This is a genomic window from Helicobacter sp. 11S02596-1, assembly GCF_002272825.1.
In the GTDB taxonomy this organism is placed as follows: Bacteria; Campylobacterota; Campylobacteria; order Campylobacterales; family Helicobacteraceae; genus Helicobacter_J.
This window is the reverse complement of sequence record NZ_MLAM01000014.1, coordinates 1-51,510: the sequence shown is the minus strand read 5'-3', so window position 1 is coordinate 51,510 and position 51,510 is coordinate 1. Positions and strand designations below refer to the sequence as shown.

Here is a 51,510-nt window from a genome sequence, read left to right as displayed (position 1 = left end):
CCCATACACCCCATAAGGTAGATATAACAAATACCCACGCGCATTATTCTATAAATTAATACAGAAAAATAAGCCAAACGATCGATATTTTAGGCTTTTAATGGGTGTTATTGATGATGGGTGTATGGGTGTATGCTTGGTTATAGGCTATGGTTAGGTTGTGTTGGTGGGTGGGTTTGTTTGAAGAAGCAATGGTTTTTAAGGAGAGCAACTCCCAGCAAAACCCATCACCCCAGTAAAGAGAAAAGCTTAAAATTTTTAACCTTTTAAAAACCATTAAAACCCACCGAATCAATAGACTTTTTTTCCTTTGAGATAGACTTCTTTTGGTAAGACATTCCCCAGCTCATTGGCGGGCATATTGAAAATATCTTTGTCTAGGACTTGGAAACTCGCTTCATAGCCAACATCTAGCTTCCCAATATCTTTGAATCGTGCGATTTTCGCCCCATTTAGCGAAAGCATAGCCAGCGCTTTTTGAATATCTAAGGCTTCTTCTTGATTCATATCTTGATGATTGGCACTCACACGATCTACGCTGGCTTGGAGCGTGTAATACAAATTTTCTGGCTCTGCCCAGAGTGTCGCTGGTGCGTCGCTAGAGAGGCTTGTGAGGACATATTTTTCATCCGTCTTGACCCCATAAGCAGTTTTTAGCAACTCAGGGGCGAGATTGCTTCTATAGGCTTCATATTCGGCAAACAAAAATATCGGCTGGGGAGCAAGACCAAAAGACATTTTTGCTTCTTTCATTTGTTTGAGTTGGGACTCTGAAAGAATGGAGGCGTGTTCCAATCGCACGCTTGGGGTATCTTCCAACCAAGGCTTGATGTCTTTGAGCGTGTCAATAAGGAATTGAATCGCTGCATCCCCCATCACGTGAATTGCCATTTGCATTTTCAGATTTCTCGCATAGCTAACAGCCTCCATCAACTCCGCTTCATCTATCAGCTTCATCCCTCTGTCGTTGGAGTTGAGATAATTTTGTTTCATAAATGCGGTTCTTCCAGCAATGCTCCCATCGACAAATAGTTTGATGCCAGCAATGGCAATATCCCCTTCTTTTCTCGCAGGGATAGGCTTTTTGCCATTTTTTTTGATCTGACTCCACGCATAGTAGAGCCCTACTTTTTGATTGAATCCTCGCTTTTTTGCTTCTTCATAGATCGCAAGACTATCTAATTCACCAGAGAAACACCACATATCGCATACCCCGCTGATTCCTAGTTTGTCGTATTTCTTGCCTAGTTTAAGCAGTTGCCTAACGACATCTTCAAAGGTTTGGGGAATTTGTTGATTCTTGATTAGTTCGGTTGCCCCAGGTTCATAAAAGACACCATCAGGTTCGCCATTTTCAAATCTTCCGATATGCCCGCCTTTGGGGTCTTGCGTGTCTTTGGTGATACCTGCTAATGCCATTGCTTTGGAATTAGCCACAACGATGTGATAAGAGGAATGCCAAATCAAAATAGGCTGTTTTTTTGAGATTTTGTCCAAGTCTTTGCAAGTTGGGGCTCTTTTTTCTTTGAGGACAAATTCATCATAGCCATAGCCTTCGATCCATTGGTTTTCATCGCCATTATTTTGTGGGGATTTTTTGAGTGCCTCAATGATGTCTTCAATAGAATTTACCAATGGGGGCAAACACGGGGTGCATTCAATGTTTTTGGCAACCATCGTTGGATGGGTGTGTGAGTCGATAAAAGTCGGGATGACGATGGAATGCTCTAAATCAATAGCCTCAATGCCCGCAATTTCTTCATCTTTGCCAATCCAGCAGATTTTCCCATTCTCCACACCCATTGCTTGGAAAAAATTGTCTTTTTCTTTAAATATTATACCATTTTTAAAGTATTGCATTTTATTTCCTTTGTGTTGGTGTTTTGTTTCACGTTTGTAGTGATATAAAAAATATACCAGTAAAGTATTAATGACATTCATATAATTTTTATCACAAGATTGCTTTGATACATTCGGTTACTTACCTGAAAAATGGTGTTGGATTTTGGGGTGTTGGTTCTGTTTTTTAGTTTTTGGCATACCTTTTTGGATAAATTTTTTGTAGGCAGAGCAGAGGCTTTATATATATTTTTATATAATGATTATTTATCTTTTTTAAATTAAACCCGCGATATAATATGCAATTATTTTAACAAGATAAGGAGATTTTATGGCTATTTCAAGACGAAATATGTTGAAAGGGAGTGTTGGCTTGGCGTCTTTGGGCGCATTGGCTTCATCGCCTCTTCAAGCAGTTGGGGTGTTTAAAAAAACCGAAATGATCCCACACGCAACGCATTTTGGTCCTTTTGTGGCAAAGGTTGAAGATGGCGTGATTAAAGATATTATCCCTCAAAAAACCGATGCAAATCCTTCAATAATGATCAAAGCGATGATTGATAGGGTTTATTCAGATACAAGGGTCAAATACCCTTGTGTTCGCAAAAGTTATTTGGAGGGCAAAAGAAACAATAAAAAACTGCGAGGTAAAGAAGAGTTTGTCCGTGTGAGTTGGGATGTTGCCCTCGATCTTGTGGCTAAAAAACTCAAAGAAATCCCTAGAGAAAATATTTATAATGGCAGTTATGGGGGCTGGGGGCACGTTGGCAGGTTGCATAATTCAAACATCGTAGCCGGGAGGTTTTTTAACACAACCTTAGGCGGGGCTGTTGGCACAGATGGAGAATACAGCAACGGCGCTGCTGGGAGGGTGAATCCCACGATTATGGGCGATATGGAAGTGTATTCATTGCAGACCGCACACGAGGAGATGATTGCTAACTGCAAGGTTTATGTGATGTGGGGGACGGATTTGTTTAAATGCAATCGTATCGATTATGTGGTCCCCAATCACGTTAATGACGACTATTATCCCAAATACAAACAAGCAGGGATCAAGTTTATTTCCATTGATCCCATTTACACAGAAACCGCACAAATGTTTGGCGCAGAATGGGTAAAGATTCGCCCCAATACCGATGTGGCATTAATGCTTGCGATGATGTATTATCTCTATACATCGGGAAAATATGATAAAAAATTTATCGCAAAATATACCGATGGATTTGACAAATTTTTGCCTTATTTGTTGGGAAAAGATGGGGATAATACGCCCAAAACCCCTGAATGGGCAGCCCAAATCACTGAAATCCCTGCAAGCAAAATCAAAGAACTCGCTGATTTGTTTGTTTCTACTCGAACATTTTTGGCAGGCAATTGGGCAATGCAAAGAGCCCAGCACGGCGAGCAGGCTGATTGGGCTTTGATCGCACTTGCGAGTATGATCGGACAAATCGGTCTGCCTGGCGGTGGCTTTGGTTTCTCAATGCATTATGGCGGTGGCGGGCAGGCAAATTCTGGCTATCGAACAACGCCCGGGCTTTCTCAAGGCAGAAATCGGGTAGCAACCTCTATCCCAGCTTCTAGGATTTCAGAAGCCATCCTCAATCCCGGAAAAGAAATCAATTTTAAAGGCAAAAAGATCAAATTCCCAAAAATCGATATGGTTTATGTTTGCGGGGCTTCTTTGCTAGGTCATCACCCCAATACCAATGAACTCATCGAGGCCCTCAGGAGTGTCGATACCGTCGTAGTTCACGAGCCTTGGTGGACGCCTTTGGCAAAGATGGCTGACATTGTTTTCCCCTCTACTTGTACGCTCGAGAGAGATGATATTACCTCTGGGGGGACATATTCTAGAAATGTGATTTATGCGATGAAAAAAGTCATCGAACCTGTTTATGAATCAAGAGATGATTTTGAGATTTTTCGCCTTTTAGCCCAAAGGCTTGGTGGCGAAAAAGTAGAAAAACGCTATACGGGTGGCAAAACCTATATGGAATGGATCAAAGGATTTTATGAAAAAAGCGATGGTCCTGCGTTTAAGGAATTTGATGAGTTCTGGAAAGATGGGTATGTCGAATTTGATATTTCTGAAGATGCCAGAAAATATGTTCGCCACGCTGAATTTCGTGCCGATCCCATCGCTAACAAGCTCGCAACAGAGAGCGGGAAAATCCAGATTTATTCTGAAAAATTTGCTTCTTATGGGTTGCCTGATTTTAGAGGCTATCCCACGTGGTTTGAGCCAGCTGAATGGCTGGGAGCAAATGAGGCAAAACGATACCCTTTCCACTTGCTTTCTCCACACCCAAGATACCGCGTGCATTCCCAGCTTGATAATACGTGGGTCAGGGATGTTTATAAGATCCAAGGGCGTGAGCCGGTGATGATTAACACACAAGACGCCCAAAAACTCGGTATCAAGCACGGCGAAATCATTGAGGTTTTTAACGCTAGGGGGCGATTGCTTGCCGGAGCTTTTGTAACCGATAATATCCGTCCGGGGGTTGTTGCCATTCAAGAGGGGGCGTGGTATGATCCCGAAGATCTCAAAGCCAAAAAACCCCGTTGCAATGCGGGGCACGTCAATGTGCTGACTTCTTCGCGCCCTACAAGCCAAATGGCACAAGCAACATCAGTGAATACGGCTTTGGTTGGTATCAAAAAACTTGGGAAAGACGAGGTTGTCCGACCTTATCAATCTGTTTGTGTCCCTGCAATCATAGGAGCGTAACGATGAAAAAAATTTCTTTAATTCTTGTATTTTTGGCGTGTTCTTTGTCTGCTCAAACCCTCTATGTGATGGATAATACCAATGTTTATAGCAAAGATGGAAAAACCATCATCGGAACGATTGCACGAGGCACGCCAGGTGAGCAAGTTGGCGAGGCGGATGGAAAAATCGTTATCAAGGTCAAAGGCTATCTCAAAGATGGGGATAAACACACCCTTTATGGGACAAAAAACCTTGAACTCCCGTTTATCAAACTCAAAGTTGGTGAAGTGGATTCTGATACCCTAGAGGTCGCTCTCCCCAAAAAAGAATTGAATCCAGATCAGGCTGAAGCTTGGGCAGATGCGGAGTTTCTTTATTATGATACCTGTTCGATGTGCCATTCTGCCCACGCTCCCAAAGAACACAATATGATGGAATGGGATGGGCTTTTTACCACGATGAGAGCTTTTGCAATGCCCACAGATGAAGAAGCTGATATTATCATCCAATACCTCAAGGCACACGCTACTGACGGCTATGCCACCGATGATGAATAGATCTTTTTGAAGCTGATTTGGTCGTTGGATTTGATTGGCTGATTTTTATTTCTTCAAAGCGATAGGTTTCGCACAGCCCGTGCGAGGCTTGTTGCCAATGACTAATTTATGGCAAAACCCCAACCAATCTCTTTCTCCCAAAAAATAACAAGCAGGCTGTCTATCAGATACCCATAGGGATAGCGGTATTTGCGATTAAAAAAATCATTTTCTTTGATCTAAAACAAGAGGGAAAAACAAGGATGCGCTATACTCACCAATTCAACATCAAAATTTACAGAAAGGCTTATTTCGATGAACACATTTGATGCGATTGTTATTGGATCAGGGCTTGGGGGTTTGAGCTGTGCAGCGACACTTTCTAAAGCGGGCAAGAAAGTTTTGGTATTGGAGCAACATAGCCTTATTGGGGGCTGTGCGACTTGTTTTGAACGCAAAGGAATGAAAGTCGATGCGGGATTGCACGAGCTAGATTGGGGCAATCCCAAAACAGATATGAAACATCTGATTTTTAAAAAATTAGGCTTGGACAAAAAAATACAAATCGTCAAACTCCCTAGCGTATGGACTATCAAAACCCAAAAAGAAACCCTTACTATCCCTCACGGCATTGAAAATGTCAAATCCGTTTTGAAAGCAAAATTTCCCAATGAGGCAAAGGGGATTGACACCTATTTTAGGAAAATCAAATTTCAAGCGTTCTTGGCACGCCGATTCCCTTGGGATATGGGCTGGGTAGAATTTTTCTTCGCTCCTCTTAGCACGCTGGTGTTTTTCCTCAAAAATATGATTACTAATGATTCTGTTGGTAAGGTTTTGGATAGTTGTATTCACGATGATCGCCTCAAAAAAATCCTCAATGCCAATATCAGCTATTATCACCACGACCCTTATGCGTTTATTTGGAGTTTTCACGCTGTGCCTCAAAAGCATTATTATGATGAGGGGGTTTATATCAAGGGTGGCTCTCAAAGCCTTTCAGACGCATTGACGCAAATCATCACCGAAGCTGGCGGGCAGGTGCGAGCAAACTGCGAAGTTAGTGCGATTTTGACACAGGATCAAACCGCTGTGGGTGTGGTCTATCGGGACAAAAAGACTCACCAACAAATCTCGCTCAAAGCCTCTAAAATCATCGCCAACTGCGATCCGGCTATCGTGTATTCTTCGCTTTTGGATAGTTATATCGACACCCGTGCAGATACGGAGATAACAAAAGATTTTTCCATCACGACTTCTTTGGTCTCTGCGTATTTGATTTTTGATAAAAATCTTTCCGTGCTTTATCCGGATATGGATTACAACACGTTCATTTATGATGAAGCGATGCTGACTTCATCGTTTAAAGACACCAAAATCAGCGACGCCCCGATTGAAAAACGCCCGCTCGCTTTTATTAATTATTCCAAAATCGATAATGGCTTGAGTGATTCAGACGATCGGTATTTAGCCGTGGTTGCGGTATATAGCTACTTTGAAGAATGGGATAATCTGGAGAAAGCTGAATACAGAGAAAAAAAGCGCCAACTCCTTGAGGCGATTCAAGCACGGCTTGAGGAAATGTTTGCTGGTATTAATAATCATTGTATCCACGCTGAATTGGCGACACCAAAAACCATCGCACGCTATATCAAAACCCGCAAAGGCACGCCTTATGGCTACGATCAAGACATAGAAGGCTTTATTGGTCGGGAAAGATTCAAGTCAAAAAGTGTCAAAAATCTTTATTTTGCAAGTGCCTTTGGTGCGCCTGGAGGGGGATTTACGGGTGCGATTTTGGCAGGGTATCGAACAGCTCATAAAATCCTTGACCCCTATATGTATCCCAAGCGCATTGGCGTGATTGTTTTGGTATGTGTTGTGATTGGATGGGTGATTGGGATTTTGATGGGAAGTTAGGTTGAGAGATGATTTTGGTGAGATTTGATTTGTGCGGAAATATTAAAAATTATTTAGCAAGTATTTAAAAGAAACAAATTCAAAACTGGTCGGAGTAGCGGGATTCAAACCCACGACCTCACCCACCCCAAGGGTGCGCGCTATCAGGCTGCGCTATACTCCGTTACCAGGCTGGAATTATACATTAAAAACCCTTAAATTTTATTTTTTTGAAGCGTTTTATAAAATTTTCACCCCAAAGCAACCTGCAAATAATTGGTAAATAATCACCAAATATAGTCGCAAAAAATGGAATGTTTCTTGCTTTTTCAAGCATAGAAATGCAATGCTTAAGCTTGCGATTTAAGGAGAATTTATGGCGATTCAAAGGCACTGGATTCAAAGATGTTTTGCTAAAAAACACTTCGGCAATCTTTTTTTGATAGCGTTGCTGTTGTGTTTGTTTGGCTTGAAACTCCAAGCAGAAAAAATAGGCGACATCGCTAATATCGTGGGCGTGCGGGATAACCAGCTCATCGGCTATGGTTTGGTCATAGGACTCAATGGGAGTGGCGATAAAACCAGCTCAAAATTCACAATGCAATCCATCGCCAATATGCTTGAAAGCGTGAATGTAAAGATTTCTCCTGAAGATATCAAATCCAAAAATGTCGCTGCAGTGATGATTACCGCTTCTTTGCCTCCTTTTGGCAGGCAGGGCGATAAGATCGATATCCAAATATCTTCAATAGGTGATGCCAAATCAATTGAGGGAGGCACGCTGGTGATGACACCTCTGAGTGCTGTCGATGGGAATATCTATGCTATCGCTCAAGGGGCGGTTGCACTGGGGAGTTCGCAAAATCTGCTTTCAGGAACCATCGTAAATGGCGCAACCATCGAACGTGAGGTGAGTTACAATCTCTATGACAAAACTGGGATGACCTTGAGCCTCAAAAAATCGAATTTTCAAAATGCTATCAAGATCCAAAATACCCTCAATGAGGTCTTTGGCGAGCAAATCGCTGTGGCGATTGACCCACGCACTATCAAAATCGCCCGCCCCGAAAAACTCAGTATGGTCGAATTTCTCGCACTAGTTCAAGAGGTGAATGTGGATTATTCCAATCGAGATAAAATCATCGTCGATGAAAAGTCAGGCACGATCGTTGCAGGCGTGAATATCGTTGTGCATCCTGTGGTGGTTACGAGCGGGGATATCACGATAAAAATCACCAAAGAACCCCTTGATGAAGCGCAGTCGCAAAAACTAGACAATGATACGATGTTTGATCCCAAAGAAAACACCTTGAGCTCAAACGGCAAACTTGCGACCATTTCTAGCGTTGTGAAGGCATTGCAAAAAATGGGGGCGAGCCCAAAAAGTATGATTTCTATCCTAGAAGCAATGAAAAGAAGCGGTGCGATCAGTGCTGAAATCGAGGTGATATAATGCAGATAGATGTGAGCAATGCGACCAATCTTTATAACCGCGCACAAACCCAAAAGGTGCTAAAAAACAACAATCTCAAAGGCGATGATAAAGCCTTGAGGGAGCAAACTGATGCTTTTGAGGCATTGATGTTAAAATTTGTTTTAGATACTTCTTTGAAGCTTGAAGACCCGCTTTATCCCAAGCAAGCCGGTAGCGAGATTTATCAATCAATGTATAAAGATACCTTATCCAAACAGCTTAGCGGGGGTTTTGGCTATAGTGAGCTGTTGTTTAATTTCCTAAAAGATGTCCAGAGTGGCAAACGATAAATCCAGCAAAAATACCATCGAGCTTGAAGAGCTAGACACCGATGAGAGTGTCATTAGCGCCGATATTTTGGAGAAAATCGACCCGCAAGATAAGCAAGAACTCCTTGGGCTTTTGAATGAATTTATCTTGCAAACTTACAAGATTGAAAAAGAGTTTAAAGATTACAAAGCGCTGTATGAATGGGTGATTGAGATCTTGCCCCAAGCGATATGGGTTATCAACACTAATGGGAGTTTTTTTTACAAAAATACATTGGCAAGCCAGATTGAGGCGATTTTTTTGGAAGCAAAAAAGCAGGATTTTAATGGCGAGGTTGATAGCGAAGAAAAAACCTATCTTTTTCAAAGTAATAGTATTCAAAACAAGCAAGTCATTACCGCTACAGATATTACGCTACAAAAAAGGCAGGAACGCTTAGCCTCGATGGGGCGGGTTTCTGCTCATCTTGCTCACGAGATTCGCAATCCTGTCGGCTCGATTTCGCTGTTGGCTTCGACATTGCTTAAACGTGTCGATAGTAGCTCTAAGCCGATCGTGTTTGAAATCCAAAAAGCATTATGGCGGGTTGAGAGGATTATCAGTGCGACATTGCTATTTTCTAAAGGCGTGAGTATCCAAAAAGCCAAGCATACATTGCCTAGTCTCAAGGGCGATCTTGAAGATGTGATTGAGCAATACACCTATACCAAAGCGATTGATTTTTTGTTTGATTTTGAAGATGGTGAGGCATTTTTTGATATGGATTTGATGGGGATTGTGTTGCAAAACTTTGTCTATAACGCTATTGACGCTATTGAGGAGAGCGAGGAGGCTACGGGCTGGGTAAAGGTGCAAGCAAGGATTTGCGATGATGATATTATCTTTGCTATCAGTGATAATGGCAAGGCAGTCGAAAACAAAAATCTGCTTTTTGAACCATTTCAAACCACCAAGCTCAAAGGCAATGGCTTGGGCTTAGCGTTGTCTTTGCAGATTGTGCAAGCCCATAGTGGGAGTATCCGGCTTTTAGAAACGCAGGAAAAGATTTTTGAAATCAAAATTTTAAACGCGATGTAGATTAACGTCAATTTACCCTTCTGCTATATGATGATTAATTATCTTAACGGATAAAATTTTTTAATAAAGGATTTCTGATGCATACCGTTAAATTGTTAAAACAGCTCCAGGCTGATTCTATTGTGCTTTTTATGAAAATCCACAATTTCCACTGGAATGTGAAAGGTTCAGATTTTTATCATACCCATAAAGCGACTGAGAAGATCTATGAAGAGTTTGCTGATATGTTTGATGATCTAGCAGAGCGCATTGTCCAGCTGGGTGATAAGCCTGTTGTTACACTCACAGAGGCTTTGAAAACCGCAAAAGTCAAAGAAGAAACACGGACGGATTTTCGATCCGATGATGTGTTTAAAGGTATTTTTCAAGATTATGAGTATCTTGAGAAAGAGTTTAAACAATTATCTGATTTGGCAAGTAAAGAAAATGATAATGTAACTGTTGCTTACGCTGATGAACAAACTGCTAAACTACAAAAATCCCTTTGGATGCTAAGAGCACATTTAGCTTAGCTTTTTCCACCCTCTTGGGGGTGTTTTCTTAAACCATATTCTTATTGTGTTATAATGTAAATAATTCGTTAGATTGAGCTGTTGGGGTTTGTGATGATAAAAATATTCAATACGGCTGACTTGGATTTTGCCCAAAAATTCCAATGCCTGTGCGATCGTGGCAAGCTTGATATTACAGGCGTCAGAGAGAAAGTTCAAGTTTTGCTTGATGATGTGTCTTCACGTGGCTTAGAGGCAGTTTTGGAGCATATTGCAAGATTTGATGGCTACAATCCCTTGACTTTCGATGACATTTGTATATCCCCGAATGCCTGCCAAAATGCTTATGAAAACCTACCCGAAAATATCAAATCCGCCCTGCATACCGCTTATGAGAGGATTTATGCTTTTCACGCCAAGCAAAAGCCCAAAACGTGGTTGGATTTTGAAGAAAATGGGACGATCTTGGGTCAAAAAGTTAGCCCGGTTGAACGGGCGGGGTTATATATTCCCGGAGGCAAGGCGGTATATCCTAGCTCGCTTCTGATGAATGCCATCCCTGCTATTGTCGCAGGGGTGAGAGAAATCGTAGTATGCACCCCCACGCCAGCGAATAAGCCCAGCGATATTTTGCTAGCAACCGCCCATCTATGCGGGATAAAAGAGATTTATAAAGTCGGGGGAGCGAGTGCGATTGGGCTGATGGCTTATGGGATTGGCAACATTGGCATTGATGGCAAGGATGGTGTCAAGAAAGTCGATGTCATCACCGGTCCAGGAAATATTTTTGTCGCCACAGCCAAAAAGCTTGTTTTTGGCGATGTGGGTATTGATATGATCGCAGGTCCTAGTGAGATTGGTATTATCGCTGATGAAAATGCCAACCCCAAATACATCGCTCACGATTTGCTTTCACAAGCTGAACACGATGAAATGGCAAGCGCGATTCTTTTGACACCAAGCCCGCATATTGCAGAGCAAACGCTTGTTTATTTGCAAGAGATTCTAAGCGGTTTGGGGCGTGAAAATATCGCTAAAAAAAGCCTTATGCAACGGGGGGCAATGATTATTGCCAAAGATATTGAAGAATGTATTGCCCTTAGTAATGCACTTGCTTTTGAGCATTTAGAAATCTTGGTTCAAAATCCTTTTGAACTCCTGCCCAAAATCACGCACGCTGGGGCGATATTTTTGGGTGAAAATAGCCCGGAACCCATTGGTGATTATCTCGCTGGTCCCAATCATACATTGCCAACAGGAGGGAGTGCGAGGTTTTTCTCGCCTCTAGGCACGGAGCATTTTATGAAAAAAAGCTCGATTATTAGCTTTTCAAAACAAGCAATTCTTGAGCTTGGCAATGATTGTGCGCATTTAGCGGCTTTAGAAGGGCTGGATGCCCACCAAAAAGCGATTTTAGCCAGAACAAAGGAGTGATGATGTGGGAAAAATTTGACGGGCTTGAAATTCTTGAGGGTAGCCCGATAGAAAAATGGAAAGATATAATCTTTAATGCAAGCAGGAATCTTGCGGGCATTGAGCTTGAAAGATTGCTGGAATTGCAAGCTATCTATGAGGTCGCATTTGAGGAATTTGAGCTTGAAAATAAGCTCAGGGAATTGTATATGCGGCTCAATGAAGACACGGAATTTCAAGAAAAAGTCCGCCAGCAAAAAAATAATATTGCGATCGAATCGATGGCAAAAATCTTGAGCGAAAATGAATAAGTTTATTTATTTATTTATTTTTGCAACATTTTTTGTCCCGCCTATTTTTGCAAAGTCCCCTATTTGGAGTTTTGATCAAAATATTGTGTTAAAAAAAGATCAGTTTTATAAAGGAATGGTTTATCAAGACACTCTTGAAAAACCGCTTTCATTGCGATGGACATTGTATAAAAATTTTGGTCTTGTGGTGCATTTGAATTATGATAGCTTTCCTTATCAGTTTATTTTGTATCGGGACTACCAGAGGGATACATTTAAGCTCGAGCTTTTTGGGAATGATGAAAAATCGAAAAATTCGTATTTGTATATTTCTTTTAGAGATTTCAATCAAAAAGATGGGACGGCTTCATTGTGGCTAGGAATCAGCGGTGAGGCGCAATTTTTGGAACAATCACAGCAATAGGAATAAAGATGTTAGATCAGATTCAAAACAAGATGGAGGCTTTTATCACCCAGGTTGGTAATGTCAATGTCTCCAAGCTAGCTTCTGGAGTGGTTGCTGGGAAAATGCTAAGAAGCAAGCTCATTTTGGCGATTTGTGATAATCATCCCAAAGCGCTTGATTTGTGTGCGATCATCGAGATGATCCAGAGTGCCTCGCTACTTCACGATGATGTGATTGATGAATCAGAAACACGCAGGGGGCAATCCTCTGTCAATGCGGTTTTTGGCAACAAAAATAGCATTATGTTGGGTGATGTATTTTATGCCAAAGCGTTTTTTGAACTCACCAAGATCAATGAAAGGGTCGCTAGAAGTGTTTCTAATGCTGTTGTTGCGCTTGCTAGAGGCGAAATCGATGATGTATTTTTGAGCGAGGGCTTCAATCCTGATAAACAAAAATATTTCCAGATGCTAAAGGACAAAACCGCTTCGTTGATTACAGCGAGTGCGGAGAGTGCTGCTATTTTGGCAGGACTTGATAGTGCCAAATATAGGGATTATGGATGCAATCTTGGGGTTGCTTTTCAGATTATCGATGATTTGCTCGATGTGAGTCAAGACACCAGCACGCTTGGCAAGCCAGCGATGAATGATTTTAAAGAAGGTAAGACAACCCTGCCTTATATTTTGCTCTATGAATGCCTTGATGGCGATGATAAAAAGATATTGATTTCGTATTTCAAAAAGGACAGCGAGCAAGCTAAAGAATGGTTGAAAGCTCAATTTGACACGCACAATATCATCGCCCAAGTGCAAGCACAAGCTAGAAAATATGGCGATCTTGCACTCGCCTCAATCAAAGACGAGAATAACCAATCTCTTGAAAAAGTGGTTGAAACTATGATATATAGGGAGTTTTGATGGGGCATACAATCGAACGTTTGGCAGGCGAACACCCAGCAGGGTATTTGGCACTCAGTTTTTCGCACAAAAATACTGAAATCTCCATAAGAGAAAAACTCGCTTTTGATTCCAATGAGGCAACTAGTGGCTCATCAAAAGATTTTTTGCAGACGCTAAAAAGCCAAAATCCCTCTATTGAAGAAGTGCTGTTGCTTGCAACGTGCAATCGTGTCGAAATCTATATCTATGGCTGTGATTTGGAAACTATTGCTGATGTGGTTTTGGATTTGCTTGCCAAAACGAAAGGCATTGATGCGAAATACCTCAAAGAAATTGCTGATATTTATACCGATCAAGGTGCTGTCCATCACGTATTTTGTGTGGCGAGTAGCTTAGATAGCATTGTGGTGGGAGAGACCCAGATTGCCGGGCAGCTCAAAAGTGCTTATAAGTTTTGCTTTGATAACGGATTTTGTAGCAAGAATCTCACCCGTTTGATCCATTTTGCATTTCGATGTGCTGCCCAAGTCAGAAACTCCACGCAAATTTCACAAAATGCGGTTTCTGTGGCTTCAGTCGCAGTCAAACAAGCCAATGCTATCTTTGAGCAAAGCGGGTTGAGCGATAAGATTGCTATCGTTGTGGGAGCTGGTGAAATGGGTGTGCTAGCAAGCAAGCATTTGCTTAGCTGTGGTTATCGCATTTTGCTACTCAATCGCAACAAACAAAAAGCGCTGGCATTGGCAAATGAGCTTGACAACGGATCTAGTGATTTGATCGAAGTGAGGAATTTTTCAGAGCTTCCCACGCTTATCAATCAATACCCGCTTTTGTTTTCAGCGACCTCCTCACCTTGCCCTATTATTTTAAACTCGATGACAGAACTGACTGATTTTAGGCGTTTTTGGTTTGATTTGGCAGTCCCTAGAGACATCGAAAAACCAAACATTGACAATATTTTTTTATTCAGCGTGGATGATTTGGAGCAAGTGGTGTATGAAAATCTTGCCAATAGGCAAAAAAATACAACACAAGCCTATGAGATTATTGGATATTATACGTTGGAATTTTTCAGGTGGTTGCAGAGCTTGGGCGTGGAGCCTTTGATCAAAAAATTGCGAGAGCTTGCTAAAGATGCTTCTTTAAAAGAGCTTGACCGAGCGATAAAAAAAGGTTTTCTTCCCAAAGAATATGAAGAAAACGTGGCAAAAATCCTCCACAGCGCTTTTAATGTATTTTTGCACCAACCTACTATCACCATCAAAAAATTTGCTGACAAAGAGGAAGCTGACCCCATCATTGAGGCAATCAAAAGTGTTTTTAACATTGATGAAGACGGAATTTTCATCAATCGCTACAAATGCGAATATGACACAACCCTAAACTAAAAAGGACTGCAATGTTATTTTCCAAGATGTTTATCCCTACAAGCAAGGAAACTCCAAAAGACGCTGTCCTCAAAAGCCATCAATTCTTGATCCGTGCGGGTTTTATCCATCAGATTGGTAGCGGGATTTACAACTTTTTGCCCCTGGGGAAAAAGGTTTTGGACAAAATCTCTGGTGTTGTTAGAAAAGAAATGAATCAATCAGGCGCTCAAGAAATCGTGATGGGGTTTGTAACCCCCGCTGATATCTGGAAACAAAGTGCGAGGTATGAGAAGTATGGCAAAGAGCTTTTGCGATTTAAAGACAGAAAAGAAAATGAATTTGTCTTGGGCCCTACGCACGAAGAAAGCGTAACAGAGATTATCAAATCCTATGTGAAAAGCTATAAGCAACTCCCGCTCAATCTCTACCAGCTCCATCTGAAGTTTCGCGATGAGCTAAGACCGAGATTTGGCTTAATGCGCGCACGAGAATTTGTGATGAAAGATGCCTATAGTTTTCACGCTGATAAGCAAGATCTTGAAAGAGAATTTGCCAATATGGAAAAAACTTATCGCAATATTTTCACATCTTTGGGGCTTGATTTTAGAGTGGTGGAAGCTGATAGTGGGGCGATTGGAGGGAGTGGGAGCAAGGAATTTGTCGTCTTGGCTGATTGTGGTGAGGATACGATTGTCATCTGTGAGGAATGCGAATATGCTGCTAATATTGAAGCAACCAAGCGCTTTAAACGCACCGAGCCAGAAAACCCGCCCAAGGCTTCTTTTGCAAAATTCTACACCCCAGGCGTTGGCACGATTGAAAAACTCGCGGATTTTTTTAAGGTGGATGAATTTTTTACCATCAAAGCCGTTGTTAGGAAAGCTATTTTTGATTCTTCTTCAGGAAAAGAGCCTGAATTGGTTTATTTTTTCTTGCGAGGCGATGATGAGCTTGAAATGACTAAAGCCCTCAATGCTATCAACAAAATGGGTGCGGATGCTTTGGAGCTTGTCGATGCTAGTGTTGGTGAGATTGAAAATGTAGGGCTTAAGCCCGGTTTTATCGGCCCCTATGCCTTAAAGAACATCACCCAAGCACGTTATATCGTTTTTGATAGCGATTTAAAAGATGAGCGGGATTTGATTTGTGGAGCAAATGAGGCAGATTATCATTTTGTGGGCGTGGATTTGAGTTCGTTTGAGGGGCTAGTTTATGAAGATATTGCGATGGTAAAACCAGGTCATCAATGCCCGCATTGCAAAGGCAAGCTGGGCTATAAAAAAGGTATTGAAGTAGGGCATATCTTTAAGCTTGGGCAGAAATATTCGCAAGCCTTGGGGGCTGTTTTTCTTGACAAAGATGGCAAAAATATGCCTTTTGAGATGGGTTGTTATGGCATTGGGGTGAGCCGTCTGCTCCCAGCGATTTTGGAACAAAAAAGCGATGAGAAAGGCTGTGTTTGGACAAAGGCGAGTGCGCCTTTTGATTTAAGCATTATTATTTCTAATACAAAAGATGTAGAGCAAAATCGTTTCGCACACACGATTTATGAGGATTTGCAAGGTGCGGGCGTGGATGTGTTGCTTGATGAGCGGGATTTGAGATTTGGGGCGAAGATGGCAGATTTTGAACTTATCGGTTCAAGATATGCCTTGATTGTAGGCAAGAGCCTTGCTGGAGGAAGTGTTGAGCTTATCGATAGACAAAATTTGCAAAAACAAGATTTGAAAATCGAGGGTCTATTTGAAGAAATTGTTGCGATTTTGAAGAGGGATTGATATGCCTTTTTTGTATGTCGGGGGTTTTTTGTATCTGGTGCTTGAGATTTTTTTGATTGTGGATTTTATTCACGAGTTTGGCATCTGGACATTTTTTTTAGAAATTATTATCAGTGGGGTTCTGGGGATTTTTATTTTATTTCGTGAGCGTTTGCATATACTGGAGGATTTGTCCCAAATGTTTAGTGGCACAATGACGCCAATGGGATTTTTAAGTAGCAATTTTTTTAGAATGCTTGGGGCAATTTTTTTGATACTGCCGGGTGTTTTGAGTGATTGTTTGGGGATTATTTTGGAATGCGTAGGGTTTATCATCGCTAATCATTCTTTTTTAAAAAAATCTCCCGAGCATTTTGAAAATTTTGATCGCCCCTCCAAGCCTTTTTTTAAAGATGATGAGGTTATTGATGTAGAAATCATTTCTGATGATAAAAATCCAAAGCAGGAGAAGCGATGAAAAAGCTTGTTATCGGCACACGAGGGAGTGTTTTGGCTTTGTGGCAAGCAGAACATATCCAGAAAAGAATACAAGAGGAATTGGGGCTTTCTGCGGAGTTGCAGGTTGTAAAGACAAAGGGCGATAAGATATTAGATGTCCCGCTTGCAAAAATCGGTGGCAAGGGGTTATTTACAAAAGAGCTTGAAGAAATGTTGCTTACAAAATCGATCGATCTAGCGGTGCATTCCCTCAAAGATGTCCCCGTTGATTTTCCTGATGGATTGGATCTAGCTTGCATTACGGAGCGTGAAGATGTTAGGGATTGTTTTTTGAGCCATCGCTATATTGGCATAGAAGCCCTGCCAAAGGGAGCAAAGGTAGGCACGACTTCTTTGCGACGTTCAATGCAAATCAAGGCAATGCGTCCTGATATTGATACCCAGAGTTTGCGTGGGAATATCCAAACACGGCTAAAAAAGCTTGAAAACGGCGAATTTGATGCGATTATTTTGGCAAGTGCTGGCGTGAAACGTTTGGGTATTAGCACAAAAGATGTCCCTCACATTGTGCCGTTATCGACGCAAGCGATGATTCCAGCGATGGGACAAGGGGCATTGGGTATCGAAGCGTGCAAAGATTCTGAGGTGTTTGGTTTGTTAAAAAAGCTCAGCGATTCTCCCACGGCGATATGTTGCGGTATTGAGCGCGCTTTTGTGCGGGCTTTAGAGGGGGGTTGTCAAGTGCCTATCGGCGTGAATGCTTTTATTGTTGGCGATGAAGTAACACTGCGGGCAGTTGTGGGATTGCCTGATGGCACGCAAATGCTTAAAGATACGATTAGTGGGGGCATTAGCGATGGAGAATATTTGGCTCAAACGCTCGCAGGTCGTTTTATCCAAAAGGGGGCAAAAGAGCTTTTGGCGATGGCACAGAAAATGGCGTTTGGAGAATAAGCCTTGTTGCAAGGTCTTTATGGCATTAGTGATGAGATTCTCACGCCTTATGAGCGGATTTTTGAGTTGTTGGAATCTGCCATCAAGGGTGGTTTGAAGATTTTTCAGTTGCGCGATAAAACCCACACAGATAAAGAGATTTTAGATCTAGCGATAGCATTGGCTGATTTTTGTTCGCAAAATGGTGTTTTATTTGTTATCAATGATCGGATTGATTTGGCGATTGAATCTGGGGCAGGGGGATTGCATATTGGGCGAGAGGATTGCGCTTTGAATGAGGCAAAGATTCGCTTCAAGGGCAAGATTGGCATTTCTTGCTATGATAGTTTGGAATTGGCATATAAAGCCCAAGAAGATGGTGCAGATTATGTGGCATTTGGTGCTGTTTTTGACTCCAAAACCAAGCCCAATGCCAAAAAGGTATCGCTAGACACCATCAAAAAAGCAAAACAAACATTAAAGATTCCGATTTGTGCGATTGGGGGGATTGACACAAACAATATTCATTTACTCAAAGATGTCGAAATGGTCGCTGTGATTGGGGGGCTATGGAAAGGGAATGTTGCAAGGAATGCTAGAATGATGATGGAGCATTGGAAAGAGGATTAATCTTTCCAATGTTGGATTGTTTTTTGGGTTGCGTTATCTTTTGGGATTCGCTTCATTCACCCGAATAGTCCGACTCATAAATTCAGTATTATCAAGAGAGCTGATAGCCTTGAGCGCTTGATCATCTTCCATTTCTACAAAACCAAAACCTTTTGCTCTGCCAGTTTCTCTGTCGCTCACAAGCTTCACTGATACGACATTGCCGTATTTGCTAAAAAGCTCTTTGATATCCTCGTTGGTCGCACTATAGGCGAGATTTCCTACATAAATACTTTTCAAATCTATTCTCCATTAAACTAAAAATCAGAGGCACGCCTCAACAAACACTTGCTCTTTAATGTGTAGGTCGAGGAATCAGGAATGCGAAAATACCAATAAGAACTCAAACTTACATACTAAAGTATTGTAATGGTAGGCTAGTTAAGCTTAAAAACAATTAAAATGCTTTATTCGTTTCTCAAAACCGATAACGCATCGATTTGGGAGGCTTTTTTTGCTGGATAATACGACGCTATACAAACAATCACCATCGCCCCGATGATAGTGGAAAAAAAGTCGATAAGCGAGAGGTCGATAGGGAGCTTGGTGATGCCATAGACATCTGCGGGGAGCGAAATGATGGGGAAAGTAGAAAGCACATACAAAACCCCCATCGATAAAACAACGCCTAATAAAATCCCTCCCATCCCAATGCAATTCCCCAGCCAAAAAAATGTTTTTTTGATTTCAGTAGCGGTCGCCCCAAGGCTCAAAAGGAGTGCGATTTCTTTGCGTCGGTTCATAATCACCATCAGCAAAGAACTGATGATATTCAATGATGCCATCAAGATAATCAACATCAACACAATAAATAATGCCCGTTTCTCCAGCGCCATCGCTGAGAAAAAATTGCCGTTTTGTTGCCACCAGCCCTCAATCCCCACACCGGCATTGGGAATCTCTAAAAGTGCCTGTTTGATGGCGTGGATGTCTTCTTGTGGCTTTGGAGAAAAAATATGGATACCATCATAAATGCCCGTGCCGATATTTTTGATCGCTGCGAGGGCAGTTAGATTGGTGTAAATATAGCTTGTATCATAGGCTTTGAGTCCGGAGTCAAAAAAACCTTTAACGTCAAATCGTTTCATCGTGGGCGAAAATGTCAGCCCAGTTGGCTGGAGTTTTGTAAAAAATAGGCTGATTTTAGAATCATTTTCAAGCATTAACAAATCTCTCAACCCCTCCCCAACGATAACAGAAAACTCGTCTTGATAAAAATCTGAGATATTTGAATTTTTTAGAGCTTTTGCAAATATTTCATTGATCTTAGCTTCTCTTTTGGCATCCACACCAAAGACAATGCCCGCAGACATTACGCCATTGGCCCTAGCAACTGATTGCATCCGCAGATAGGGGCTAAAAGAAAGCTCGGGGAATCTATTTTCCAAGCTTTCAAGCACGCTTTGTGAAATGCCCTTGCTGGTTGTGGCAAACAACGTGAGGGGATAATTCATCACGAAAAGTTTTTTTTCAAACTCTTTAGTCATCCCATTCATAATCGCCATCGCAACGATCAAGACCATCACACCCACCCCAACGCCCAAAAATGCCAGTATGGCGGTGATGGAGATGAAAGGCTGGTTTTTGTCAAAACGCAAGTAGCGTTTGATCAAAAACGCATTCAAAGTTATTTTATTTTGCATTGCCTGCCAATAGTCCTTTTTTTGGCCCGCTTTTGCCGTGGCATTGTTTGTATTTTTTGCCACTACCGCACGGGCATAGATCGTTTCGGGATATTTTTTTGGGATTAATATCTTGCTCGATAGCTTCGGTGTTGTAGCCGAGCATTTCTTGGGATTGTTCGAGTTCTTCGATAATCTTTTGAGCAGAATCTTGGACTTCTTTATCATCTTGTGCTTGGAGCTGGATAATATGGAGTGTTTTGATGGCTTCTGTTTTGATGGAGTCGATGAGTTCTAAGAATAGATTGTAGCTTTCTTTTTTGTATTCTACCAGCGGGTCTTTTTGGTTGTATCCTCGCAGACCGATACCGGTTTTGAGATTATCCATCGTGTAGAGATGTTCTCGCCAAGCGTTATCGAGGATTTGTAGATAAATAATCCTTTCAATCTCATTTCTTTGCTCTGGTTCTAGGGCGGACATTTTTTTCTCATAGGTTTGGGTGAGTTTTTCTAAGACAAAATCATAATCGTCCATATCTTTGCTATTTGCCTCATTCTGTGGGTCTGATTTACCCATTGTGAGATCTAAGCCAAAGTCTTCTTTGATGATGGCTTTTAGGGCTTTTAAATCGCTATTTTGCCCCTCTTGATTTTCAAATGTCTGGAGCCGTGCTAGGCTTTGGGTAAGGGCATATCGGCGATTTTCTTCAATGCGGGCGTTCATATTGTAGTCTGGGTTTAAAAGCTCGTTTCTAAACTTATACACGGTTTTTCGCTGTTCATTAGCGACATCATCGTATTCTAGGAGATGTTTTCGGGATTCAAAATGCAGATTTTCTACTTTTTTCTGGGCATTTTCTACCGAACGGGTTACAAGCCCCGATTCGATATGTTCGCCATTTTTTAACCCCAATTTTTCCATCACGCCCTTGATACGATCGCTCCCAAATATCCGAAGCAAGGGATCTTCTAGGCTGAGATAAAATTGGCTTGTTCCTGGATCGCCCTGCCTGCCGCTCCTGCCTCGAAGCTGGTTATCGATACGGCGACTTTCGTGTCTTTCTGTGCCGATGATATAAAGCCCGCCAAGTTCTTTGATTTCTTCTTCCAGTTTGATATCCACACCCCTACCAGCCATATTTGTTGCGATAGTAACCGCACCTTTTTTGCCGGCATCTTTAATGATTTCAGCTTCTTTTGTGTGTTGTTTGGCATTCAGCACGGTGTGTGGGATACGCTCTTTTTGGAGGAGATGGTGCAAGACCTCGCTTTTTTCGATACTTGCAGTGCCGACAAGGACAGGTTGGCCTTTGGCGTGAAGTTCTTTGATTTTTTTGATGACAGCTTCAAATTTTTCTGCTTCGCTTTTGTAGATCAAATCATTGAGGTCTTTTCTTTTGATGGGGACATTTGTAGGGATGGAAACGACTTCAAGATTATAGATTTGCAAAAATTCGCTCGCCTCTGTTTGTGCCGTCCCTGTCATCCCGGAGAGCTTTTCATACAGCCTAAAATAATTTTGGAAAGTAATATCGGCTAAGGTTTGGCTTTCTTCTTTTATCCTCACACCTTCTTTGGCCTCTAGGGCTTGGTGCAAGCCCTCGCTAAATCTGCGCCCCTCACTAAGCCTGCCGGTAAATTCATCTACGATGATAACCTCACCATCTTGGACAACATAGTCTTTGTCTTTGGCAAAGAGATAATTTGCCTTAAGGGCTTGGTCGAGATGGTGTGAAAGTGCGGCATTCTCTATGCTGTAGAGGTTTTCGATTCCAAAAAGTTCTTCGGCTTTTTTGATACCATCTTCGGTGATAAGGATAACGCGGTTTTTTTCATCGATACTAAAATCATCTTTAGGTTTTAATTTTTGGGCGACCTTGTCGGCAGATTCGTAATTTTCCATTTTGCGATTGACAGGACCAGAGATGATAAGGGGTGTTCGGGCTTCATCGATCAAAATCGAATCGACTTCATCAATGATGGCAAAAAAATGCTCTTTTTGGACTTTTTGATCAAGGGAATATTTCATATTGTCGCGTAGATAATCAAAGCCAAACTCGTTATTCGTGCCATAAACGATGTTTTTGGCGTAGGTTTCTAGCCGTGAATTATCATCTTTTGTCTCCGCAGTGATCACCCCGATACTATAGCCCAAAAAATCATAAAGTGGTTCCATTTCTTTGGCGTCTCGATTGGCGAGATAATCATTCACGGTGACGACGTGCACGCTCTTGCCACACATCGCATTCAAGGCAACTGCCAAGGTTGCTACGAGCGTTTTTCCCTCACCAGTCTTCATTTCGGCGATTTTTCCATCGTTTAGGACCATTCCCCCGATGAGCTGGACGTCAAAATGGCGCATATTCAAGACCCGTTTAGAGGCTTCTCTGGTGATAGCAAAGCTTTTTTCTAGGACATCATCAAGGCTTTTTTCTTGGTTTTGCACCATTGTTTTAAGCAGGTCAAATTCTTTTTGGAGTGCCTCATCGTCCATTGCCTGATATTTGGGCTCTAGGGCATTGATGGCTTGAACGCGTTTTTGATATTTTTTGATCAATTTATCGTTCCTTGTGCCGACGATTTTTCCTATCAGTGTTTGTATCATTTGGCCCACCTTCGCAATTTTTTAATAATTTCTTTAAGCTAAAGTAAATTCTAACATAGTTACAATAAAATTCTTTTGAACTAGATAGGAAATTAAGGTCATAAATGTGGGTTTTAAAAGCGTTGGTTTTGTTGGTGCTTAGCAGCGGTTTGTATGGGGCAGGAGAGGGGATAAAAAGCTTTTGGGCAGATTTTGTCCAGAGTGTTGCCACCGAAGATGGGGGGAAGATTTTTTATCAAGGTAGCATTGAGGCGAAAGTCCCTGATTTTGCAAAATGGACGTATGTTAAGCCATTGAAAAAAGAGATTTATATCAATGCCCAAAATGTCGTGATTTATGAGCCGAATCTCTATCAAGCCACCATCACGCATTTGGAGGAAAAAACTGATTTTTTTTCCATTATCAAAGGGGCGGTTTTGCAAAAAGACGGGCGGTATCGTTCGGTTATTGGAAAAATATCTTATTTTTTGACTTTCAAGGACAAAAAGCCCGATTTGCTTGAATTTCAAGATGAATTTGGGAATGAAGTTAGTATCAAATTTAAAAATGTTCGCCTCAATATCCCGCTTAAAGATAGCGATTTTGTGTTCGTGCCTGGTGATAATATTGATATTATCCAGCAATAATTTGCTATAATGGCGTGCTTTTTGGCATTAATGGGGCTGACACGGCTTCGACAGGAGCTGTATCGCTTGGGTTGCATACCAGCGGCACGCTGTAAAACTGCACAAAAAAATAAACGCAAACAATACAAATTACGCTCCAGCTTACGCAAAAGTAGCGTGAGTTTAACCTACTCTTAGGAGCTGGTCTGCTTGGTGATACTAGCTCACCTCGCGGGACCATCACAATGCTAGTTGCCTCTATAAACTGCCTTGTTTGTGGAGAAAGATTTTGGCTGCTTGCGTGGGTATTTTGGGGATTTGAGTATCTGCGTGAAAAGATTTTTCAATTCCTTCTAAGTATGTAGACGCCCTTGTTGGATATGGTTTTTGGACTGGGGTTCGATTCCCCACAGCTCCACCAATACTTTTTTATAATCTTTTTGTTACTTATTATTACTTTTTTAAATATTTTCTGATTTTTTAAATAATATATTTTATCATTGTGTTGCATTGAAATCTATATGATTTTTTCTTATAATGCAAACAAAATAAAACTAAAATCAAGGAATGTTTATGCCATTTGTTAATATCCGTATTACAAAAGAACAAGGTTGCCCTACTACTGAACAAAAAAAAGAACTTATTGTGGGAGTTACAGAGCTTTTATCTAAAGTTCTTAATAAAAACAAGGCTTCTACGATTGTTATTATTGATGAAATAGACACCGATAACTATGGCTTAGGCGGGGAGAGTATCACTGAAGTAAGAAATAAAGTTTAGTTTTATAAATATAAGTTAAACAGGTTTTTATTTTAATATCTTAAAGCTCAATGTTTTGGAAAACGAATTAAAGGAGTTAAAAAAATGATAGTGAATATTTTATTTAGTATCGCTTTTTTATTGCCCCTATTATCGCTTATGTAGCTTTTAAATATAATTGGAAATTTTTTAATAAGATATTTTAACTAAGCCTAACGCAACGAGAGTTCTTTTGAGATATTAAATTTATTAGAGCAAACAATTTAGAGAATAATAAAAGCCTTGCTAGTGTTCCCTACATCTCGACCCTATAGTTACTTTTTCCATCGTTTTTTTGAGTTTTTAACTCTCTTGCTTGGCTAGTTTTTCACAATCTACGCATTATTTCTTGATTCTCTTTGCAACCCAATGGTTGGGAGTTTTGGATATAATTGGGGCTATTTGGAGAAAAAATATGAAAAATGCCGATAAAAGTTTTAACTACTCCATACGCAATCTGACCACCAGTGATGTCGATCAATACAATGCGCTTTTGCGCTATGCCTTTCAGGTTACCGAAGAAGATCTCATCAGTGCGGGTTGGCACGACGATGAGATCAAGCAGTCGAAATTTCCTGTGCTCGAGCGTGCCGATATTCTTGGGTGTTATGATGGGGAAAATCTTATCTCCCAATTTGCTGTATATCCGCTAGAAATGAATATCTACAATGCGATTTATTCAGTCGGGTTTGTAACGAGTGTTTCGACTTATCCTGAGTATTCAGGCAAGGGTATTATGTCAAGATTGATGAAAAAAAGTTTGTTGCGTATGAGAGAAAAACGCCAATGCCTTGCGTTGCTTTACCCTTATTCTATCCCGCTATATCGCAAATATGGCTGGGAAATCGTATCCAATAAAATCTCTTATCGTATCAAAGACAGGCAAATCCCCTCAAAAGCAAAGGCGCCCGGATACGTCCGGCGTGTGAATTGGGATAATGCTGATTTTATGGGTCTCCACACCCAGTTTGCCAAGCAAACCCACGGCTGTTTGTTTCGCAATGCTTTAGCTTGGCAGGAGTATTGGCGATGGGATGAAGATGATAGTGTCGTAGCGGTGTATTATGATCTTCAAGATAAACCACTTGGCTATATGGTCTATCTCATCAAGCGTGATACAATGCATATCAAAGAGATGATTTATCTCAACAGAGAAGCCCAAAAAGGCTTGTGGGAGTATATCCACGCCCACGATTCGATGATTGATGAGGTTTCTGGGAATACTTATTTTAACGAACCGATTGCGTTTGATATGGATGATGGGGATATTAGAGAAAGCATACGCCCCTATATTATGGGACGCATTACCGATGTAGAGCAGTTTTTTTTGCAATACCCTTGTGATCCTTTTGAGGAAAATGTCCGCATTTCTTTTGAGATCACCGATTCAGTGCTAGATTGGAATCATCGCACTTTTGTGGTTTTGTTCCACAAAGGAAAATGCGCTATCACCCAAGAAAAACTTGATGGTGAAAAAAAGCCTGATTATAGGGTTGCGATGGATATAGCGACTTTAAGCACATTGTTGCTTGGATACAAAACCGTCGCACAGCTTTGTCGTTTGGAGCGTATTAGAGGCGATGAGCATTCCATACAAAGGCTCGATGATGTGCTTTTGCACGAATCGCCTTATATCTCTGATTTTATTTAGAGGTAATTTTTTAGATTTTTTACATCCAATCCAAAATCTTGGCAACTTCGGTGGCTTCAAAACATTTGATAGCCGTTTTGCCACTAGGTTTTTTTGGCAAGATCGCATTTTCAAATCCATAGCTTTCAAGCTCTTTGAGCCTCGTATCGATATTGCTGATTTCTCTGATATCCCCTGTGAGGCTCACTTCGCCGATGAAAGCGGTTTTGTTACTCAAAGGGCGATTTCTAAAGCTTGAAAGAATACTCGCAATCACAGCGAGATCCGCACTCGTTTCCGTGATTTTGATTCCCCCGGTTACATTGATAAAGACATCGTAGCGATTGAGTGGGATTTCGATTTTTTTCTCCAAAAGTGCCAAAAGCATACTCAAGCGATTGGTATCAAAGCCGGTGGCTGAGCGTTTGGGCGCACCAAAACTCATCTCGCTTACTAATGCTTGGATCTCAAGCACAAGCGCACGCGAACCCTCCAAAATCACCGTGGCAGCACTTCCGGGCAACGGGCGTTTTTGCGAAAAAAACATCTTCGAGGCATTTTTTGCACTAACTAACCCGCTAGCACCCATTTCAAAAATCCCCACTTCGCTCGTGTTGCCAAAACGATTTTTAAATCCCCGAAGCATTCGGAGTTCCCGGCTCGGATCGCCCTCAAAATACAACACCGTATCGACCATATGTTCAAGCACCCTAGGACCAGCGATTGAGCCTTCTTTGGTGATATGCCCGATGATAAAGATCGCGATATTATGCTCTTTGGCTAAGCGCATTAATTCAAAGGTAATCTCACGCACCTGCGAAATCGAGCCAGGTGCAGAGGCGATCTGGGGGGAATAAATCGTCTGGATCGAATCAATAATGCAAACAGCGTATTGCTTGGTGGTGAGATTGGCTTTGATGGAGCTTAGATCGATTTCATTAAGCAAGAAAAGATTTTCTTCCACACAATCAAGGCGTTGGGCTCGGAGTTTGATTTGCCCCGCACTTTCCTCACCGCTGACATAAAGGACCTTTTTTCCTGTGTGAGCAAGCCCGCCTGCGACTTTTAGAAGCAGGGTGGATTTCCCCACGCCCGGACTCCCGCCAACAAGATACAAACCTCCTGGCACAATCCCCCCGCCAAGCACGATGTCAAGTTCAGCTTGTGTGGAGGGGAATTTGGTAATGTCTTCATATGCCACATCCGTAATAGGCGTCGCTGTGGCACTTGAATGGAGGACTTTGGTTTCTTTGAGGCTTTGGATTTGGGCATTTGAGAGTTCCACGAGGCTTTCCCACGCCCCGCAATTACTGCATTTTCCCATCCATTTGGTGCTTTGAAACCCGCAGTGTTGGCATTCAAAAAGTGTGAAAGTTTTTTTTGCCATTTTTTACTCAAAAATCGAATCTAAAATGCTCTGGATATAGGCGTTTTCTTCAAATGCGACCAGGTCGCTGGCTTTTTCTCCGATTCCCAAAAACAAAATCGGGAGCTTGAGTTCATAAATAATGCTCAAAATCGCCCCGCCTTTGGAAGTCCCATCGAGTTTGGTGATGATGACCCCATCGATTTGGAGGGTTTCGTGGAATATTTTTGCTTGCGTGATAGCTGAACTCCCCTGCGTGCCATCAAGAATCAGGATTTTGTAGAAATCTTGATTGTTTAGGGCTTTTGTGCATACCCGTGTGATTTTTGCCAATTCGTTTTTGAGATTGGTTTGATTATGCAGTCTGCCAGCTGTGTCGATGATGATGTTATCCACACCCCGAGCGATACCGGCTTGGATCGTGTCAAAAGCAAGCGCACTAGGATCGCCACCATTTTGCGTGGTGATGATGTCTGTGCCGATTTTTTCACTCCAGAGTTTGAGTTGCTCACTTGCAGCTGCACGAAATGTATCCCCCGCACCCAAAAGGACTTTTTTGCCCTCCGATTTGTATTTGTTAGCAAGCTTGGCAATGGTGGTGGTCTTGCCTGCTCCATTCACGCCGATGATGAGTTCAACCAGGGGTTTGGTGTGGATTTTTTTGGGCGTGATTTTGTCATAATAGCTTTCCCCCCGAAAAAATCGCTGTAATGCGACTTCAAGCTCGTTTCTTTTGATGGTTTGGGGGAGATGGGATAGGAGGGTATCGATGATTTCATAGGCAATGTCTGATTCAATCAATGCCTCTTCGAGCTTGTCCTTGTCGATAGTGGGGCTTTTTGTGCCGATGATAGCGGTGATATTTTGGGCGGTTTTTTTGAATAGATTAAACATCTATATTTTGCCTTTTTAGTGGGTTTTTAGCAGTGTGTTAATATCGTAGGCAAACATTTCTTCCATCACGACACCGCTGTAGGTTTGATATTTTTTTCCTGATTTGTCATAAAGCACAAAATAAGGGATTTTTAATGATAGTTTTTGTTCTTCTGCATTCTGTTCTTTTGGGGCATTTTCTTCAGATTCTTTGGCTTCTTGGGCAGTGTTTTTTAAGACGCCATTTTTTTGAACCTTTTTGGCAAAATCATTAAAGATATTTTTGGAATCTTTTGGGTTTAATAGCGTGAAATCCACGTTATTAGCTTGGATATAGTCTTTGATCTCTTCTGGAGAATACGGCTGGGTCAAGATACCCAAAATATCAGCTTTTGGGAACGTAAGCTTGAGGTGATTGATATGGAGGATATAGTCTTTGGCATCGCTAGAGGCGAGGTCTAAAAACATTATGAATGTAACGTTATCATTTTCTTTAAGATCTTGTGTGTGCCTATGTAGGGTGTCAAAATCGCTCTGTATTTGAAATGTTTGCCCGTTTTGATCGCTGAATGTGTATTTGACCTGATTTTTATGCTCGCCTCTATCGGTACACCCGCTCAAAAGCACCAAAATCATAATCAAAGCATAAAAATATCTCATTGATTTCCTTTTTAAGTTTGAAAGTTTTAAAATGTGCCATTATACATAACACAAATTAAGGGAGCGAGGATAAAGGCACAATTTCGTAAAATTTGCAAAGCGCACTTGCAGGCTGGGTGCAAAAAAGTCAATTTTGAAGACAAAAAAACCATTGCACTTTTGAAGCAAGAACTCATCGCACGCAACGCAAAAAGCGTGTTGCTGTATTGCCCGATGGCGATGGAGGTGAATGTTTATCCTTTGATCGCTTGGCTAAGACAGCGGACCAAAATACGGGTTTTCATCCCCCATATCGATGGAGTTAGTTTTAAGATGATACCATTTCGTTTGCCTTTGTATCAGAATAAATACCATATTTTCGAAGCCAGAAAATCGTTATTTTATTTAACAAAAATCGATACAGCAGTCGTTCCTGTTTTGGGGATGGATAAAAAATTCAAGCGCATAGGATTTGGAAAAGGGATGTATGATAGGTTTTTTCAAGCCTTGCCTTACCGCCCAAATGTGATTTTTATTAGCAGGAGAATGATTGTCTCAAAACGCATTATTACAGATGATTATGACATTTTTGGCGATAAATTTATTAGTAGTTTTTGCGTTATAAAAAGAGGGATTGATGATAGGATACTTAGTAATAGGATTTATAATATTTGGTTTAGGCGTGGGGATTAGCGTATTTTTTATCTCTAAAAAGATTTTTAGCTCCAATGCCAACGTGATCATCGAACAAGCAAAGGCAAAAGCCCAAGCTATCGAATACGAAGCGAGAACACTTTTAAAAAACGAGCAGATCAAAGCCCAAGAGATCGAGCTTGAATTGAAAAAAAAATACGATAATAAAACCTCAGAAATCACCAAAACTTACCAAGATAAATTGGCTTTGCTCCAAAAACAAGAAGACAAGATGAGCCAAAAATTTGAAAGAGAAATTACCTTTCTTGAAGAAGAAAAGCAGAAAGTTTCTGATCTAAAAAATAAACTCCTCATTGAATATGAAGCCCAAAATAAGCTTATCAAAGAATACCAAGACGCCAAACAAAGGGCTATCGATACGCTTGTAGGTTACACAGGCTATACCAAAGAAGAAGCAAAAAATTTGATTTTAGATCACCTCCAAGATGAATTAGCCCAGCAAAAAGCTGCACTTATTCGGCGGTGTGAGCGTGAAGCCAGAGATGAAGCGATGAAAAAAGCTAATTATGTCATCGCACAAGCTACCACGAGGTTTGCAGGAGAGTTTGCCACCGAGCGCCTCATCAACGTGGTGAATTTGCCTAGCGATGAACTCAAAGGCAGGATTATTGGCAAAGAGGGTAGGAATATCAAAACGCTTGAAATGATCAGCGGGGTCGATGTGATCATCGATGATACCCCGGGGACGATTATCTTGAGTAGTTTTAATCTCTATCGGCGTGCAATTGCGACAAAAACCATTGAACTTTTGGTCGAAGATGGCAGGATACAGCCTGCAAGGATTGAGGAAGTCTATGCCAAAGTGAGTGCGGAGATGGAAGCCCAAGTCCTCCAAGATGGCGAAAATATCGTGATGGATATGGGGCTAGGCTATATGCACCCGGAGCTAAAACGCCTCATTGGCAAGATGAAATATCGGGCGAGTTTCGGGCAAAATGCTTTGGGGCATTCGATTGAGACAGCCAATCTTGCTGGGGTCATCGCTGGGGAGCTTGGCGGTGATGAAAAGCTTGCCCGCAGAGCGGGGCTTTTGCACGATATTGGCAAAGCCCTCACCCAAGAATCTGGCGGGAATCACGTAACGTTAGGTGCTGAAATCTGCAAACGCTACAAAGAACACCCCATCGTTATCAATGCGATTATGGCACATCACGGCGATGAAGAAATTCAAAGCATTGAAGCTGCAGCGGTTTGCACGGCTGATACCCTCTCGGCAGGTCGTCCTGGGGCGAGGCGAGAAGTGCTTGAAAGCTTTTTGAATCGTATGCAGGATTTGGAGCGTATCGCTATGGATAAAATGGGGGTCAAGCAGGCGTATGCTATCAATGCGGGCAGGGAGGTGCGTGTGATTGTGCGTGCCGATCTCATCAATGATGCCCAAAGTGTTGTGCTTGCTAGAGATATTGCCAAAGAAGTCGAATCCTCGCTCCAATATCCCGGAGAAATCAAAGTCAGCGTGATCCGTGAAAGCCGTGCGGTTGAGTTCGCACGCTAGATTTTGACAGGCAAGATTTTGGTAGGCAAGATTTGGCGTGCTAGTTTTGCTAACTCAAGCTTGCACGCCAAGATTCACGCTAGATTTTTGAATTGTTTGAGGGCATTTTGGAGATCTTGGGGTGTGTCAATACCAATACTTTTGCTTGAAACAATGCATACAAAAATAGGCTTTTGGTGATAGATGGCTCGGAGTTGCTCGAGCTTTTCGATGTCTTCTAATGGGCTTTTTTTGAGACTGCAAAATTCTTCTAGCGAGCCTGCAGAAAAGCCATAAATCCCCAAATGCCCCAAATACGGGTAGTTTTCTAGTAGCGGGTTATCCATTCCTTCTCGGCTGTAGGGGATAGGAAGCCTGGAAAAATAGATCGCCTCGCTGTTTTTATCTAAGATGACTTTTACGAGATTGGTATCGTGGATTTGGGTTTTTTCGATGATTTTTGCGCAAGTTCCCATAAATGGGGCATTTTGAAATCCTCTGCTTTGCATTTTTTCTTTCAATAACGCAATGACGGCAGTTTCCAAAAAAGGCTCATCGCCTTGGACATTGATGATGATTTCATCTGCTTTGAGTCCAAGAATCTTGACTGCCTCCGCACATCTATCCGTCCCACTGGTGTGTTGTGTGCTTGTCAAGACGGCTTTTATCTTATGGGCTTCACAGATTCCAAGCAATTCGCTAGAATCGCAAGCAACGACGACATCATCGACTTTTTGGGCGTTGCGTGCGGTGGCGATTATCATCGGGATGCCATTGATAGGGGCGAGGAGTTTTTTGGGGAATCTGCTAGAATCAAGCCGTGCGGGGATGATGATCATTTTTTATCCTTATTTTTTGATAAAAGCTTAACACAAAGTAAAATAAAAAATGCGAAAAAAATCCCATAAGATGAAAGGCTGGGGATTTTTTGCCCTAGCAGATAGTGGATACTCCCCAAAAATCCAGCTGGGTAGATGAGGGCGGAGAATCGCGGGAAAAAACGTGAAAAAAATATCGAAAAAATATTTAAAATCACCAAACATAAAAATCCCATCATTCCCAATAACAAATAAATACGGCGGGCAATCTCATCAAATGTTAGGTATAAACTGCCCCCTTGTTCAAAAAGAATATAACAAAAAATATGCCCTAAAGCATATAAAAACGCATAATTTCCAAAGATTTTGGTGATGATAGGTAGCTGTTTAAAAGGGATTTTGCCAAGCCGGCAAAACCATAAAATCCCCAATGTCCCAAGCAAAAAATAAATGCTCCAATCCCCCAAAAAATGCAGGATTGCCTTAGTCGGTTCTGCGCCATAAAAACCTGTGGCGAACTGATAAAAAAGATAAATCGCAGGCATTGCGCCTAAAAAAATGCTAAAAAAAATGCTGGAATATTTCAATTGCGTGCCTTTTGGTAATATTGACAAAGTTGCTATAAAATGCGATTTTATCTGAAATCAAGGAGAATTTATGAAAAAAATCTTACCTGTTGCATTGATATTTTTTGCTTTTAGCTTCGCCCAAGCGAATGTGGAAAAAAATATTGCCAACATTATCCAAAAACAGACAGGCAAAAATGTCTCTGTCCTCAAAATCCAATCCCTCCAGTCCAATCCCGAGCTTAAAGTTGCAATTATTGAAGACCCCAGCACGAAGTATCAAATCCCTATTTTTACCAGCAAAGATGGCAACGTCATCATCGGGCTAAGCAATGTATTTTTTGCCAATGAAAAAAAGGACGCCGAGCTTGTGAATCAATTTTATCAAACCGCCCAGGCGCATAATTCCCAACAACAAAATAGCGCCAAGCTCAAGACGCTATTTGAATCCATTCCCGATGATTATGTGATTGATTTGCCCTCAACCACAAAGGGCAACCAGAAAGTTACCTATATCGTTTCTGATCCGATGTGCCCGCATTGCCAAAATGAACTCAGAGACATCGATTCGCGATTGAAAGAAACCAATGTAAAGATGATTCTTGTAGGGTTTTTGGGCGAAAAATCTGCTATCAAATCAAGCATTATTTTAGAAAAAATCAAATCCGCTAAAACCCCCGCAGAGAAAATCCAGATATTAAAACAAATCTATGCCCCGACATATGAGCCCAAAGAAAAGCCAGAAAAAGAGCTCAAAAAAGTTGAAAATATCACTAAGAAAATCACAGATTCTGGGTTGATTAAATACGTTCCTTATATTTATGAATATAACCAATAAGGTCAAGAAACCATTTAAATTTTTAATAGGGAGGCAGGATGAAACATTTTAGAAAAATATCCGATTATGCCATCATTGGTGGGTTGAGTGCCGTTGTTGTGGTGAGTTTGGCAGCTTGCAGTGATTCTGGTCGTGATTCTGGTGAAAACACCAGCCAAAATGCTGGGATTGCAAATGCTGTCCAAAAAGGGGCGTTTGTTATCCTTGAAGAACAGCCAACAGGAGGCTACAAGGTCGCTGAAGAATACCCTAGTGCCAAAACCCACGTGGTTGTTCGGGATTTGCAGGGAAATGAAAAGGTCCTTAGCGATGAGGAGATTCAAGCACTCATCAAGCAAGAAGAAAATAAAATCGATAATGGCACCAGCGAGCTTACAAATCCCAATGCAAGTGGCGGTCTGGGGCTGGGTGGGGCGATATTAGCGAGTGCTGCTGGGGCGATTTTGGGTAGTTATATCGGCAATAAGCTCTTTAATAATCCTGCATACCAACAAAATAGCCAAAGGAATTATAAATCCCCGCAAGCCTATGAAAGAAGCAAAAACAGCTTCAAAAATACATCATCAGCAGGGGCAGCCTCAAGGACTGCGAGTGGGGCAAAAAGTGGCTTTTTTGGTGGCAATTCCACTAGCACAACCAATAGAAGCACCAGCTCATTTGGCGCATAAAGGCAAACGATGGAAATAATACCTTTAAAACCTCTAGATAAAGCTAGGCTTGAAGAAATTGGCTTGGATTGGCATACTGATCCGGATAATACGCCTTATATCGAAAACGAAATGGTCGTGATCTCTCAAAAAGAAGCCGATGCGTATTATGAGGCTTGCAACGAGCTTTATGATATGTATGTTAAAACCGCAGAATATGCCATCGAGAATGATTTGTTTTTTGAGCTTGATATTCCCAATGTCTTGGTGCCGATGATCAAACAAAGCTGGGAAGAAGAAATCCACTGGCATCTCTATGGGCGTTTTGATTTGGCTGGCGGGCTTGATGGCAGACCTATCAAGCTTTTGGAATTTAATGCCGATACACCTACGATGCTTTATGAAACCTCTGTGGTGCAATGGGCGATGCTCAAATACAACGGCTATGATTCCAATCTGCAATTCAATAACCTTTATGAGGCGATCGGGGAGAATTTCAAGCGGATGATTACGCTCGGTGAGGATACCAGTGATTTTGAGGCAATCTATGAGGGCTGGAAGATTTTGTTTTCTAGCGTGAAAGGCAATAGCGAAGAAGAAAGAACGACAAGATTTCTCCAAGAGATTGCTAGAAGTGCGGGGTTTGAGACGTCTTTTTGCTTCATTGATGAGGTGGTGTTTAGTCCCGATGAGGGGGCGTTTGCACAAGGAGAAAATTATGAGTTTTTATTCAAACTCTTGCCTTGGGAAAATATCGCCATCGATGAGCCTGAACTCGCCTTGATAATGCAATCAATGATGGAAAACAAAAACACGATTTTTTTAAACCCAGCTTATACGCTGTTGTTTCAAAGCAAGCGTTTTTTGAAGCTTTTATGGGATATGTTCCCAAATCATCCCTTGCTTTTGGAAACCAGCTACGAACCACTCAAAGGCAAACAACAAGTCAAAAAGACCGCATTTGGGCGTGAGGGCGCAAATATTGAGATTTTGGAACCATCGTTAAACGTGATCGCAAAAAATGATGGCATTTATCATAATCATAAGCCGGTTTATCAGGAATTTTATGCCCTCAACCAGCACGGGGATTTTTATTACCAGCCCAATGTATTTTATGCCTACGAATCTTGTGGTCTAGGCTTTAGAAAAGGCGGGTTGATTATGGATAATTATTCGAAATTTGTTAGCCATATGATTGGCTGAGTTTATGGGGGGCAAAGCCCCTTATTGGGCGAGATAGAATACTTTTAATACGTTTCAAAAACTTTCAATTTAGATCGAGGGGCTTCACAAATATTTCATATACACAGATTATAATTTTGTAAAATTAAACATTAAGGTTAAATAATGAAAATCAAAAAAATTTCTCATCAGTTTCATATTTATGTCAGTATATTTTTGTTGCCGATGGCATTGCTTTTTGCCATTACGGGGATTGTTTATATTTTTGGCTTGAATCAAGATTTTGGTGCAAAAAAGCAAAAATGGGTGGTTGAAGAAGTCATCCCTCAAGAAAAACAATTTGATTTTTTGATTGATTTTTTATTGAAACACCACATTAAGCTTCCAAGCGATATGAATCCTAGAGACTATCGTGGGGCTTTGTTGGTGGGGTCTGCAAAATACGCCATCACGCTTGAGGTCAAAAATAATCAAACCATTATCCAATCGGTGCAACGGGGATTGCTTGGCAATATGATTATGTTGCATAAGGCAAAGGCAAAATGGTATTTTGATATTTTGAGCGTGGCGTTTGGTATTTCTTTGGTGTTGTTTTATATCAGCGGGGTGGTGATGACAGCATTTTGTAAAAATAAGCGCAAAGAGATGGCATTGTGTTTTTTGGCTGGATTGGCACTAACGATATTTTTGGGGTATTTAAGTCTTTAAAACCCCAAATTTTCTTCATATTATCTTAAATATTCACCATTACAATAATCGTTATTATTTTAAAATAAAGGTTTAGTGATGAATAAAAAAGATGTTTTGAAATCAATGTTGCTTTTTTTGCCTGCTTGGCTATTTGCAGAAGAAGAGCCAAAAAGTTATGTGTTGAATAAATCCGTTGTTTCTGCTTCAGGCTATGCCCAAGATGTCAAAGATGCCCCGGCGTCCATTACGATCATCACAAAAGAACAGCTTGAAAACAAGCCTTATAGAGATCTCGCCGAAGCAGTTTCGCAAACCCCTGGTGTGAGCATTGAAACCGGTGTTGGCAAAACAGGCGGGTATGCGATCTCAATCCGTGGGATGCCTGCAGATTATACGTTGATTTTGACCGATGGCAAAAGGCAAAATGTAACCCCAGCTGCTTTTCCAAACGGATTTACAGAGATTTTTACTTCTTTTATGCCCCCGCTTGCTGCGATCGAGCGGATCGAAGTCATCAGAGGACCGATGAGCACACTTTATGGGAGCGATGCTATCGGCGGGATTGTCAATGTCATCACCAAAAAGAATTTTGATCGTTGGACTTCTAGCTTTGGGATAGAGAGCGTTTTGCAAGAAGAAAAACTTTTTGGCAATACCTATTCAGGGAGCTTTTATACTTCTGGACCTCTAGATTCTGCAAAAAAATGGGGTCTGGCACTGCGAGGGAGGGAGCATTATCGGGCATTCGTGCCTACTGCTGATCTCAAAGTGATTCCTGGAGGGGGGAGTTTGGGTAGAAATGGCGTGGTGGGCTTATCTGAAGCTAATATCTATGATATAGGCGCGCGTTTGTCTTATGCGCCTAGCCAACAGGATTATTTTTATTTTGATTATGAAAATGGCTTGCAATGGTATAACAACAAACAAAGCCTGCTTGGCACCGTGGGGAAGGACGGGGGTTATGCTAGCGATCTTTATTTTCTGCGTAATAATCTGACTTTGGCGCATTTGGGCGATTATGCCTTTGGTAAAACCGACACCTCTATCCAATACCTCTCCACAACCAATCAAGGTAGGCTTATCACCAAAGATGCCGTTGGTACTAATAGCCCCTTGATAGGCAAAGACAGGGATTTGCGGGGTGATGATGTCATCATCGATACCAAGCTTGTGATGGGGCTGGGGCAAGCCAAGCTGACCTTAGGCGGGCGCTATTATTTTGCAAGTATGCTAGATAAGGCGGTTACAAGCAACAGCTTTATGTATCAGCACAATGCAGCGCTATTTGCAGAAACCGAATTGGCGATTTTGGAAGACTTGTTTTTGACTTTGGGATTTAGGGAAAACTACAATTCTGCATTTGGTTTTAACACCTCTCCCAGGGCTTATTTGGTTTATAATACCACTGATTGGCTCACTCTCAAAGGCGGGATCTCTACAGGGTATAAGACCCCCACGGTTTCCCAGCTCGTCTATGGGGTAAATGGTCTCACTAGCCAAGGCACCGTGCCGACATATGGCAACCCGGATTTGAAGCCTGAGACTTCAATCAACTTTGAATTGGGATTTTTGAGTGAGACAGATTATGTCGATATGGGTTTGACGGGCTTTTACAATACATTTCGTGATAAAATACAAAGCGCTTCCGTTGCCAAAGACGCCCAAATTCCCGTTTCTGGAGGGGGCATATGTATGGGGTCTAGCGGGTGTAATTATTCTATCAACGCCGATTCGGCGATCGCCTATGGTGCAGAAGTATTTTTTGGGATCAAACCTATTAATATTGTTTATGGGGATATGGGTTTGACGCTCAATTATACTTTCACAAAAACACAGCAGACCTCAGGGGTAGCCAAGGGCATTCCTCTAACCGATGTCCCCGAGCATAGCTTGAATGCTTCGCTTAATTATTCTATCAAGAGTTTTGGGCTTTACCTCCGAGGGGAATACCGCGGTAAGCAACTCCGAACCTATATCGGCGGGAGAGGTGGCTCGAGTGCAGGTTCGCTGTCAGCTTTAGAGCAATTCAGAAAAAACAATCCGGGTTTGAGCCCTTATTATAATGATTATTTTTTGCTCCATTTAGGCGGGCATTATTATATTACAAAGACCTTGCGCTTGCATATGGGGATCTATAATCTCCTCAATCATAATTTTATCGACTACGTTTCTGCCACCACGAATGCCGGCAGTTCTACGACCGCATATGTAAATAATTACAATTATGTTCGAGAAGGCAGGCGGTATTTTGTCGGGTTGAATATGGATTTTTAAGCGTCCAAAACCCCTGTGCTTGAGGTTTTAGACGTGTTGGTGATGATTGATTAGCGGGTTAGTCGTTATCGGGATTGAAAACTCAATCCTAAAATTTTACGCACGGATGGGGACAATCGTGTCATTTTCCACATCAAAAGTGATACAATCCCCCTCTTTGACTTTATCTTCCAAAATCAGCTCGGCAAGCCTGTCTTCGACTTCTTCATACAATGCCCTTTTGAGAGGTCTCGCCCCATAGACAGGATCAAAGCCTACCTTGGCGATAAATTCCTTAGCAGTTTGGGTGAGCTTGAGGGTGATACCATTTTCAGAGACTTTTTTGGCAATGTGTGCGAACATAATATCGACGATCTCAACAATGCCCTCCAGGCTAAGCGGGTTGAAAATCACGATGTCATCAAGGCGATTGAGAAATTCTGGTTTGAAATATTTTTTGAGTGCTTCATTGACAGCCTTTTCTCTTGCTTTTTCATCCTCGATTTCTATGATCTTCTCGCTTGCGATATTGCTTGTGAGGATAATGATGGTGTTTCTAAAATCAATCGTTACACCTTTGTTATCGGTCAATCGCCCATCATCAAGGACTTGAAGCAAGATATTAAAAACATCGGGATGGGCTTTTTCGATTTCATCAAACAAAACCACAGAATACGGCTTCCTACGCACCGCCTCGGTGAGCTGCCCGCCCTCTTCATACCCGACATAGCCCGGAGGTGCGCCAACAAGCCGACTTGCAGCGTGTTTTTCCATATATTCGCTCATATCGATACGTATAAGATTTTTCTCGCTATCAAAGAGAAATTGTGCCAAGGATTTCGCACTCTGGGTCTTGCCAACTCCTGTAGGTCCCAAAAATAAAAAACTCCCGATAGGGCGGTTGGTCTCACTCAAGCCCGCTTTGTTTCGCTTGATAGCCCTAGCGATGGCTTTGAGCGCTTGGGGTTGGCCCACGACACTTTTTTTCAGCTCATCTTCAACACCCAAAATCTTTTCTTTCTCGCTCTGGAGCATTTTTTTGATGGGGATTTGTGTCCATCGGCTCACGATACCCGCGATACTTTCTTCTGTTACGGCATTTTTTAGCAATGTCCCATCGGCTTGCATTTTGTCCCATTTTTCGTTGAGTTCTTTTGCTTTGGCTTCCTTTTGGGGGATTTTGCTGTAGTCAATTTCAGCCGCTTTGTTGTAGTCGCCATTGCGTTTGGCAAGCTCGGATTCTCTTTTGAGGGTATCAATGTCGCTTTTGATCTGGGCGATTTCTTTGAAAACGGACTTTTCATTTTCAAATTGCGCTTCTAGGCGAATTTTTTCTTCATTGGCATTGCTGAGTTCTTTTTGTATCTCTTGGATTCGGTTTTGGTTGCTGTCTTTTTTTTCCATATTTAACGCTTGTTTTTCGACCTCAAGGCGTTGGATTTGCCTTTTGATATGCGCCAACTCGGTGGGTTCTGATTCGATCTGCATTTTGAGTTCAGCTGCACCCTCATCGATGAGATCAATGGCTTTATCAGGCAGAAATCTATCAGTGATGTAGCGATTAGAAAGCTTTGCAGCTGCCACAAGGGCAGAATCGGTGATATTGACATTATGATGGGCTTCAAGCTTTTCTTTTATGCCACGCAAAATCTGGAGGGCTTCATTGACACTAGGTTCATTGAGCGATACAGGCTGGAATCTCCTGGTGAGTGCGGCATCTTTTTCAAAATATTTGCGGTATTCTTTGAGCGTGGTTGCCCCGATTGTGTGGAGTTCGCCACGGGCAAGGGCGGGTTTGAGGATATTGGCTGCATCCATACTGCCCTCAGAGGCACCTGCGCCTACGATGGTGTGAATCTCATCAATAAAAAGGATAATATTCCCAGCTTTTTTGACTTCTTCGATGACTTTTTTTAACCTTTCTTCAAACTCGCCCCGATACTTTGCCCCCGCTACCAACGCACTCATATCCAAGGCAACGACACGCTTGTTTTGCAGTGATGTGGGGACTTCTTTTTGGATGATTCGTTGGGCAAGCCCCTCTACAGCGGCGGTTTTACCCACGCCGGGTTCTCCTAAGAGGATAGGATTATTTTTGGTTTTTCTGATGAGGATTTGCATCATCCGTGAAATCTCTTCATCCCTGCCAATGACAGGATCAAGCGTATTTTCTAAGGCTTTTTTGGTTAGATCAATACCAAATTTTTCTAAAGACTCCAGATTAGAATCATCATTTTCATTTTGTATTTTTGCCCCGCCTCGGATGGCTTCGAGTGTTTTTTTGAGTTCATTGACATCGAGAAATTTTGCAAAAACTTGCGTGAAGATTTCTGATTTGATATTGGCGATAATAAATGTATCCACAGCGATGTATTTATCGCCATTTTTGGTGCTTAGCCCCTCAGCTTGGCTGAGGGCATCTTGGAGATTTTTGCTTAGTGTGATATTTTCTTTGGCGACTTGTGAGGCTTTGGGAAGTCTCTCTGCGAGGCTTTTGGCTTCAAGTTCAATAGCGATTTTATCGATATTCATTTTGTTGAGGGCTTGATTGAGGATAGATTGCGTATTAGCAAGCATTGCCCAGATGATATGGATCGTGCTGACTTCTTGATTTTTGGCGTGTAGGGCTAAAGAAGCGGCTTGATCGAGTGTTTCTTTGAGCTGGTGGGTCATTTTTTCAAACAGATTCATACAAAACTCCTTGCTTATGGTTTGGATATTTTGGGCGAAATCATCAAAATATTTTTTAATGATTTTTAGCGATATTTATACGATGACTATTATATAAGTTTAGTCTAATAATGTCAAGTTATTTTATTGATTTATGCTAAAACTTTTTAAATTCAAGTGAAAAGGGGATTTGTTTGATTAAAATAATCAAAATTTGGGTAGAATTTTGGGATTTTCTATAAAATAAATTCCAGCAGGTGGAGAGGATGAATAAATACTTTATTTCCGGCTTATTTGTGTCATTTTTGGGCGTTTCTTTGGTCTTTAATGGACTTTCTGCCAAAGAAAACGATCAAAATAGCCATCAAGTCGAAACCAAGCAACAAAGAATAGACGCTTATAACAAGCTCACCAAGGTTATCAATACGATTGAAGCTTATTATGTCGATAATGTCGGTATCAATGAAATCGTAGATAAAGCCATTGAGGGACTTTTATCCAATCTCGATGCGCATTCGGCGTATTTGACAGAAAAAAAGTTCAAAGACCTAAAAGCACAGACTGATGGGGAATTTGGTGGCTTGGGGATCACCGTTGGGATGAAAGATGGTGCTTTGACTGTTATCGCCCCGCTTGATGACACGCCTGCTTCTAAGGCTGGGCTCAAAGCTGGCGATGTGATTTTGAAAATCAATGATGAAAGCACGCTGAATATGAGTATTGATGATGCGGTCAATATTATGCGGGGCAAGCCAAAAACCTCGCTCAAACTTACGATTGTGAGAAAAACTGAAGCCAAGCCACTTGAGTTTAATATTACTCGTGATATTATTAAGGTCAAATCCGTGCATACCCGCAAGATTGATGGGACAAAGTTTTTGTATGTCCGTGTCAATTCTTTTGACAAAAATGTTACTCAAAGCGTTGTTGATGAGCTCAAAAAAGCTGGCAATATCACAGGGATTGTTTTGGATTTGAGAAATAATCCGGGTGGATTACTCAACCAAGCAGTCGATTTGTCGAATCTATTTATCAAAAAAGGTTTGATTGTTTCTCAAAAAGGCAAAATCAAAGAAGAAAATATCGAATACAAAGCCAATGGCAAAGCCCCTTATGCTTCTATCCCTATCGTTGTGCTTATCAATGGCGGGACGGCGAGTGCGAGTGAGATTGTCTCTGGTGCGCTCCAAGATCATCAACGGGCATTGATTGTGGGCGAAGAAAGCTTTGGGAAAGGTAGCGTTCAAGTGGTGCTTCCTATCGATAAAAATGAAGCGATCAAGCTCACGACGGCAAAGTATTATCTCCCCAGTGGCAGGACGATTCAGGCTGTAGGGATCAAGCCTGATATTTTGGTCCATCCCGGTGCTGTGCCTCAAAATGAAAGCACATTTGAAATCAAGGAAGCGGATTTGAGGAATCATCTTGAAAATGAACTTGAAAAAGTTGGCTCTAAAGTTGATGACAAAAAAGATGAAACCAAAAAAGCCCAAGAACAAAAAACCATCACGCAAAAAGACATCAACAATGATATCCAGCTAAAATCCGCCATTGATGCCTTGAAAGCTTGGAATATTATCAAAACCCCAAATAAAACCGAGACAAGCAAATGAATAAGGTAAAAATGCTTTATGAGGGCAAAGGCAAAAAACTCTATAGCACCGAAGAAAAAGATGTTTTGATTGCAGAATTTAAGGATGATTTGACAGCTTTCAATGCAGAAAAAAAAGGTAGCGAGAGTGGCAAGGGAGAGCTGAATTGTAAAATCAGCTCCTTTTTGTTTGAAATGCTCGAAAGCAAGGGCTTCAAAACCCACTATATCCAAACAATCGATGCGCAAAATATCTTGTGTAAGCGTGTTGAGATTATCCCAATTGAAGTAGTTACTAGAAATGTCGCAACAGGATCTTTAAGTAAGCGTTTAGGGATAGAAGAGGGCAGGGTGTTGCCTTTTGCGTTGGTGGAGTTTTATTACAAAGATGACGCTTTGGGCGATCCGATTATTAATGATGAGCATTGTGAGATACTTGGGATTATCCAAAATCGTGATGAATTGGATTTTTTGAGAACGCAAGCCAAAAAAATCAATGCGGTTTTGAAGGAATTTTTTGATTCCAAAAATCTGCGATTGATTGATTTTAAGCTCGAATTTGGCAGGGATAGTGCGGGCAATATCATTTTGGCTGATGAGATTAGCCCCGATAGTTGCCGTTTTTGGGATAAGCACACAAACGAAAAGCTTGATAAGGACAGATTTAGGCAGGATTTGGGTGATGTGAAGCTTGCTTATGAGGAAGTTTTGCATCGTATAATGATGGCGTAACAGCGTCATTGGCTTAAAAGGAGTTGATTGATGGAAGTTGTGGTGAATGTGAGCTTGAAAGAGGGTGTTTTAGACCCGCAGGCAAAAGCGATTGCCAATGCACTCAAAACATTGGGTTTTTCAGATGTCAAGCATCTAAAATTGAGCAAAAAAATATCCCTCCAATTCGATCATAATGATAAGCAAAAAGCGATCAAAGAAGCTGAAAAAATGGCACAAGAGCTTCTGGCAAACACCGTGATAGAAGATTATTTTATTTGTTGTGAGGAAGCATAGGGTATGGTGGCGATACTGCAGTTTCCCGGGACAAATTGCGAGCGTGATATGCATTATGCTTACAGCAATATTTTGGGGGCAGAAAGTGTGATCGTTTGGCACCAGGAAAAGGCATTGCCCGCCAGCACTTCTCTTGTGGTGATTCCGGGCGGTTTTAGCTATGGGGATTATTTGCGTAGTGGGGCGATTGCGCGATTTGCGCCGATTATGCAGGCTGTGATGGCTTATGCCAAAAATGGCGGATTGGTTTTAGGGATTTGCAATGGCTTTCAGATTTTGACAGAATCAGGTCTTTTGCCCGGTGCACTAAAGAGAAATCAAGGGCTTTGTTTTATCTCCAAGCTACAAAAGCTCGAAGTTGTTAGCACGGATAATCGGTTTTTATCAAGCTATCAAACGGGGGCAGTCATTTCTCTGCCTATCGCCCACGCTGATGGGAGTTATTATGCTGATACGGATACATTGCAATCAATGAAAGAAAATAATCAGATTTTATTGCAATATGTTGATAATCCCAATGGATCGCTTGAATGTATCGCTGGCGTTTGCAATCAAGAAAAAAATGTTTTTGGTCTAATGCCCCATCCTGAGCGTTTTGTAGAGCCTCTCTTGGGCGGAACTGATGGCTTGGCGATGTTGCGTTCTTTGCTTTAGGCTGGTCCAAAAAGGCAGATGATGAAAAAATTTTTTTATGGTTTTGTTTGCTTGGTCGTTGTGGCATTGGGGATTTTGCATTCTGAGGAGTCTGACAATAGGGCAAAGATTGTTTATGTCAAGATTTCTGATTCCCAAAATGGCTCAAATAAAGATAGTTTTAATAAACCCGTTTATATCGGGCAAACCATCCCTGTAACCTATAGTTTGCTTTTGTTTTCAAATGCAAGATTTTCGGGGACGGAATTTGTTGGGGGTATCAATACCAATCAATTGATTTTGAGGAATCCCAATACCAAATGGCGACTTTCAAGCGATGGAACTTATCAGGCAGTCTATCGATATAAAATCAAAGCGCTCAATGCCTCTATCCCCGCACTAAAAGTCATTGCGGTCTCAAGCGATGGGGATTATACCGATTTTTCGATTGCCCCTGCTATCCATTTGAATGTGATTGATTTGTATCAAAATCAAAACTATGTTGGCGTGGTTGCCGATGAATTTCGTATCACAGGATATCGTGCCAAGACTTATGATGCCTCGCATAATATTTTGGTTTTTGAAGTGGAAGCAAAGAATGCCAATCTCGAAGATATGAAACTGCCTAATATCGACAAACAGGGTTTTGAAAGCACGCATTTTGGCTGGGATAACTCCGATGGTATCTATTATTGCATTGTCCCTAAGAGCGTTCAAGAGATTTCTTTTGAGTATTTTTCACTAAAGGATAATCATTTCCAAGATGTTTCTTTGCCTGTTCTTCCTGTCGATGATGTGGTTAGCACGCAAGATGACATCAAGCCCAAAAATAATTTGTTGCTTTTTTCTAACCTCGTCTTGATTGGCTTGATGGTGGTGTTTTTGGTGGTTTATTTTTTCTTTGGAAGAAAGAAGATTTTTTTGGTTATCATCGGCGTTCTTTTGGCTTATTGGCTTTGGAATGTATTTTCGAGACATCAAGGGGTAATGCTTGCAAACAAGCAAATCCGTATTTTGCCCACGCATAATTCCACCGTGCTTGAGACAACAAAGACAAATATCCAAGTTGAGATTATTGGCAAACACGGGAAGTATTATAAGGTCGTTACAACAGATGATAAAATCGGGTGGGTGAAAAAAAATGATATCCAGTAAAATCAGGGCAATTTATGTGACACTGGTTATCGCAGTGGGGCTGGCAGTAATTATCTGCGGGATTTTTTTTACCAGAAAAAAACAAAATGGCAGGCATTGCAGGAGATGGTGTCGATTTTTTTATCCTTTCACGGGCTTGAAGCTTGAAAAAATTGGGGAGTTTGATACGAGTGCCTCGTTGGTTATCATCAATCATCAAAGCCTTAGTGATATTATTTGTTTAGAGAGTTTCCACCCCTCAAATATCTGCTGGGTAGCCAAAAAGGAGCTTGGAGACATTCCCTTTTATGGTTATGCACTCAAAGGTCCGGAGATGATATTGATTGATAGAGAGGATAAAAAAGGCTTGGCATTATTATTGAAGCAGGCCAAAGAAAAGCTTGATGAGGGGCGACCTTTGGTTATCTTCCCTGAAGGCACGAGGAGCAAAGGGGGAGAAAAATTTTTGCCATTTAAACCCGGAGCAAAGCTTTTGGCAGAGAAATTTAACCTCAAAATCCAGCCCATTGTGCTTGTAAATACAAGAAAAATATACAACACCAAACCTTTGGAATCTCCAAAAAATACCGCTAGAATGGTGCTTTTAGATGCTTTTGAGCCTGAAATTGGGTCAGACTGGTATGCACATTTGGAATCTCATATGCAAGATGTTTATTTGAGACATTATCACGAGCTTAATTCTTAGATTTTTTTTATTTTATTTATAGTAGAATAACGTTCTTGTTTTTAGGGGTGTTAGCTCAGTTGGGAGAGCGCGACGCTGGCAGCGTCGAGGTCAGGGGTTCGAACCCCCTACACTCCACCAATAATATCCAGAGCGCTTCATTTTGACAATCATTTTTTTACCACAAATAAAAATAATTTCCTCTATTTTCTGAATTATCACCAAGAACCCAACAATCAAACTAAAGAAATGAATACATCAGAAGCTATTCAAAACGCTCTAAGAGATATTTTTGTCTAATTAATAGTTATAAGAACTTCATAAGTATAGCAGAGACTTAAATACCCATAAAATCACAGCAGGATAGGGTGGATTAACAAATATAAAAAACCCCTATCTTTCAAAGCATAGAGCGGTGTAACTAATCTATCACAAAGAAAAGAAACTATTATAATTTAAATTTCGCCAATGTATCGCGGACTTTTCGTGCGTAACTATCTATCGAATCAGAAAACGACTGCACTTCCCGCATTTTATCACTGATTTCATTAATCGCTACGTTTATCATTTCACCGCCGTTTATCATCCGTTTGGATTTTGAGTCTATTTCGTTAGAACTTTCCATCGAGCTGACCGCCACGTCAAGCACTTTATGCATATTGGAAGCTAATTTTTCAACTTCAGTCTGCACAAGAGTGGTGGTATCAACAAGCTTATATATCTCTGTCGCATTGGCATTAATTTTTTCACTAGCCACCACAATAGCCTGAAGCACTGCATTGATTATGCTGTTTATCTCATCTAATGATTTTTGGGTCTTTTCAGCAAGCTTTCTTACTTCATCGGCAACTACAGCAAACCCCCGCCCGTGCTCACCAGCCCGTGCTGCTTCAATTGCTGCATTAAGCGCCAAAAGGTTTGTCTGATCGGCAATTTCACCAATAACTACAAGCACGTTTTTAACATTTTCTGCATCTTTAGTCAGTTCGTTAATATTATTGGCAATTTCTTGCTCTATGGCGCTTTCACGCTCAACTTCAGAGGCTAGCCCTGCAAGAATGTCTTTAAGATTTAGCAAATCGCTTACTGCTACGCCCATAGAGTCTTTTGTTTCAAGAGATTCTTTTATGTTTTCATCAATAATTGTGCTAATATCTTTACCGAAACCGATATTTTCCTGGGCAAGCCCCTCACCTTTTTTAAGCTTATCATCAACGAGATTGGTCGTATCTACAAGACTGCTGGCGATTTCTGTATTAGCCTCTCCTTGACGCTGGAGTTCATTTAGTATTCCTCTCATAGACTTGACAAAGTTATCAATAGAAGTAGCGATCGTCCCTATTTCATCCTTTGACCTGAAGCCTAACTGCTCTGTGAGGTTTTTATTTTCAGAAATCTCTGTCAGCTTCGTTTTTATTATCGATATTCTTCTGATAATATTTGCCGCCATTACCGACCCAAAAATAATAGTAAAAAGCAAAGCGCCTAAAGATATCGCAAGAAATAAAATAAAATTGCGTCCTGCCACAGAAATATTATGTCTAAGCTGGTCGGAAATATTTTCAGCAACCAAGTCTTCCACACCTTTTAAGGAATCAATTTTTTGCGTTATTACGTCAAACCAATATGTCGGCTCAATACCAAAATTACCCTCTTTTGATTTTGTTTGGGCAATATTTCTTATCCTCTGAACTTCCTTAAAAGGCTTTGTCTGTGCTGAATGTTCATAGGATTTTATTTCATCAAGAGATGCAGTAGCTAAGAACAGCTTAAGAAAAACTTCCTGCTCTGTCATAAGAGAAATAAATTTATCATAAGAGGCGTCAGTAAATTTGCCAGAGGAAAGAACCCCGTTGATAGTCGCCCGCTCAAGACCGGCTTTTTCCTTTGCGTATAAGAAGTTAGCGTAACTTATCATACGCCTTGAAATAGCGTTGTCTGTGCTGAGAGTTGAAGCGACTAAAACGCTCTCAAGGAGATTCCCGATAGTCTTTGTATAATAAGGGATAGCTTTGGATGCCTCAGGACCAAGAGTATCGACACCCGCGCGGATAGAGCGCATCTTTTTTAAATCATCTATACCCCTCATAAGCTTATCAGTATAATTTTTATTATAATTTGTAGTATCAATCTTTGACATAAGTTTAATAAAATCGTTAGTTTTCTCATCGGTGAGCTTGCGTTGATCGATGAGACTTTGCCTAAAATGCGTCCCTTTACTGCCAATGTAACCCGCCGTATTTCCCCGCTCTTTCTGAATTTCGTGAACTACCAAAGAAATAGATTTTGATATATCCACCATACTTATGAGCATTTTATTCTGTGCTCTGATAGTAAGGTTTTCAGAAATGACCCTGATCGATAATATAATAATGGCTAAAGCTGGAATAAGGACCATTAAAGTTATTTTAAACTTTATACTCGTGTTTTGAATCATCTTGCGCATACCATCCTCCTAATGCAATCTCCTGTCCCGAATAGAGTGTATAAAATTATTTCGTGATAGTCAAACACCGAAAATAAGAATATAAAAACTTACATAAAACTTGAAAAAGCTATCAATCAAATCAATTCTTTTGCCAACCTCACAGAATCTAAACTCAAAGACTTTAAAAAAAAGCATTCGGGATTTAGGCATTATTTTAGTATTACTGCCAGCTGGGCAAAATAGCTTGCCGATGAATAAAAGAAAAAATATTATTTATCATATAGATTATTTTTTGTTTTTATGGTTTTTATTTTTCCCCACACAGCTTCTTTGTTGTATAATGACAGGCTTATAAAAATAACATCTTTCAAGGAAAAATAATGCAAAAGATTGTTTTGGTGTGTATTTTGTCATTTGTTTTTGGCTATGCGGGTCCGATTTGTGATTTTAAAATCAACGATGCCAAAGCTCAGATCCAATACGCCATCCAAAAAAATCTCAATGCCAATATCCCAGAGTTGCAAAAAAATCTCCAAAAACTTGAAAAAACTTGCAAGGATTCTGATATTTTAGATGAGATCCACCAAAATATCCAAGCAACCCAAAGCAATCTCGATCAAGTAAAAATGAATCTTGATACCGCCAGAACCGATGGCAATGCCCATAAAATCAGGCAAGCCCAAATCGAGTTCAAAATAGCCAATATGCAATATATCGCAGCCAAGCAAGAATTGCTTCGAATGCAAGACTTACTCAAAAGTCAAAAAAACGTAAAATAATCTCATTTTATACCAAAATATAGGAGTTTTTGATGAAAAAAATATTGTTTTTTAGTGTTTGTTTTTCAAGCGTTTTGCTCGCAGGTCCTATCTGTGACTTCAAAGCTAAAGATATCCAAACCCAAATCGAGCAGGCTATCAAGCACGCGCACAAAGACAAGCTTGCTGGATTAGAGCGCGCCTTAAAAGAGCTAAAAAATCATTGCGATGATACTGAGGTTTTGAAAAAATCACAAGATAAAATCGCCAAGCTAGAAGATAAAATCAAGCAAGCCCAAACCAAGCTTGTAGAACTCACATCTGCGGGCAAAGAAAGCAAGATCAAAAAAATGGATATGAAAATAAAAGCACTCCAAAGCGAGCTAGAAGAAGAGCAAAACGAGCTTGAAAAAATGCAAAATTTGCTAAAAACAAAAGCAACCCAATCGGATTCTTAAAACCGCGCTAAAGCCATTTAAAGTTTATTTTGATAAGATTTGATCTACTTTGGTAAAAATAGGGGATTTTATGTATGCTGATTCTGCGTTGAGCCTTTTGGTGCCTGTTTGTGTTATTGGGTTGGTTTTTTTGACTAGGCGGGTGGTGCTTTCGCTGTTTTTGGGCATTGTCCTTGGCGGGATAATGATGAGCTACCACGATTTTTGGGGAATTTTTGCCTATGTTTATGACAAAATATCCTCGGTTCTCTACACAATAGAGCCCGCTAGCACCACCTCCACCCTCCCACACATTCAAATCAGCTGGTGGAGCGTGTATGTTTTTGGCTTTTTGATTATTTTGGGTATTTTGACCCAAGTGATCTCGCACTCTGGTGCGGTGAATGCCTTTGTAAAATGGGCGAGACATCGTGTCAAAAGCCCCAAAGGATCGGAGTTTATCGCATTTATTGCGGGGATTGTGATTTTTATTGATGATTATTTCAATGCCCTGACCGTGGGGCAAATCTCCAAATCCCTTAATGACGCCAACCACTCCACAAGAGAACGCCTTGCCTATGTCATCGATTCGACTTCTGCGCCGGTATGTATTTTGATGCCGATTTCAAGCTGGGGGGCTTATATCATCGGGATTATGCAGGCGAGCGTTCCGGCAACGATCGGCGATGGCTTGTTTGTGTTGATGAATAGCGTGTGGAGCAATTATTATGCGTGGTTTGCCCTTTTGGCGGTATTTTTGACGATTTATTGGCAGATAAATCTCCCCGCAATGGCACGGCATAAAAACATCGGGGTGAGCGATTTGCTCCACGATGAAGATTTGAGCAAGCCCGCCAGCTCGATATGGTTGTTGATAATCCCGGTGCTGGTTTTGATCATCTCGATTGGTTCGATGATTTTAGCGACGGGGTATGAGGCAGGCGGGGAAGCCACGCTTTTTGCTATGCTAAAAAACACCGATACGGCATTTTCGCTTTTTTATGGCGGGTTGTTCGCACTCATCGTGAGTATTGCGATTTCACTAAAATTTTTACGCAAAGAATCATTACCCATCATCGTGATTGATGGTATCAAAAGTATGCTCCCAGCGATTTTTATTTTGATTTTGGCGTGGGCGATAGGCCCTGTGATACGCGATGATATGCAAACAGGCGTTTATCTAGCCAACGTGAGTAAAGAATTTTTATCCCAAGGTGCAGTCAGTATGATGCCTGTGATTTTATTTTTGATTTCAGGATTCATCGCATTCGCCACAGGCACGAGCTGGGGGACATTTGCGATTATGCTACCTATCGGTGTGAGCGTGGTGAGCGCCTCGGGAGGGGATATTATCCTTTCAGTTTCTGCAGTGCTTGCTGGGGCGGTGTATGGGGATCACACTTCCCCAATATCTGACACTACGATTTTGTCTGCGACAGGGGCGGGGTGTTCGGTGCAAAGCCATTTTATCACCCAGCTACCTTATGCGACCACCGCAGCCGTGTGTGCGATCGTGAGCTTTGGTGTGGCGAGCCTCTCTAGCTCTCTTTTGGCGGGCTATGCTGTGGGGATTGTGCTATTAGTGGGCGTATTTTATTTTTACAAATGTTTTTTCAAAGCACCCCAGTTGTCCCATTAACCGCTGGGATATAGCCTATCTCCCTGCCTTATTTTTTCTCCAATAAACTGATGAAATGATTAGTTCCCTAAATGCTATTTAAACCCCAATCATCTAAAAAATCCTTACTTTATAAAATTTTTGCCCCCAAATCCAGCTCAAAATCTCGCTTTTATCCCCCCATAACCCCCCAAATCCAAAAAATTTAACACATTTTTTATATTTATTTTATTCAAAAATAAATTGTTTTAGTAAATCATTTGATTTGAAATATCTCAAAAATAGCTATAAAATTGCCAATTTAGCTTATCTCTCTAGCTATTGCAAAAAAATTTCAGGATAATTTAAAGAAACTTTATAATATAATACCCCTTTTCTTAATACCCAAAATTTCAAATAAAGGAATGGATTATGAAAAACATAATCAACAACGATATTCTCCATTGCGTGCGGGGGGGGGGGCAAGATTATCTTAATAGCCCTTTAACTAGTCAATCCAACCCTACAGATAAGCTTCAAAATTCAAAAACAGCTCAAGTTTCCCAACAATCTCAAAAAGCTTCTGAATCTCACAATCTCAAACAAATTCAAAAGCCTTTCAAACCCCTTTTCTCCATCATCTTGGCTTCTTTGATGGGGAGTGCTTTGGTATATGGGGCGGATATTTCTCTAGGTGGTGATACTACTTGTTCTACAGATGGCACAGAAGCTTGCCTCACTGGCA

Annotated in this window: 48 protein-coding genes, 2 tRNA genes and 1 other RNA gene; 38 read left to right on the top strand and 13 right to left on the bottom strand. The window is 41.2% G+C overall.

All coding sequences use genetic code 11. The features are described from left to right. Positions 1 to 97: 97 nt before the first annotated feature. Both BJI48_RS08305 and BJI48_RS08300 read right to left on the bottom strand, forming a co-directional pair. Positions 98 to 295, bottom strand: coding sequence for a hypothetical protein (locus BJI48_RS08305; RefSeq protein ID WP_143428792.1), 198 nt, complete (start codon positions 293 to 295; stop codon positions 98 to 100). Further along, positions 292 to 1,860, bottom strand: a complete 1,569-nt coding sequence (locus tag BJI48_RS08300; protein WP_180763098.1) for an amidohydrolase — start codon at positions 1,858 to 1,860, stop codon at positions 292 to 294. The genes BJI48_RS08305 and BJI48_RS08300 overlap by 4 nt, the downstream gene beginning before the upstream one ends. A 310-nt stretch (positions 1,861 to 2,170) precedes the next feature. Here BJI48_RS08300 and BJI48_RS08295 point away from each other — a divergent pair, with 310 nt between their 5' ends. From BJI48_RS08295 to BJI48_RS08285, 3 genes are all read left to right on the top strand, one after another. Further along, entirely contained in the window at positions 2,171 to 4,576 is a 2,406-nt protein-coding gene (locus tag BJI48_RS08295; RefSeq protein WP_095333915.1) for a molybdopterin guanine dinucleotide-containing S/N-oxide reductase, read from the top strand. Positions 4,577 to 4,578: 2 nt separating this feature from the next. Continuing rightward, positions 4,579 to 5,115, top strand: coding sequence for a hypothetical protein (locus BJI48_RS08290; RefSeq protein ID WP_095333913.1), 537 nt, complete (start codon positions 4,579 to 4,581; stop codon positions 5,113 to 5,115). A 294-nt stretch (positions 5,116 to 5,409) separates the two neighbouring features. Then, the gene (locus BJI48_RS08285; RefSeq protein ID WP_095333911.1) at positions 5,410 to 7,014 is read left to right on the top strand and encodes an NAD(P)/FAD-dependent oxidoreductase; all 1,605 of its coding nucleotides are present in this window, start codon (positions 5,410 to 5,412) and stop codon (positions 7,012 to 7,014) included. 86 nt (positions 7,015 to 7,100) lie between these two features. Here BJI48_RS08285 and BJI48_RS08280 read toward each other — a convergent pair. Further along, positions 7,101 to 7,177 (bottom strand) — tRNA-Pro (locus BJI48_RS08280). A gap of 192 nt (positions 7,178 to 7,369) precedes the next feature. Between BJI48_RS08280 and BJI48_RS08275 the strand changes: the two genes are divergently transcribed. From BJI48_RS08275 to thiE, 13 genes are all read left to right on the top strand, one after another. Further along, positions 7,370 to 8,446: a flagellar basal body P-ring protein FlgI gene (locus BJI48_RS08275; RefSeq protein ID WP_095333909.1), complete on the top strand. Its 1,077-nt coding sequence runs from the start codon at positions 7,370 to 7,372 to the stop codon at positions 8,444 to 8,446. Positions 8,447 to 8,502: 56 nt separating this feature from the next. Beyond that, complete coding sequence (locus BJI48_RS08270; protein WP_257874447.1) at positions 8,503 to 8,757, top strand: hypothetical protein; 255 nt, start codon at positions 8,503 to 8,505, stop codon at positions 8,755 to 8,757. A 52-nt stretch (positions 8,758 to 8,809) separates the two neighbouring features. Next, a complete protein-coding gene (locus BJI48_RS08265) occupies positions 8,810 to 9,814 on the top strand; it encodes an ATP-binding protein (RefSeq protein ID WP_257874446.1) in 1,005 nt (334 codons plus the stop codon). Positions 9,815 to 9,891: 77 nt separating this feature from the next. After that, positions 9,892 to 10,326 carry a Dps family protein gene (locus BJI48_RS08260; protein ID WP_095333902.1) on the top strand — a complete coding sequence of 145 codons (435 nt, stop codon included), beginning with the start codon at positions 9,892 to 9,894 and terminating at the stop codon, positions 10,324 to 10,326. A 93-nt stretch (positions 10,327 to 10,419) separates the two neighbouring features. After that, positions 10,420 to 11,739 carry a histidinol dehydrogenase gene (hisD, locus tag BJI48_RS08255; RefSeq protein WP_095333900.1) on the top strand — a complete coding sequence of 440 codons (1,320 nt, stop codon included), beginning with the start codon at positions 10,420 to 10,422 and terminating at the stop codon, positions 11,737 to 11,739. A 2-nt stretch (positions 11,740 to 11,741) separates the two neighbouring features. Next, the gene (locus BJI48_RS08250; protein ID WP_095333898.1) at positions 11,742 to 12,029 is read left to right on the top strand and encodes a DUF2018 family protein; all 288 of its coding nucleotides are present in this window, start codon (positions 11,742 to 11,744) and stop codon (positions 12,027 to 12,029) included. Then, positions 12,022 to 12,432: a hypothetical protein gene (locus tag BJI48_RS08245; RefSeq protein WP_257874444.1), complete on the top strand. Its 411-nt coding sequence runs from the start codon at positions 12,022 to 12,024 to the stop codon at positions 12,430 to 12,432. The genes BJI48_RS08250 and BJI48_RS08245 overlap by 8 nt, the downstream gene beginning before the upstream one ends. A gap of 8 nt (positions 12,433 to 12,440) precedes the next feature. Further along, positions 12,441 to 13,334 (top strand): polyprenyl synthetase family protein, encoded by an 894-nt coding sequence (locus BJI48_RS08240; protein ID WP_095333896.1) that lies wholly within the window; start codon positions 12,441 to 12,443, stop codon positions 13,332 to 13,334. Beyond that, positions 13,334 to 14,704, top strand: coding sequence for a glutamyl-tRNA reductase (gene hemA / locus BJI48_RS08235; protein WP_095333894.1), 1,371 nt, complete (start codon positions 13,334 to 13,336; stop codon positions 14,702 to 14,704). The genes BJI48_RS08240 and hemA overlap by 1 nt, the downstream gene beginning before the upstream one ends. Before the next feature lie 11 nt (positions 14,705 to 14,715). Beyond that, the gene (locus tag BJI48_RS08230; RefSeq protein ID WP_095333892.1) at positions 14,716 to 16,464 is read left to right on the top strand and encodes a proline--tRNA ligase; all 1,749 of its coding nucleotides are present in this window, start codon (positions 14,716 to 14,718) and stop codon (positions 16,462 to 16,464) included. A gap of 1 nt (position 16,465) precedes the next feature. Beyond that, positions 16,466 to 16,921: an FxsA family protein gene (locus BJI48_RS08225; protein ID WP_095333890.1), complete on the top strand. Its 456-nt coding sequence runs from the start codon at positions 16,466 to 16,468 to the stop codon at positions 16,919 to 16,921. Next, a complete protein-coding gene (hemC, locus tag BJI48_RS08220; RefSeq protein ID WP_095333888.1) occupies positions 16,918 to 17,856 on the top strand; it encodes a hydroxymethylbilane synthase in 939 nt (312 codons plus the stop codon). Before BJI48_RS08225 ends, hemC begins: the two co-directional genes overlap by 4 nt. 6 nt (positions 17,857 to 17,862) lie before the next feature. After that, positions 17,863 to 18,465: a thiamine phosphate synthase gene (gene thiE / locus BJI48_RS08215; RefSeq protein ID WP_343286671.1), complete on the top strand. Its 603-nt coding sequence runs from the start codon at positions 17,863 to 17,865 to the stop codon at positions 18,463 to 18,465. A 33-nt stretch (positions 18,466 to 18,498) separates the two neighbouring features. On the opposite strand, the gene BJI48_RS08210 is transcribed toward thiE, so the two are convergent. The 3 genes from BJI48_RS08210 to secA all read right to left on the bottom strand — a co-directional run bounded on the left by BJI48_RS08210 (position 18,499) and on the right by secA (position 22,731). Next, the gene (locus tag BJI48_RS08210; protein ID WP_095333884.1) at positions 18,499 to 18,744 is read right to left on the bottom strand and encodes an RNA-binding protein; all 246 of its coding nucleotides are present in this window, start codon (positions 18,742 to 18,744) and stop codon (positions 18,499 to 18,501) included. Positions 18,745 to 18,911: 167 nt separating this feature from the next. Further along, on the bottom strand, positions 18,912 to 20,147 hold the full coding sequence (locus BJI48_RS08205; RefSeq protein WP_095333882.1) for an ABC transporter permease: 1,236 nt from the start codon (positions 20,145 to 20,147) through the stop codon (positions 18,912 to 18,914). After that, positions 20,137 to 22,731 (bottom strand): preprotein translocase subunit SecA, encoded by a 2,595-nt coding sequence (gene secA / locus BJI48_RS08200; protein ID WP_095333880.1) that lies wholly within the window; start codon positions 22,729 to 22,731, stop codon positions 20,137 to 20,139. Before secA ends, BJI48_RS08205 begins: the two co-directional genes overlap by 11 nt. A 104-nt stretch (positions 22,732 to 22,835) precedes the next feature. Here secA and lolA point away from each other — a divergent pair, with 104 nt between their 5' ends. The 4 genes from lolA to BJI48_RS08180 all read left to right on the top strand — a co-directional run bounded on the left by lolA (position 22,836) and on the right by BJI48_RS08180 (position 25,785). After that, a complete protein-coding gene (gene lolA / locus BJI48_RS08195; protein ID WP_095333878.1) occupies positions 22,836 to 23,357 on the top strand; it encodes a LolA-like outer membrane lipoprotein chaperone in 522 nt (173 codons plus the stop codon). A 32-nt stretch (positions 23,358 to 23,389) separates the two neighbouring features. Beyond that, positions 23,390 to 23,757: a transfer-messenger RNA gene (gene ssrA, locus BJI48_RS08190) on the top strand. A 152-nt stretch (positions 23,758 to 23,909) separates the two neighbouring features. Then, a complete protein-coding gene (locus BJI48_RS08185) occupies positions 23,910 to 24,116 on the top strand; it encodes a 4-oxalocrotonate tautomerase family protein (RefSeq protein ID WP_095333876.1) in 207 nt (68 codons plus the stop codon). A gap of 433 nt (positions 24,117 to 24,549) precedes the next feature. Next, on the top strand, positions 24,550 to 25,785 hold the full coding sequence (locus tag BJI48_RS08180; RefSeq protein ID WP_095333874.1) for a GNAT family N-acetyltransferase: 1,236 nt from the start codon (positions 24,550 to 24,552) through the stop codon (positions 25,783 to 25,785). A 19-nt stretch (positions 25,786 to 25,804) separates the two neighbouring features. On the opposite strand, the gene radA is transcribed toward BJI48_RS08180, so the two are convergent. The 3 genes from radA to BJI48_RS08165 are packed head-to-tail and all read right to left on the bottom strand — an operon-like array spanning position 25,805 to position 28,663. Continuing rightward, on the bottom strand, positions 25,805 to 27,151 hold the full coding sequence (radA, locus tag BJI48_RS08175; protein ID WP_095333872.1) for a DNA repair protein RadA: 1,347 nt from the start codon (positions 27,149 to 27,151) through the stop codon (positions 25,805 to 25,807). Positions 27,152 to 27,154: 3 nt separating this feature from the next. Beyond that, a complete protein-coding gene (ftsY, locus tag BJI48_RS08170; RefSeq protein WP_095333869.1) occupies positions 27,155 to 28,024 on the bottom strand; it encodes a signal recognition particle-docking protein FtsY in 870 nt (289 codons plus the stop codon). Between the two features lie 15 nt (positions 28,025 to 28,039). Then, positions 28,040 to 28,663 (bottom strand): hypothetical protein, encoded by a 624-nt coding sequence (locus tag BJI48_RS08165; protein WP_095333867.1) that lies wholly within the window; start codon positions 28,661 to 28,663, stop codon positions 28,040 to 28,042. Between the two features lie 33 nt (positions 28,664 to 28,696). Between BJI48_RS08165 and BJI48_RS08160 the strand changes: the two genes are divergently transcribed. Continuing rightward, complete coding sequence (locus BJI48_RS08160) at positions 28,697 to 29,335, top strand: 5-formyltetrahydrofolate cyclo-ligase (RefSeq protein ID WP_095333864.1); 639 nt, start codon at positions 28,697 to 28,699, stop codon at positions 29,333 to 29,335. Then, complete coding sequence (gene rny, locus BJI48_RS08155) at positions 29,280 to 30,851, top strand: ribonuclease Y (RefSeq protein WP_095333862.1); 1,572 nt, start codon at positions 29,280 to 29,282, stop codon at positions 30,849 to 30,851. The genes BJI48_RS08160 and rny overlap by 56 nt, the downstream gene beginning before the upstream one ends. Before the next feature lie 74 nt (positions 30,852 to 30,925). On the opposite strand, the gene kdsB is transcribed toward rny, so the two are convergent. Together kdsB and BJI48_RS08145 are read right to left on the bottom strand one after the other, a co-directional pair. Beyond that, on the bottom strand, positions 30,926 to 31,669 hold the full coding sequence (kdsB, locus tag BJI48_RS08150) for a 3-deoxy-manno-octulosonate cytidylyltransferase (protein ID WP_095333859.1): 744 nt from the start codon (positions 31,667 to 31,669) through the stop codon (positions 30,926 to 30,928). Beyond that, complete coding sequence (locus tag BJI48_RS08145) at positions 31,666 to 32,235, bottom strand: ferric reductase-like transmembrane domain-containing protein (protein WP_095333857.1); 570 nt, start codon at positions 32,233 to 32,235, stop codon at positions 31,666 to 31,668. The genes kdsB and BJI48_RS08145 overlap by 4 nt, the downstream gene beginning before the upstream one ends. Positions 32,236 to 32,305: 70 nt before the next feature. Here BJI48_RS08145 and BJI48_RS08140 point away from each other — a divergent pair, with 70 nt between their 5' ends. The 5 genes from BJI48_RS08140 (at position 32,306) to BJI48_RS08120 (ending at position 37,845) form a co-directional block, all read left to right on the top strand. Then, positions 32,306 to 33,052, top strand: a complete 747-nt coding sequence (locus BJI48_RS08140; protein WP_095333855.1) for a disulfide isomerase — start codon at positions 32,306 to 32,308, stop codon at positions 33,050 to 33,052. Between the two features lie 38 nt (positions 33,053 to 33,090). Further along, complete coding sequence (locus tag BJI48_RS08135) at positions 33,091 to 33,720, top strand: UPF0323 family lipoprotein (protein WP_095333853.1); 630 nt, start codon at positions 33,091 to 33,093, stop codon at positions 33,718 to 33,720. 9 nt (positions 33,721 to 33,729) lie between these two features. Further along, positions 33,730 to 34,902 carry a glutathionylspermidine synthase family protein gene (locus BJI48_RS08130; RefSeq protein ID WP_095333851.1) on the top strand — a complete coding sequence of 391 codons (1,173 nt, stop codon included), beginning with the start codon at positions 33,730 to 33,732 and terminating at the stop codon, positions 34,900 to 34,902. Between the two features lie 144 nt (positions 34,903 to 35,046). Further along, positions 35,047 to 35,589 carry a PepSY domain-containing protein gene (locus BJI48_RS08125; RefSeq protein WP_095333849.1) on the top strand — a complete coding sequence of 181 codons (543 nt, stop codon included), beginning with the start codon at positions 35,047 to 35,049 and terminating at the stop codon, positions 35,587 to 35,589. A gap of 78 nt (positions 35,590 to 35,667) precedes the next feature. Next, positions 35,668 to 37,845, top strand: coding sequence for a TonB-dependent receptor (locus BJI48_RS08120; protein WP_095333847.1), 2,178 nt, complete (start codon positions 35,668 to 35,670; stop codon positions 37,843 to 37,845). Between the two features lie 96 nt (positions 37,846 to 37,941). Here the strand turns inward: BJI48_RS08120 and BJI48_RS08115 are convergent, their stop codons facing one another. Beyond that, positions 37,942 to 40,515: an AAA family ATPase gene (locus BJI48_RS08115; protein WP_095333845.1), complete on the bottom strand. Its 2,574-nt coding sequence runs from the start codon at positions 40,513 to 40,515 to the stop codon at positions 37,942 to 37,944. Positions 40,516 to 40,760: 245 nt separating this feature from the next. Here BJI48_RS08115 and BJI48_RS08110 point away from each other — a divergent pair, with 245 nt between their 5' ends. The 7 genes from BJI48_RS08110 to BJI48_RS08080 all read left to right on the top strand — a co-directional run bounded on the left by BJI48_RS08110 (position 40,761) and on the right by BJI48_RS08080 (position 45,686). Next, complete coding sequence (locus BJI48_RS08110; RefSeq protein WP_095333843.1) at positions 40,761 to 42,107, top strand: S41 family peptidase; 1,347 nt, start codon at positions 40,761 to 40,763, stop codon at positions 42,105 to 42,107. After that, positions 42,104 to 42,817: a phosphoribosylaminoimidazolesuccinocarboxamide synthase gene (gene purC / locus BJI48_RS08105; RefSeq protein WP_095333841.1), complete on the top strand. Its 714-nt coding sequence runs from the start codon at positions 42,104 to 42,106 to the stop codon at positions 42,815 to 42,817. The genes BJI48_RS08110 and purC overlap by 4 nt, the downstream gene beginning before the upstream one ends. A 30-nt stretch (positions 42,818 to 42,847) precedes the next feature. Continuing rightward, the gene (gene purS, locus BJI48_RS08100) at positions 42,848 to 43,093 is read left to right on the top strand and encodes a phosphoribosylformylglycinamidine synthase subunit PurS (RefSeq protein ID WP_095333839.1); all 246 of its coding nucleotides are present in this window, start codon (positions 42,848 to 42,850) and stop codon (positions 43,091 to 43,093) included. Positions 43,094 to 43,096: 3 nt separating this feature from the next. After that, on the top strand, positions 43,097 to 43,747 hold the full coding sequence (purQ, locus tag BJI48_RS08095; protein ID WP_095333837.1) for a phosphoribosylformylglycinamidine synthase subunit PurQ: 651 nt from the start codon (positions 43,097 to 43,099) through the stop codon (positions 43,745 to 43,747). A 21-nt stretch (positions 43,748 to 43,768) separates the two neighbouring features. Next, entirely contained in the window at positions 43,769 to 44,881 is a 1,113-nt protein-coding gene (locus tag BJI48_RS08090; protein ID WP_257874443.1) for an SH3 domain-containing protein, read from the top strand. After that, positions 44,868 to 45,566 carry a 1-acylglycerol-3-phosphate O-acyltransferase gene (locus tag BJI48_RS08085; RefSeq protein ID WP_180763096.1) on the top strand — a complete coding sequence of 233 codons (699 nt, stop codon included), beginning with the start codon at positions 44,868 to 44,870 and terminating at the stop codon, positions 45,564 to 45,566. Before BJI48_RS08090 ends, BJI48_RS08085 begins: the two co-directional genes overlap by 14 nt. A gap of 44 nt (positions 45,567 to 45,610) precedes the next feature. Beyond that, positions 45,611 to 45,686, top strand: a tRNA-Ala gene (locus BJI48_RS08080). A gap of 307 nt (positions 45,687 to 45,993) precedes the next feature. Here the strand turns inward: BJI48_RS08080 and BJI48_RS08075 are convergent. Further along, on the bottom strand, positions 45,994 to 47,991 hold the full coding sequence (locus BJI48_RS08075; RefSeq protein WP_095333833.1) for a methyl-accepting chemotaxis protein: 1,998 nt from the start codon (positions 47,989 to 47,991) through the stop codon (positions 45,994 to 45,996). A 362-nt stretch (positions 47,992 to 48,353) separates the two neighbouring features. On the opposite strand from BJI48_RS08075, the gene BJI48_RS08070 reads away from it, so the two are divergent. From BJI48_RS08070 to BJI48_RS08055, 4 genes are all read left to right on the top strand, one after another. Next, positions 48,354 to 48,752 (top strand): DUF1090 family protein, encoded by a 399-nt coding sequence (locus BJI48_RS08070; protein ID WP_095333831.1) that lies wholly within the window; start codon positions 48,354 to 48,356, stop codon positions 48,750 to 48,752. A gap of 32 nt (positions 48,753 to 48,784) precedes the next feature. Then, positions 48,785 to 49,189 (top strand): DUF1090 family protein, encoded by a 405-nt coding sequence (locus BJI48_RS08065; RefSeq protein WP_095333829.1) that lies wholly within the window; start codon positions 48,785 to 48,787, stop codon positions 49,187 to 49,189. 70 nt (positions 49,190 to 49,259) lie between these two features. Beyond that, positions 49,260 to 50,807 (top strand): Na+/H+ antiporter NhaC family protein, encoded by a 1,548-nt coding sequence (locus BJI48_RS08060; RefSeq protein WP_095333827.1) that lies wholly within the window; start codon positions 49,260 to 49,262, stop codon positions 50,805 to 50,807. A 390-nt stretch (positions 50,808 to 51,197) separates the two neighbouring features. Then, on the top strand, positions 51,198 to 51,510 hold a 313-nt coding region (locus BJI48_RS08055; RefSeq protein ID WP_143428786.1), incomplete at its 3' end, for a hypothetical protein.

Excerpts from the sequence above, each read along its gene's own strand:
- BJI48_RS08225 (WP_095333890.1), top strand. The coding sequence starts at position 16,466 with ATGCCTTTTTTGTATGTCGGGGGTTTTTTGTATCTGGTGCTTGAGATT.
- purC (WP_095333841.1), top strand. The coding sequence starts at position 42,104 with ATGAATAAGGTAAAAATGCTTTATGAGGGCAAAGGCAAAAAACTCTAT.
- BJI48_RS08295 (WP_095333915.1), top strand. The coding sequence starts at position 2,171 with ATGGCTATTTCAAGACGAAATATGTTGAAAGGGAGTGTTGGCTTGGCG.
- BJI48_RS08060 (WP_095333827.1), top strand. The coding sequence starts at position 49,260 with ATGTATGCTGATTCTGCGTTGAGCCTTTTGGTGCCTGTTTGTGTTATT.
- BJI48_RS08240 (WP_095333896.1), top strand. The coding sequence starts at position 12,441 with ATGTTAGATCAGATTCAAAACAAGATGGAGGCTTTTATCACCCAGGTT.
- lolA (WP_095333878.1), top strand. The coding sequence starts at position 22,836 with ATGTGGGTTTTAAAAGCGTTGGTTTTGTTGGTGCTTAGCAGCGGTTTG.
- rny (WP_095333862.1), top strand. The coding sequence starts at position 29,280 with ATGATAGGATACTTAGTAATAGGATTTATAATATTTGGTTTAGGCGTG.
- BJI48_RS08070 (WP_095333831.1), top strand. The coding sequence starts at position 48,354 with ATGCAAAAGATTGTTTTGGTGTGTATTTTGTCATTTGTTTTTGGCTAT.
- BJI48_RS08230 (WP_095333892.1), top strand. The coding sequence starts at position 14,716 with ATGTTATTTTCCAAGATGTTTATCCCTACAAGCAAGGAAACTCCAAAA.
- BJI48_RS08125 (WP_095333849.1), top strand. The coding sequence starts at position 35,047 with ATGAAAATCAAAAAAATTTCTCATCAGTTTCATATTTATGTCAGTATA.
- BJI48_RS08300 (WP_180763098.1), bottom strand. The coding sequence starts at position 1,860 with ATGCAATACTTTAAAAATGGTATAATATTTAAAGAAAAAGACAATTTT.
- BJI48_RS08245 (WP_257874444.1), top strand. The coding sequence starts at position 12,022 with ATGAATAAGTTTATTTATTTATTTATTTTTGCAACATTTTTTGTCCCG.
- BJI48_RS08275 (WP_095333909.1), top strand. The coding sequence starts at position 7,370 with ATGGCGATTCAAAGGCACTGGATTCAAAGATGTTTTGCTAAAAAACAC.
- BJI48_RS08135 (WP_095333853.1), top strand. The coding sequence starts at position 33,091 with ATGAAACATTTTAGAAAAATATCCGATTATGCCATCATTGGTGGGTTG.
- BJI48_RS08065 (WP_095333829.1), top strand. The coding sequence starts at position 48,785 with ATGAAAAAAATATTGTTTTTTAGTGTTTGTTTTTCAAGCGTTTTGCTC.
- BJI48_RS08285 (WP_095333911.1), top strand. The coding sequence starts at position 5,410 with ATGAACACATTTGATGCGATTGTTATTGGATCAGGGCTTGGGGGTTTG.
- BJI48_RS08110 (WP_095333843.1), top strand. The coding sequence starts at position 40,761 with ATGAATAAATACTTTATTTCCGGCTTATTTGTGTCATTTTTGGGCGTT.
- hemC (WP_095333888.1), top strand. The coding sequence starts at position 16,918 with ATGAAAAAGCTTGTTATCGGCACACGAGGGAGTGTTTTGGCTTTGTGG.
- purS (WP_095333839.1), top strand. The coding sequence starts at position 42,848 with ATGGAAGTTGTGGTGAATGTGAGCTTGAAAGAGGGTGTTTTAGACCCG.
- kdsB (WP_095333859.1), bottom strand. The coding sequence starts at position 31,669 with ATGATCATCATCCCCGCACGGCTTGATTCTAGCAGATTCCCCAAAAAA.
- purQ (WP_095333837.1), top strand. The coding sequence starts at position 43,097 with ATGGTGGCGATACTGCAGTTTCCCGGGACAAATTGCGAGCGTGATATG.
- BJI48_RS08250 (WP_095333898.1), top strand. The coding sequence starts at position 11,742 with ATGTGGGAAAAATTTGACGGGCTTGAAATTCTTGAGGGTAGCCCGATA.
- hemA (WP_095333894.1), top strand. The coding sequence starts at position 13,334 with ATGGGGCATACAATCGAACGTTTGGCAGGCGAACACCCAGCAGGGTAT.
- BJI48_RS08260 (WP_095333902.1), top strand. The coding sequence starts at position 9,892 with ATGCATACCGTTAAATTGTTAAAACAGCTCCAGGCTGATTCTATTGTG.
- BJI48_RS08140 (WP_095333855.1), top strand. The coding sequence starts at position 32,306 with ATGAAAAAAATCTTACCTGTTGCATTGATATTTTTTGCTTTTAGCTTC.
- BJI48_RS08090 (WP_257874443.1), top strand. The coding sequence starts at position 43,769 with ATGAAAAAATTTTTTTATGGTTTTGTTTGCTTGGTCGTTGTGGCATTG.
- BJI48_RS08115 (WP_095333845.1), bottom strand. The coding sequence starts at position 40,515 with ATGAATCTGTTTGAAAAAATGACCCACCAGCTCAAAGAAACACTCGAT.
- BJI48_RS08180 (WP_095333874.1), top strand. The coding sequence starts at position 24,550 with ATGAAAAATGCCGATAAAAGTTTTAACTACTCCATACGCAATCTGACC.
- BJI48_RS08075 (WP_095333833.1), bottom strand. The coding sequence starts at position 47,991 with ATGCGCAAGATGATTCAAAACACGAGTATAAAGTTTAAAATAACTTTA.
- BJI48_RS08290 (WP_095333913.1), top strand. The coding sequence starts at position 4,579 with ATGAAAAAAATTTCTTTAATTCTTGTATTTTTGGCGTGTTCTTTGTCT.
- BJI48_RS08120 (WP_095333847.1), top strand. The coding sequence starts at position 35,668 with ATGAATAAAAAAGATGTTTTGAAATCAATGTTGCTTTTTTTGCCTGCT.
- radA (WP_095333872.1), bottom strand. The coding sequence starts at position 27,151 with ATGGCAAAAAAAACTTTCACACTTTTTGAATGCCAACACTGCGGGTTT.
- BJI48_RS08130 (WP_095333851.1), top strand. The coding sequence starts at position 33,730 with ATGGAAATAATACCTTTAAAACCTCTAGATAAAGCTAGGCTTGAAGAA.
- secA (WP_095333880.1), bottom strand. The coding sequence starts at position 22,731 with ATGATACAAACACTGATAGGAAAAATCGTCGGCACAAGGAACGATAAA.
- BJI48_RS08165 (WP_095333867.1), bottom strand. The coding sequence starts at position 28,663 with ATGAGATATTTTTATGCTTTGATTATGATTTTGGTGCTTTTGAGCGGG.
- BJI48_RS08085 (WP_180763096.1), top strand. The coding sequence starts at position 44,868 with ATGATATCCAGTAAAATCAGGGCAATTTATGTGACACTGGTTATCGCA.
- hisD (WP_095333900.1), top strand. The coding sequence starts at position 10,420 with ATGATAAAAATATTCAATACGGCTGACTTGGATTTTGCCCAAAAATTC.
- BJI48_RS08185 (WP_095333876.1), top strand. The coding sequence starts at position 23,910 with ATGCCATTTGTTAATATCCGTATTACAAAAGAACAAGGTTGCCCTACT.
- BJI48_RS08205 (WP_095333882.1), bottom strand. The coding sequence starts at position 20,147 with ATGCAAAATAAAATAACTTTGAATGCGTTTTTGATCAAACGCTACTTG.
- ftsY (WP_095333869.1), bottom strand. The coding sequence starts at position 28,024 with ATGTTTAATCTATTCAAAAAAACCGCCCAAAATATCACCGCTATCATC.